47 protein-coding genes (1 of these 47 running past the window's edge) are annotated in these 57281 nt (G+C 67.5%); 16 read left to right on the top strand and 31 right to left on the bottom strand.

Annotated elements, in window-relative coordinates; translation table 11 throughout:
* Positions 1–31: 31 nt before the first annotated feature.
* The 3 genes from ACE3Q6_RS03890 to ACE3Q6_RS03880 are packed head-to-tail and all read left to right on the top strand — an operon-like array spanning position 32 to position 4798.
* Positions 32–1576, top strand: a complete 1545-nt coding sequence (locus ACE3Q6_RS03890) for a proton-conducting transporter membrane subunit (RefSeq protein WP_374428696.1) — start codon at positions 32–34, stop codon at positions 1574–1576.
* A gap of 13 nt (positions 1577–1589) precedes the next feature.
* The gene (locus tag ACE3Q6_RS03885) at positions 1590–3971 is read left to right on the top strand and encodes a YbcC family protein (RefSeq protein WP_374428694.1); all 2382 of its coding nucleotides are present in this window, start codon (positions 1590–1592) and stop codon (positions 3969–3971) included.
* Positions 3968–4798, top strand: a complete 831-nt coding sequence (locus tag ACE3Q6_RS03880) for a DUF6671 family protein (RefSeq protein ID WP_374428692.1) — start codon at positions 3968–3970, stop codon at positions 4796–4798. The genes ACE3Q6_RS03885 and ACE3Q6_RS03880 overlap by 4 nt, the downstream gene beginning before the upstream one ends.
* Positions 4799–4805: 7 nt before the next feature.
* Here ACE3Q6_RS03880 and xylB read toward each other — a convergent pair whose 3' ends face one another.
* The 5 genes from xylB to ACE3Q6_RS03855 all read right to left on the bottom strand — a co-directional run bounded on the left by xylB (position 4806) and on the right by ACE3Q6_RS03855 (position 10372).
* Complete coding sequence (gene xylB / locus ACE3Q6_RS03875) at positions 4806–6248, bottom strand: xylulokinase (RefSeq protein WP_374428690.1); 1443 nt, start codon at positions 6246–6248, stop codon at positions 4806–4808.
* The gene (locus ACE3Q6_RS03870; protein ID WP_374428688.1) at positions 6245–7213 is read right to left on the bottom strand and encodes a sugar-binding transcriptional regulator; all 969 of its coding nucleotides are present in this window, start codon (positions 7211–7213) and stop codon (positions 6245–6247) included. Before ACE3Q6_RS03870 ends, xylB begins: the two co-directional genes overlap by 4 nt.
* A gap of 7 nt (positions 7214–7220) precedes the next feature.
* Positions 7221–8048: a carbohydrate ABC transporter permease gene (locus tag ACE3Q6_RS03865; protein WP_374428686.1), complete on the bottom strand. Its 828-nt coding sequence runs from the start codon at positions 8046–8048 to the stop codon at positions 7221–7223.
* A 1-nt stretch (position 8049) separates the two neighbouring features.
* Positions 8050–8928, bottom strand: coding sequence for a carbohydrate ABC transporter permease (locus ACE3Q6_RS03860; protein ID WP_374428684.1), 879 nt, complete (start codon positions 8926–8928; stop codon positions 8050–8052).
* A 103-nt stretch (positions 8929–9031) separates the two neighbouring features.
* Positions 9032–10372 (bottom strand): sugar ABC transporter substrate-binding protein, encoded by a 1341-nt coding sequence (locus ACE3Q6_RS03855; protein ID WP_374428681.1) that lies wholly within the window; start codon positions 10370–10372, stop codon positions 9032–9034.
* Positions 10373–10512: 140 nt separating this feature from the next.
* On the opposite strand from ACE3Q6_RS03855, the gene ACE3Q6_RS03850 reads away from it, so the two are divergent.
* The 7 genes from ACE3Q6_RS03850 (at position 10513) to ACE3Q6_RS03820 (ending at position 19965) form a co-directional block, all read left to right on the top strand.
* Positions 10513–11574, top strand: coding sequence for an ABC transporter ATP-binding protein (locus tag ACE3Q6_RS03850; RefSeq protein WP_374428678.1), 1062 nt, complete (start codon positions 10513–10515; stop codon positions 11572–11574).
* The gene (locus ACE3Q6_RS03845; RefSeq protein WP_374428676.1) at positions 11571–12911 is read left to right on the top strand and encodes a sn-glycerol-1-phosphate dehydrogenase; all 1341 of its coding nucleotides are present in this window, start codon (positions 11571–11573) and stop codon (positions 12909–12911) included. Before ACE3Q6_RS03850 ends, ACE3Q6_RS03845 begins: the two co-directional genes overlap by 4 nt.
* Complete coding sequence (locus tag ACE3Q6_RS03840) at positions 12908–13468, top strand: SIS domain-containing protein (protein ID WP_374428674.1); 561 nt, start codon at positions 12908–12910, stop codon at positions 13466–13468. The genes ACE3Q6_RS03845 and ACE3Q6_RS03840 overlap by 4 nt, the downstream gene beginning before the upstream one ends.
* 3 nt (positions 13469–13471) lie before the next feature.
* Positions 13472–14239 carry an SDR family NAD(P)-dependent oxidoreductase gene (locus ACE3Q6_RS03835; protein WP_374428673.1) on the top strand — a complete coding sequence of 256 codons (768 nt, stop codon included), beginning with the start codon at positions 13472–13474 and terminating at the stop codon, positions 14237–14239.
* Entirely contained in the window at positions 14232–15164 is a 933-nt protein-coding gene (locus tag ACE3Q6_RS03830; protein WP_374428671.1) for an HAD-IIA family hydrolase, read from the top strand. Before ACE3Q6_RS03835 ends, ACE3Q6_RS03830 begins: the two co-directional genes overlap by 8 nt.
* Positions 15165–15710: 546 nt before the next feature.
* On the top strand, positions 15711–16856 hold the full coding sequence (locus ACE3Q6_RS03825) for an efflux RND transporter periplasmic adaptor subunit (protein WP_374428668.1): 1146 nt from the start codon (positions 15711–15713) through the stop codon (positions 16854–16856).
* A 4-nt stretch (positions 16857–16860) separates the two neighbouring features.
* Positions 16861–19965, top strand: a complete 3105-nt coding sequence (locus ACE3Q6_RS03820; protein WP_374428666.1) for an efflux RND transporter permease subunit — start codon at positions 16861–16863, stop codon at positions 19963–19965.
* A 6-nt stretch (positions 19966–19971) separates the two neighbouring features.
* Here ACE3Q6_RS03820 and ACE3Q6_RS03815 read toward each other — a convergent pair whose 3' ends face one another.
* From ACE3Q6_RS03815 to ACE3Q6_RS03795, 5 genes are all read right to left on the bottom strand, one after another.
* Positions 19972–20409 carry a hypothetical protein gene (locus tag ACE3Q6_RS03815; protein ID WP_374428664.1) on the bottom strand — a complete coding sequence of 146 codons (438 nt, stop codon included), beginning with the start codon at positions 20407–20409 and terminating at the stop codon, positions 19972–19974.
* A gap of 205 nt (positions 20410–20614) precedes the next feature.
* On the bottom strand, positions 20615–21784 hold the full coding sequence (locus ACE3Q6_RS03810; protein WP_374428662.1) for a zinc-dependent alcohol dehydrogenase: 1170 nt from the start codon (positions 21782–21784) through the stop codon (positions 20615–20617).
* Position 21785: 1 nt separating this feature from the next.
* Positions 21786–22406, bottom strand: a complete 621-nt coding sequence (locus ACE3Q6_RS03805; RefSeq protein ID WP_374428660.1) for an SRPBCC family protein — start codon at positions 22404–22406, stop codon at positions 21786–21788.
* A 65-nt stretch (positions 22407–22471) separates the two neighbouring features.
* Positions 22472–25072 carry an ATP-binding protein gene (locus ACE3Q6_RS03800; protein ID WP_374428658.1) on the bottom strand — a complete coding sequence of 867 codons (2601 nt, stop codon included), beginning with the start codon at positions 25070–25072 and terminating at the stop codon, positions 22472–22474.
* A 3-nt stretch (positions 25073–25075) separates the two neighbouring features.
* Positions 25076–25597: a molybdopterin-dependent oxidoreductase gene (locus tag ACE3Q6_RS03795; protein ID WP_374428656.1), complete on the bottom strand. Its 522-nt coding sequence runs from the start codon at positions 25595–25597 to the stop codon at positions 25076–25078.
* Positions 25598–25893: 296 nt separating this feature from the next.
* Between ACE3Q6_RS03795 and ACE3Q6_RS03790 the strand changes: the two genes are divergently transcribed.
* A complete protein-coding gene (locus ACE3Q6_RS03790) occupies positions 25894–26493 on the top strand; it encodes a response regulator transcription factor (protein WP_374428654.1) in 600 nt (199 codons plus the stop codon).
* Positions 26494–26506: 13 nt separating this feature from the next.
* Here ACE3Q6_RS03790 and ACE3Q6_RS03785 read toward each other — a convergent pair whose 3' ends face one another.
* The 6 genes from ACE3Q6_RS03785 to ACE3Q6_RS03760 form a co-directional block, all read right to left on the bottom strand.
* On the bottom strand, positions 26507–26821 hold the full coding sequence (locus ACE3Q6_RS03785; RefSeq protein WP_374428651.1) for an ArsR/SmtB family transcription factor: 315 nt from the start codon (positions 26819–26821) through the stop codon (positions 26507–26509).
* Between the two features lie 9 nt (positions 26822–26830).
* Complete coding sequence (locus ACE3Q6_RS03780) at positions 26831–27034, bottom strand: DUF2892 domain-containing protein (protein WP_374428647.1); 204 nt, start codon at positions 27032–27034, stop codon at positions 26831–26833.
* A 9-nt stretch (positions 27035–27043) separates the two neighbouring features.
* A complete protein-coding gene (locus tag ACE3Q6_RS03775) occupies positions 27044–28327 on the bottom strand; it encodes an NAD(P)/FAD-dependent oxidoreductase (protein ID WP_374428644.1) in 1284 nt (427 codons plus the stop codon).
* An 18-nt stretch (positions 28328–28345) separates the two neighbouring features.
* The gene (locus tag ACE3Q6_RS03770) at positions 28346–31540 is read right to left on the bottom strand and encodes an efflux RND transporter permease subunit (RefSeq protein ID WP_374428642.1); all 3195 of its coding nucleotides are present in this window, start codon (positions 31538–31540) and stop codon (positions 28346–28348) included.
* Positions 31533–32522 carry an efflux RND transporter periplasmic adaptor subunit gene (locus tag ACE3Q6_RS03765; protein ID WP_374428640.1) on the bottom strand — a complete coding sequence of 330 codons (990 nt, stop codon included), beginning with the start codon at positions 32520–32522 and terminating at the stop codon, positions 31533–31535. Before ACE3Q6_RS03765 ends, ACE3Q6_RS03770 begins: the two co-directional genes overlap by 8 nt.
* 126 nt (positions 32523–32648) lie before the next feature.
* Positions 32649–33539 (bottom strand): LysR family transcriptional regulator, encoded by an 891-nt coding sequence (locus ACE3Q6_RS03760; RefSeq protein ID WP_374428639.1) that lies wholly within the window; start codon positions 33537–33539, stop codon positions 32649–32651.
* A gap of 89 nt (positions 33540–33628) precedes the next feature.
* Here ACE3Q6_RS03760 and ACE3Q6_RS03755 point away from each other — a divergent pair, with 89 nt between their 5' ends.
* Positions 33629–34288: a DUF2306 domain-containing protein gene (locus tag ACE3Q6_RS03755; RefSeq protein WP_374428637.1), complete on the top strand. Its 660-nt coding sequence runs from the start codon at positions 33629–33631 to the stop codon at positions 34286–34288.
* A gap of 60 nt (positions 34289–34348) precedes the next feature.
* Here the strand turns inward: ACE3Q6_RS03755 and ACE3Q6_RS03750 are convergent, their stop codons facing one another.
* The 10 genes from ACE3Q6_RS03750 to ACE3Q6_RS03705 all read right to left on the bottom strand — a co-directional run bounded on the left by ACE3Q6_RS03750 (position 34349) and on the right by ACE3Q6_RS03705 (position 46880).
* A complete protein-coding gene (locus ACE3Q6_RS03750) occupies positions 34349–35743 on the bottom strand; it encodes an aspartate aminotransferase family protein (RefSeq protein ID WP_374428635.1) in 1395 nt (464 codons plus the stop codon).
* 233 nt (positions 35744–35976) lie between these two features.
* Entirely contained in the window at positions 35977–36633 is a 657-nt protein-coding gene (locus tag ACE3Q6_RS03745; RefSeq protein WP_374428633.1) for a GntR family transcriptional regulator, read from the bottom strand.
* A gap of 66 nt (positions 36634–36699) precedes the next feature.
* Positions 36700–38274 carry a glycoside hydrolase family 43 protein gene (locus ACE3Q6_RS03740; protein WP_374428631.1) on the bottom strand — a complete coding sequence of 525 codons (1575 nt, stop codon included), beginning with the start codon at positions 38272–38274 and terminating at the stop codon, positions 36700–36702.
* A gap of 100 nt (positions 38275–38374) precedes the next feature.
* Positions 38375–39508 carry a Gfo/Idh/MocA family protein gene (locus ACE3Q6_RS03735; RefSeq protein WP_374428629.1) on the bottom strand — a complete coding sequence of 378 codons (1134 nt, stop codon included), beginning with the start codon at positions 39506–39508 and terminating at the stop codon, positions 38375–38377.
* A 12-nt stretch (positions 39509–39520) separates the two neighbouring features.
* Entirely contained in the window at positions 39521–40285 is a 765-nt protein-coding gene (locus tag ACE3Q6_RS03730) for a sugar phosphate isomerase/epimerase family protein (protein WP_374428627.1), read from the bottom strand.
* Positions 40285–42657 carry a glycoside hydrolase family 2 protein gene (locus ACE3Q6_RS03725; RefSeq protein WP_374428625.1) on the bottom strand — a complete coding sequence of 791 codons (2373 nt, stop codon included), beginning with the start codon at positions 42655–42657 and terminating at the stop codon, positions 40285–40287. Before ACE3Q6_RS03725 ends, ACE3Q6_RS03730 begins: the two co-directional genes overlap by 1 nt.
* A gap of 3 nt (positions 42658–42660) precedes the next feature.
* Complete coding sequence (locus ACE3Q6_RS03720) at positions 42661–43740, bottom strand: ABC transporter ATP-binding protein (protein WP_374428622.1); 1080 nt, start codon at positions 43738–43740, stop codon at positions 42661–42663.
* A gap of 3 nt (positions 43741–43743) precedes the next feature.
* Positions 43744–44652 carry a carbohydrate ABC transporter permease gene (locus ACE3Q6_RS03715; protein WP_374428620.1) on the bottom strand — a complete coding sequence of 303 codons (909 nt, stop codon included), beginning with the start codon at positions 44650–44652 and terminating at the stop codon, positions 43744–43746.
* Positions 44645–45577, bottom strand: coding sequence for a carbohydrate ABC transporter permease (locus tag ACE3Q6_RS03710; RefSeq protein ID WP_374428617.1), 933 nt, complete (start codon positions 45575–45577; stop codon positions 44645–44647). The genes ACE3Q6_RS03715 and ACE3Q6_RS03710 overlap by 8 nt, the downstream gene beginning before the upstream one ends.
* Before the next feature lie 79 nt (positions 45578–45656).
* A complete protein-coding gene (locus tag ACE3Q6_RS03705; RefSeq protein ID WP_374428615.1) occupies positions 45657–46880 on the bottom strand; it encodes an ABC transporter substrate-binding protein in 1224 nt (407 codons plus the stop codon).
* 304 nt (positions 46881–47184) lie between these two features.
* Here ACE3Q6_RS03705 and ACE3Q6_RS03700 point away from each other — a divergent pair, with 304 nt between their 5' ends.
* From ACE3Q6_RS03700 to ACE3Q6_RS03690, 3 genes are read left to right on the top strand one after another with little or no spacing between them, the layout of a single operon-like run.
* The gene (locus tag ACE3Q6_RS03700) at positions 47185–48240 is read left to right on the top strand and encodes a LacI family transcriptional regulator (protein ID WP_374428613.1); all 1056 of its coding nucleotides are present in this window, start codon (positions 47185–47187) and stop codon (positions 48238–48240) included.
* A gap of 21 nt (positions 48241–48261) precedes the next feature.
* A complete protein-coding gene (locus tag ACE3Q6_RS03695) occupies positions 48262–49317 on the top strand; it encodes a sugar phosphate isomerase/epimerase family protein (RefSeq protein ID WP_374428611.1) in 1056 nt (351 codons plus the stop codon).
* 3 nt (positions 49318–49320) lie between these two features.
* Positions 49321–50481, top strand: coding sequence for a Gfo/Idh/MocA family protein (locus tag ACE3Q6_RS03690; protein ID WP_374428609.1), 1161 nt, complete (start codon positions 49321–49323; stop codon positions 50479–50481).
* A 67-nt stretch (positions 50482–50548) separates the two neighbouring features.
* Here ACE3Q6_RS03690 and ACE3Q6_RS03685 read toward each other — a convergent pair whose 3' ends face one another.
* The 5 genes from ACE3Q6_RS03685 to ACE3Q6_RS03665 all read right to left on the bottom strand — a co-directional run bounded on the left by ACE3Q6_RS03685 (position 50549) and on the right by ACE3Q6_RS03665 (position 55959).
* On the bottom strand, positions 50549–51385 hold the full coding sequence (locus tag ACE3Q6_RS03685) for an NUDIX domain-containing protein (RefSeq protein WP_374428607.1): 837 nt from the start codon (positions 51383–51385) through the stop codon (positions 50549–50551).
* The gene (locus ACE3Q6_RS03680; RefSeq protein ID WP_374428606.1) at positions 51382–51834 is read right to left on the bottom strand and encodes a TrgA family protein; all 453 of its coding nucleotides are present in this window, start codon (positions 51832–51834) and stop codon (positions 51382–51384) included. The genes ACE3Q6_RS03685 and ACE3Q6_RS03680 overlap by 4 nt, the downstream gene beginning before the upstream one ends.
* 10 nt (positions 51835–51844) lie before the next feature.
* Positions 51845–53059 (bottom strand): class I SAM-dependent methyltransferase, encoded by a 1215-nt coding sequence (locus ACE3Q6_RS03675; RefSeq protein WP_374428604.1) that lies wholly within the window; start codon positions 53057–53059, stop codon positions 51845–51847.
* Between the two features lie 55 nt (positions 53060–53114).
* A complete protein-coding gene (locus ACE3Q6_RS03670) occupies positions 53115–54527 on the bottom strand; it encodes a deoxyribodipyrimidine photo-lyase (protein ID WP_374428602.1) in 1413 nt (470 codons plus the stop codon).
* Positions 54528–54717: 190 nt separating this feature from the next.
* Positions 54718–55959 (bottom strand): aminotransferase class V-fold PLP-dependent enzyme, encoded by a 1242-nt coding sequence (locus tag ACE3Q6_RS03665; protein WP_374428848.1) that lies wholly within the window; start codon positions 55957–55959, stop codon positions 54718–54720.
* A gap of 412 nt (positions 55960–56371) precedes the next feature.
* Here ACE3Q6_RS03665 and ACE3Q6_RS03660 point away from each other — a divergent pair, with 412 nt between their 5' ends.
* Positions 56372–57281, top strand: partial view of a PotD/PotF family extracellular solute-binding protein gene (locus tag ACE3Q6_RS03660; RefSeq protein ID WP_374428600.1) — the 5' portion only. It continues 137 nt past the right edge of the window; only the first 910 of its 1047 coding nucleotides appear in the window; its start codon is at positions 56372–56374; its stop codon lies beyond the right edge, outside the window.

Raw genomic sequence — 57281 nt, 5'->3', positions numbered from 1 at the left:
CGCTGGGCAGATCCTGCAACGGAGCCTGCCCATGTCGTCCCTTCCGCTGATCGCGCTTGCGCCCCTGCTGCTGCTCGCAGCTGCCTGCCCCTTCCTTATCCATCCCGGACGTCGTCCGGGCCGCCTGCCGCAACTGGCCGAGGCTGCGGCGCTTTCCGCCCTTGGCCTGGGGGTGGCGGCGCTTGTGCAACTCTGGCTGGTGGGGCCGCTTCAGCTTGCGCTGGCCGGGGTCACGCTGGTCCGGCTCGATGCCATCAGCGGGACGCTTGCGCTTCTCGTGGCCTTCGTCGGCTGGATCGTCACCCGTTATTCCCGGCGCTACCTTGACGGCGAGGCGCGCGAGGGCCGGTTCCATGCGTTGACGCTGGCGGCCATCGCGCTGGTGCTGATCCTTGTCCAGGCGGCCGTCCTGCCGGTCCTCGTCCTGGCCTTCATCGCGACGGGCCTTGTCCTGCGGCAGCTTCTGCTCTTCTACCCCGAGCGGCCCGAGGCGCGGCGGGCGGCGGCAAAGTTCATCCGGGTCTGGGGCGCGGGCGACCTGGCGCTGGTCCTCGCTTCGGCCCTTTTGTGGCAAAGCCTTGGAACGGTCGAGATCGCCGCCCTGACCGCGACGACGGCCCTTCCGGGACTGGCGCAAGTCGCGGTGGCACTTCTGGTACTGGCGGCCGCGCTGAAGACGGCCGCCTTCCCGCTGCACGGCTGGCTGACCGAGGTGATGGAGGCTCCGACCCCGGTCTCGGCGCTTCTGCACGCGGGTATCATCAACTCGGGCGGGGTCCTTCTGATCACGCTGTCGGGGCTGGTGCAGCACAGCGCGGGCGCCATGGCGGCGCTGGTCGTCATCGGTGGGTTCACAGCGATCTTCGGGGCGCTGGTGATGCTGACGCAAAGCGCGGTCAAGACGGCGCTGGCCTGGTCGACCGTAGCGCAAATGGGCTTCATGCTGCTGCAATGCGGCCTTGGCCTCTGGGCGCTGGCGCTTCTGCACATCGTGGCGCATTCGCTCTACAAGGCCCATGCCTTCCTCTCCTCGGGCGGGGCAGTGCGGGCGGTGAACGCGGTGCGCAAGCCCGGCCCGGTGGCCGCACCCGGACTTTGGGCGGTGGCGCGGTCCTTTGCCCTGGCGCTTGTTCTCTACATCGCCGTCGCCCTGGGCTTCACCGCCCTTCTGGGCGAGAAGTCGGCCCAGGCGCTCGCCCTCGGCACCATGCTGATCTTCGGCGTCTCCTACCTGATCGCCCAAGGCCTGGCCGATGCGGCCCCGGGCGCGCTGACCCGGCGCACGGTGGCCGCTTCGCTGGGGGCAGCACTCGCCTACTTCACCTTCCAGGTCCTGGCCCAGGCCATCTGGGGCCCTGCCCTGCCCCCAGTCCCCGTCGCGGGGCCGCTGGAATGGGCGCTGATCGTCTTGGCCGTCCTGTCCTTCGGCCTCGTGGCCTTTGCCCAGGCCCTCTTCCCGCTCTGGGCGCACCACCCCTCGACCGCCGGCCTGCGGGTACACCTGGCGAACGGCCTTTACCTCAATGCGCTTCTGGACCGCATGATCGGCGGCTTCCGGACGGCGACCAAATCCTGACCGGAGAGATCCCATGTTCCTGAAGCATACGCAGATCGCACCGTCGCTGGCCTCGCAACTCCTCCACGCCGCCGAGGCCGCCGCCCGCGCCATCCCGCCCGCCTTTCCGCTGGACGCGACGGTCGCCGTGAACCCCTTCCTCGGCCAGACGCATGAGGACCTGGCACAGGCCTCGGCCCGGCTCGCGCGGGTGGCGGGGATCAGCCTGACCCGGCCCCGGGCCGAGCTGGCCGCAAAGGTCGCGGCGGGCGAGATCACCGACGACGACCTTGCAGCCGCCCTGATCGCCTCGCCCTCGCCAGTGAAGCCGCAGGACCTGGCCTGGCTCAAGACGCGGATGCAGACGCCCGCGCCTGCGCCCCGGGCGCTGCCCACGGTGGCCGAACTGGCCGCCCGGGCGACCGGCACCGACTGGCACGCGGTGATCGACCGCAGCTTCGGTCTTTGGGCCGCAGGCTACTTCGACCGGGGACAGGCGCTCTGGACGCCCCGGCCCGGTCACGGCGCCTTCGCCGCCTGGCGGGAATGGGCGACTCACGACCTGACGCCCGAGATCGCCGGGTTGACCGGCTTCTGCGCCCATGTGGCCGAGGCGCCGGATACTGCCGAGCGGGCCGTCCTGCGCGCGGCCGAACGGCTGGGCCTGACCGCCGAGGCCGCCGAGACCGCCTTCCACCGGCTGCTCGTCGACTTGGGCGGCTGGCCGATGCACGCGCGCTGGCTTTTGTGGCAGGCCGAACTGAAGGGCGGAACGGATGCCACCCTGACCGACCTCCTTGCCATCCGGCTGGTCTGGGAAGAGGCGCTTCTGGCCCACGTCCCGTCCATCGGCGAAGGCTGGCAGGCCACGGTCTTGGCCCATGCCCAGCCGCTTCTGCCGACGCCCGACCAGGCTGTGGACGCCGTCCTGCAGGAGGCCGCCGAACGCGCGCACCAGCGCAAGCTCGCAGCCCTTCTGACCGGCCCCGCAACGCTGTCCGGCCGGCCCGCGCTGCAGGCCGCCTTCTGCATCGACGTGCGTTCCGAGGTCCTGCGCCGCGCGCTGGAAAGCCAGCACGACCGGGTCGAGACGATCGGCTTTGCCGGGTTCTTCGGCTTGCCGGTCGCCCACCGTCCTGCGGGCACTGACGAAGTGCAGGCGCATCTGCCCGCTCTCCTGAACCCCGCGCTGGTCTCGACCAGCCACGGCAGTGACGCGGACGAAACCGCAACCCGGATCAAGGCCCGCGCCAAGCGCGCGTGGGGCCGCTTCCGGCAGGCGGCCGTCTCCTCCTTCGCCTTCGTCGAGGCGGCAGGCCCCGCCTATGGCGGCAAGCTGGTCCGCGATGCTCTGGGCCTTGGCGGAGCCGGCATGGCTCCCGGCCCGATGCCGCAGATCGAGGGCGGGCTCTCGGCCGAGGCCAAGGCGCAGATGGCGGCGGCGGTCCTGCGGGCCATGAGCCTGACGCAGGGCCATGCGCGGCTGGTCCTGCTGGTCGGCCATGGGGCGCAGGTGACGAACAACCCGCACGAAAGCGCCTACCATTGCGGCGCCTGCTGCGGGCAGACCGGGGAGGTCTCCGCGCGTCTTTTGGCCCAGTTGCTGAACGACCCGGAAACCCGCGCCGGCCTGCCTGCGCTGGGGTTGACGCTTCCCGAGGACACCCTGTTCGTCGCAGGGCTGCATGACACGGTGACCGACAAGGTGACGCTGTACCGCGACAACCCTGCTCCCGGCCACGCCGCCGACCTGGCCCAGGCCGAAGCCTGGCTCGCCGCCGCCGGAACGCTGGCCCGGGCGGAGCGGGCCCTGCGCCTGCCAGGAGCCACGGGCGATACCCTGGTACAGCGCGCCGCCGACTGGGCGGAAGTGCGGCCCGAATGGGGTCTTGCCGGTTGCGCGGCCTTCATCGCCGCCCCCCGTTCGGCGACCGCGGGACGAGACCTGCAGGGCCGCGCCTTCCTGCACAGCTACGACTGGCCGGCGGACAAGGGGTTCGGGACGCTGGAACTGATTCTGACCGCCCCCGTCGTCGTGGCAAGCTGGATCAGCCTGCAATACTACGGCTCGACCGTCGCGCCCGAGCTTTTCGGTGGCGGCAACAAGCTGATCCACAACGTGGTCGGCGGCATCGGGGTGGTCGAAGGCAATGGCGGCCTTCTCCGCCCCGGCCTGCCGATCCAGACGGTGCATGACGGCCAGTCGCAGGCCCATGATCCCCTGCGGCTTTCGGTGATGGTCGAGGCCCCGGTCGAGGCGATGACCGAGATCCTGCGCAAGCACGAGGGCGTGCGGCAGCTTTTCGACAACGGCTGGCTCCACCTCTTCGCGCTGAAGGACGGCTGTGTCGCCGCGCGCTACCTGCCCGGCTTGCGGTGGGACACGGGCCAGGCGGCCACGGGTCTGGCCGCGTGACGCTGCCGGACCTGGTGGCGCTTGGCACGATGCACGGCAAGGCGGCGGCGATTGCGCCGCCGCTGGCCGCGCTTGGGATCGCGGTCACGGTGCCCGACGGGCTTGATACCGATGCCTTCGGGACCTTCACCGGCGAACGCCCCCGGGTCGGCACGATGCTGGATGCCGCCCGGGCCAAGGCGCGGGCGGCCATGGCCGCCACCGGCCTGCCGGTCGGCCTTGCCAGCGAGGGCGCCTACGGCCCCCATCCGGTGATCCCCTTCCTGGCCCAGGGGCGCGAGCTTCTCCTCTGGCTCGACAGCCGGACCGGGCACGAGATCGTAGAAGTCCTGACCGACCCCGCCCCCTGCTACGACCAGCTCGCCGTCCCTTCGCCTGCCGAGGCCGCAGGCTTCCTGGGTCGCATCGGCTTTCCGGACACGGCCGTGGTCGTGAGCCTGGCCTCCAACCGCGCCCACCCCGTTGCGAAAGGCATCCGGGACCGGGCAGAGCTGCAGCGCATTCTGGCCGCTGCGACTGCGGACGGACCGGCCATCCTCCAGACCGACATGCGGGCACATCTGAACCCGCGCAGGATGATGATGATCGCTCGCCTGGCCGAGCAACTCTCCGCGCGCCTTGCCCGGCGCTGCCCCGACTGCGCGGCCCCGGGTTGGGGGTTCCTGCGGAAAGGTCCCGCCCTGCCCTGCGCCTGGTGCAGCGGCCCGACGCTAACGCCCGGTGGCGACATTCACGGCTGCACGGCCTGCGGCGCCGAGACGCTTCTCCCCCTGCCGGACGGCAAGACCGAGGCGGACCCCGGGTCCTGTCCGCTTTGCAACCCCTGAGGACCGGTCAGACGGGCGCCCACATCGCCGCACGGCGATGGGCCAGGACATCCCTCAGGTCGGGATCCGGGTCGATGACGCCCGCAGCGGCCACCGGCTCCTGCAGGCAGGACAGCGGAGCCCCCGCCGCGACGGCCGCCAGACGCCCTGCCCCGCGCGGACCTGCCATGTCGGCCCCCTCGATCATGCTGACGGGCCGGTTCAGCGCCGTCGCCAGAAGCTTCAGCCACAGCGCACTGCGGGTGCCGCCGCCGACGACCGTGAAGCGCTCGGGCCGCACGCCCACTTCGGTCTGCGCCGCGACGCAATCGGCGAACTGGAAGGCCACCCCCTCCATCGTCGCATAGGCGAGCATCGCGGGCGTCACGCCGGGATGAAGCCCCGTGATCCGCCCCGTCATGTCCGGACGGTTCAAGGGCGTGCGGATGCCCGTCAGGCAGGGCAGGAACAGCGGCGCGGCGGCCGGCCCCTCCGCCGCGATGAAGGCCGTGGCCTCGACATCCAGCTCCGGCACCTTGCGTCCCGTCACCTGTCCGACCCAATCCAGGCTGGCCGTCGCCGACATGACCACGCCCATCGACAGGAACACATCGGGCGCCACATGGGCCGAGGTCAGGATCGCGCGCTCCGGTCCCGGGTGGAAGCTTGCATCCACGATGCAGGCGACGCCCGAGGTGCCGATGGTCAAGACCGCATCCCCCGGCCGCGCGCCCCCCGCGCCCAGGGTCGAGCCCATGTTGTCCCCCGCCCCCGCCGCGACCGAGACCGGGCCCGTCATCCCCCAGCGTTGCAGCAGGTCTGGCTTCAGACGCCCCGCCTCGGCCCAGCTGTCCACGACCGGCGGCAGATGGGCAGGGTCCCAGCCCACCGCACGACACAGGTCCGCGTCCCATTGGCCCGAGGCCACGTCCAGAAGCTGCGTCCCCCCGGCGTCCGAAGGCTCGGACGCGACCTCTCCGGTCAGGGCCAGGCGGACATAATCCTTGGTCAGCATCAGCATCCGCGCGCGGTCCATCAGGGCCGGCTCATGCTTCCTCAGCCACATGAGCTTGGGCGCGGTGATGCCGGGGTCGGGCGTCCCGTTCGTCCGCCGTCCGATGTCCGGGACGGCTTCCAGAAGCTCCGCGCATTCGACCAGTGCGCGCTGGTCGTTCCACAGCATCGCCGGGCGAAGAGGCTTTAGACCCGCGTCCAGGATCAGCGCGCACAGCATCTGGCCAGAGATGCCAATGCCCCGAACCGCCGCCATCTCGCGCGGGGCGTCGGCCGCCAGCCGGTCAAGGCAGGTCAGCACGGTCGAGACCCAGAGGTCGGCGTCCTGTTCGCTGTAGCCCACCCTGGGGCGACTGACCGCGACGGGCTCGCTCGCGACCGTGATGACGCGGGTGAGATCCTCGATCAGGACGGCCTTGATGCCCGAGGTGCCAAGGTCGATGCCAATGTGCATCATGCCCGCTCCAAGAGCGCGCGCGCGGTGGTTTCGTCGGTGACCAGCGTGTTCACCACCTGCCGCTTCAGCACGGCCCGCACGACCGGAACCTTGTGCGGCCCCCCGGCGGCAAGGATGACGTTGGGGATGCCGCTCAGATCATCCAGCCCGATCCCGATGACGCGCTCGTTGATCGGATGCGCGATGGGCCGCCCTTCGGCGTCGATCACCACGCCCAGCACGTCCCCCACCGCCCCCAGCGCCGTGAGTTCCTCCATCGTGACGTCCCCCGGCAACCCGTCGCGCATGAGAAGCGAGTTCTTCGAGATATCCCCCGCCGCCATCGCCAAAGCGTCGACGCCGCGCAGCTTTTCCAGCACCTCGCGAAAGACGTCGAGCTGCATGATCGTATCGCGGCTTTCCCGGCTGCCCGCATAAAGGGGCGCAGTGAAGTAGCTGTGCTGCGCGCCCACGAGGTCGGCGAGGCGGGTGGTGATCTCGAAACTGTTCAGGTCCGACCCGCGCGTGAGGCCCCCCATCACGCTGATCACCTCGAGGTCGGGCCGCTCCATCGCCGCGACGAAACGGGTGGCGATGTTCAGCGTGCCGCCCCAGGACATGCCGAAAAGGCGGACCTTGGGGTCGGCCAGCACCTCGGACAAGAGGTTCCCCAGGGCCGCGCCGGTGATCATCTGCACGTCCCGGGGGTCCATCGGCGCAGGCGCGACATAGGCTTGGCGCAAGCCGAAACGGGCGCGCAGCGCGGCCTCCAGCTCGGCGCAGGCGGCGAAGGCGGTGTTGAAGGTGATCCGCACCAGGCCCCGCGACGTGGCCTCGGACAGCGCCTTGTTCACCCGCAGCCGCGTGGCCCCCAGCTTTTCCGCCACCTTCTCCTGCGTCAGCCCTTCGACATGGTAGGCCCAGGCGACCTGCGCCAGGAACCGCTCTTCGGTGTCGATCTGCGGAAGCTTCGGTGCACGCGCCATCTTCGCCCTACTTCACGGCCCCCATCGTGAGGCCCCGGACCAGGTGTTTTGACGCCAGAAGCGCAAAGATCAAGACGGGCACGACAATCAGTGTCGAGGTGGCCATGATCTTTCCATAAGGCACATCGTAGCCTTCCATGAAGGTCACCGCCATCGCAGGGGCGGTCTTTGCGACCTTGGGGGCCAGGATGTAGGCGAACAGGAGTTCGTTCCACGAGAAGATGAAGGACAGGATGCTGCTCACCGCAACGCCGGGCATGGCCAAGGGCAGGCAGATCGACCGGAAGATTCGCCACTGGCTGGCCCCTTCCAGCATCGCCGCCTCGTCCAGTTCCCGAGGGATGCCGCGGAACTGGTCGGTGCAGATCCAGATGACGATCGGCAGGGTGAAGGTCAGGTACATCAGGATCAGCGCGAAATGCGTGTCGCGAAGCCCGGTCTCGCGGGCGATCAGGAAGACCGGGAAGGCAAGGACCACCGGGCTGACGAAGCGGTTGGTGATGAACCAGAACCACAGGTCCTGCTTGCCGCGGAACTCGAACCTGGCCAGCGCGTAAGCCGCAGGGGTGCCCAGGCCAACGGCGAGTGCCGTGGTGCAGACCGCGACGATGATCGAGTTGATCAGCGCCGGGCCGACCTTGTCGACGAACAGCACCTCCCAGTAGTTCGCGAGCGTCGGCGTGAACCACCAGACCGGCGGGGATTCGAGCGCCACGACCTGCGTCTTCAGGCTGGTCGTCACCATCCAGTAGAACGGAAAGACGCAGAAAAGCCCGATAAGCAGGAGGAGCGCACCTTCGCCCCAGCGGGACCGGCGTTGGACGGGGGCGGCCATGTCAGCGGACCTCGCGGTAGAAAAGTTTGATGTAGAGCCGGGCCAGCACGATGGTGATCGCCAGCATGATGATCGACTGCGCCGCCGCCATGCCGATGTCGAACTGCCGGTTGCCGACGCGCTCGATCAAGACGGCGATGAACTCGGTGGCCGACCCCGGCCCGCCGCGCGTCATGGTGAAGGGCATGTCGAAGAGCTTCAGCGTGTCCGCCGTGCGCAGGATCAGGACGGCCACCAGGCTGGGGATCAGGAACGGCAGCTGCACATGGCGCAGGACGGTCCAGTTCGACTTCGTCTCCAGCTTGGCGGCCTCTTCGATCTCGGGCGGGACGGTCGAAAGGCCGGCCAAGAGCACAAGTGCCACGAAGGGCGTCCACTGCCAGATGTCCCATAGGACCACGGCGATGAATGCATTTGTCGGATCACCGATAAAATTGATCGCGTCGACGCCGATCCAGCCCAGCATCTGGTTGATGACGCCGTATTTCTGGTTCAGCATCACCTGCGCCAGAAGTCCCACCACGGCATAGGTCGTGGCCATCGGCAGGACCAGCGACAGCCGCGTCAGCGTCTTCCAGAAGGTCAGCCCCGGCCGGTGCAGGACCAGCGCGATCAACAGGCCCAGCGCGATCTGGATCGGCACCGCGATGATGAACAAGAGCCCCGTCCGCCCCATCGCCTGCCAGAAGACCGGGTCGGTCAGGACGGCCCAGTAGTTCTCGAGCCCGACGAACCTTTGCTGCGCGATCTTGGTCAGGTTGAAGTAGTGCAGGCTTTTCCAGACCGCATAAAGCAGCGGCGCGATGCCCACGATGGCCAGCGCTGCAACGGCGGGGCCAAGGAAGGCGGCGACAGTGCGCCGGGGCACGCGGAAGGTCATGGGGGGCCTCGCTCGGGTCTGCTTTTGGTCAGGCCCCCGCCGCGGGGGCGGGGGCCTTCGGTGCCCGAAGGCACGTCTCCTGGGAGGAGATTACACCGGGCGCTTACTGCGCCAAGGGCTTCTTGCCGTCGTAGTAGCCGGCCTCGGCCAGTACCGCTTCCATCTTCTCGCCGATCTGCTTGGAGCCCTCTTCTATGCTGACTTCACCCAGCATCATCTTGGTGCCCCATTCCTGCACGATCTCGGTGATCGCGGGCCATTCGGCGAAGCGCGGACGGAACTCCGGCACGCCTTCCTTCCAGCTTTCGACCAGCGCCGGGATGAACTTGAACTTCTCGGCCAGCGCCGGATCGGCATAGGCCGACTGCCGCGCCGGGACGCCGCCCATCTCCAGGTACTGGCCCGCCTTGGCCTTCGAGGTCACCCACTGGATGAAGAGCCATCCGGCCGCCTTTTCGGCGTCATCGGCCTGGGTTGCCACCGCCAGCGAGAAGCCGCCCAGCGCCGGTTTCCGGCCTGCCGGGCCGGTGGGTTCCGGAGCAATTTCAACGCAGTCCGCGACTTTCGACGTCTCGGGGCTGACCACGGTCGAATAGAAAGCCGACCATTCGGTGATCATCGCCACGTCGCCCTGCGCAAAGGCGTTCACCGTCTCGGCATGGTCATAGGCGACGATGCCTTCGGGCATGAACTTCATCAGGTCCTGACGGAACTTGAGGCCCGCCTGAGACTCCGGCGACATCAGGTTCGACTTGAACTCGGCGTTCAGGAACGACCCGCCGAAGGGCCACAGGAACCGGGCAAAGCTGTCGGCCGACTGGGTCTCGTTGCGCTTCGACTGCAGTGCGTAGGCGTACTTGCCGTCCTTGGTCAGCGCCGGGCCATAGGTGTCCATCACCTCTTGCCAGGTGGCCGGGGGCTTGTCGAACCCGGCATCGGCCAGCATGCACTTGTTGTAGAACAGCAGGCCCGAATAGTTGTCGAACGGCAGGCCGTAGTTCACCCCGTTCCAAGACCCGAAGGCGTCCAGCACCAGCGGGAAGAAGTCGGCCATGTCCAGCTCGGGGTCGGCCAGTTCCGGGTTGTTGATGAAGGTCTCGGACGGGACGAGCCAGCCGTTCTCGGCGAAGTTGCCGATCCAGACGAGGTCGATCAGCGCGATGTCGAGGTCGCCCCCGGCCACGAAGTCACGCACCTGTTCGCCCAGCGCGTTCTCATACGGCACGGTGGTGTAGTTGACCTTGATGCCGGTCGCCGCCTCGAATTCCGGCAGCATCTGGATCGCGGCGTTGTAGCCCGGACGGTCCAGGAACAGCACTTCCAGCTCGGTCCCGGCATAGGGCTTGGCCGCCTCTTCCAGGGACCAGGCCTGCGCCGCGCCGGTCAGACCGGCCAGCGACGCGGACGCCAGCGCAAGCGCGCTGACATGCGACTTGAGTTTCATTCCAACCTCCCTAAGGTTCAGCGTTGCAGAGTTGACTTCCATTTGTAACGCTGCACATATAAATGTATCGAAACCGGGGCGAGTCAACCGGAAAAAATGCAAGTCAGCGCCGGAAGGCCGGCGCAAGGGAAAGGGTCGGCATGGCCGAGGTCAGGCTGTCGGGCGTGAACAAGTTCTACGGTGCGGCGCAGGCGCTGCACGACGTGTCGCTGGACATCGCGGATGGCGAATTCGCGGTCTTCGTCGGGCCCTCGGGCTGCGGGAAGTCGACGCTTCTGCGGTCCATCGCGGGGCTGGAGGAGATTTCGGGCGGCACGGTCCACATCGGCGACCGCGATGTGACGCGCGCTGCCCCCAGCGACCGCGATGTGGCGATGGTGTTCCAGTCCTATGCGCTATACCCGCATATGACCGTGCGCGAGAACATGGACTTCGGCATGAAGGTGAACAACTTCCCCGAAGCCGACCGCAAGCGCCGGATCGCCGAGGCCGCGCGCATCCTGCAGCTGGAACCCTACCTTGACCGCAAGCCCGGCCAGTTGTCCGGTGGCCAGCGCCAGCGCGTCGCCATCGGCCGGGCCATCGTCAAGGAACCGAAGGTGTTCCTCTTCGACGAGCCGCTGTCGAACCTCGACGCAAAGCTGCGAGTGCAGATGCGGGTGGAGCTTGAGGCGCTGCACCGCGACCTGAAGGCCACGATGATCTACGTCACCCACGACCAGGTCGAGGCCATGACCATGGCCGACAAGATCGTGGTCCTTAATGCGGGGCGCATCGAACAGGTCGGCGCGCCGATGGAGCTTTACAACCGCCCCGCCAGCGAATTCGTCGCGGGCTTCATCGGGGCACCGGCGATGAACTTCCTTCCCGTCGATCTGCGCGAGGGGCAGGTGGTGGTCGAGGGCGTGACCCTGGGCGCGGCGCCGGCAGGGACGGTGAAACTGGGCATCCGACCCGAGCATCTTGTCCTGAAGCCGGCCGGACAGGGCCAGCTCTCGGCCACCGTGTCCATCACCGAAACCTTGGGGGGTGACGCCTACCTTTACGTGCGGCTCAACGGCGGGCAGACCCTCGTCGTCCGGGCCGAGGGCGACACGGCGCTGGACCACGGGGCCGAGATCGGCCTCGACCTGCCCGCGCACCGCCAGCACCATTTCGCGGCCGATGGCAGGACGCTCGCGTCGGGCGGGGTGGCGCGATGAGCGGGGACCTGATCCGCGACGCGGTGGCGCGGTCGGCGAATGTGGCCGAGGTGGTGATCGGGCGCGGCGTCCTGGCCCGGGCCGGGGCGCTTTACGCCCGCCACTTCCAGGGTCCGGTGGTCCTGATGGCCGACGACAAAGGATGGGGTGCTGCGGGAGCCGGCGTCGAAGCCGCCCTCACCGCCGCGGGCATCACCTCGCGTCGACACATCATTCCCGCTCAACCGCGCCCGAAACCCACGGTGGACCTCGCCGATTCGCTCCGCGCCGTCCTGAAACCGGGCGAGACACCCATCGCCATCGGCTCGGGCGTGATGAACGACGTGGTCAAGCACGCGGCCTTCACCGCCGACATCCCCTACATGTGCGTGGCCACCGCGGCCAGCATGGACGGCTATACCTCCGCCGGGGCGCCGCTGTCCGAGAAGGGGTTCAAGAAGACGATTCCCTGCCGTCCGGCCAAGGTCCTCCTCGCCGACCTCGACGTGATTGCCGCCGCCCCGCCCGAGATGACTGGCTGGGGCTATGGGGACCTTGCCGGAAAAGTCCCGGCGGGCGGCGACTGGATCATCGCCGACGCGCTGGGGATCGAAGCCATCGACGATGTTGCCTGGCCGATGGTGCAAGGCGGCCTAGAGGGCTGGCTCTCGCAGCCCCAGCGGATCGCGGCGGGCGACCGGGACGCGGTGGAGGGGCTGTTCCTGGGCCTCACGCTCGTGGGCCTTGCGATGGAAGCGCACGGCTCGTCCCGCCCGGCCAGCGGTGCCGACCACCAGATCGCGCATCTGTGGGAGATGGATGACCTCCACCACGGCGGCGAACGCGTCAGCCACGGTGCCTGCGTCGCGGTGGGCACGATGACGGCGCTGCGGATGTACGACTGGCTCCTGACCCGCGACCTTTCGTCCCTCGACCCGGCCCGCCGCGCCGCCGAGGCCCCGACGCTGGCCGCCAAGCAGGCCGAGATCCTGGATCGTTTCGGCCCCGGCGAGATCGCCGATCGCGCCATCGTCGAAACCCGCGCAAAACATGTCGAGGGCGTCGAACTGAAGGCCCGCCTCACCCGCCTGCGCGACGCATGGCCGGACCTCGCGCAGCGCCTGCGCGACCGACTCTGGACCGCCGACCGCATGGCCGGCCACCTCGCCACCGCCGGCGCCCCGGTCGAGGCCCAGGACATCGGTGTCGATCCCGCCTACCTTTACCGCACGATCCTGAAGGCCCGCTTCCTGCGCAGCCGCTATACCGTGCTCGACCTCCTGGACGAGGTGGGGCTTCTGGACCAGGCGGCGCTTGCCGCCCTGCCGAAGGCCGCGCAAACAAGGGTGGGCACATGACGCTTTCCGACCTTGCAACCCGGGCCGCCCAGGAAATCCGCGACGCGGTCGCCGCCATCGACCCCGCGGCGCTGGACGGCATGGTCACCGAACTCGCGCAGGCCAAACGCGTGGTCTGCTACGGCGTCGGGCGCGAGGGGCTGATGATGCGGGCACTGGCCATGCGGCTTTACCACATGGGCCTCGATGCGCATGTCGTGGGCGACATGTCCTGCCCGCCCGTCGGCCCCGGCGACCTTCTGGTGGTCAGCGCGGGGCCCGGCGGATTTTCCACCGTGGACGGGCTGATCGGCGTGGCCCGCAACGCGGGCGCCCGGATCGCCTGCGTCACGGCGCAGCCCCAGGGCAGCGCGCCCATGGCCGCCGACCGTGTGTTCCTGATCCCCGCCCAGACCATGGCCAATGACCAGGGCGCCGCCGCGACCTCGGTCCTGCCGATGGGCTCACTCTTTGAAGGCGCGCAGTATCTTGCGTTCGAGTTGCTGGTCCTCGCCCTCCGTGACAGGTTGGCCGTGGACCCGCAGGCGATGCGCGCCCGCCATACCAACCTGGAGTAGCCGATGGGCTGGCAGGACCGCTTTTCGCTGAAGGGCCGCAAGGCGCTGATCACCGGGGCCTCCAAGGGCATCGGGGCCGAGATCGCCGCCGTCTTCGCCGAAGCCGGGGCCGACATCGTGGCGCTGGGACGGGACCAGGCCGACCTCGACGCCACCGCCGCCAGGGTCCGCGCCCAGGGTCGCCGCTGCCTGACGCTGGTGGCCGAGATGGCCAGTCCCACCGAACCCGTGACCGCCTGCGAAACGGCGCTGAAGGAATGGGGCACTATCGATATCCTCGTGAACTCGGCCGGGATCGCCCATGTCGCCCCCGCCCTGGACTTCACGACGGACGCCTGGGACCGGATGATGGCCGTAAACCTCCGCGCGCCCTTCCTGACGGCTCGGACGCTGGCCCCCGCGATGATCGCGCAGCGCTGGGGCAAGGTCATCAACATCTCTTCGCAGACCGGGGTCATCGCGCTCGACGACCACGCGGCCTATGCCTCGTCGAAGGGAGGTCTCAACGCGCTGACGAAGTCGCTCTGCGCCGAATGGGCGCGCCACAACATTCAGGTGAACGCGATCTGCCCAACGGTGGTGATGACCCCGATGGGGGTCGAGGTCTGGGGCAAGCCCGAAAAGGGCGACCCTTTCCGCAACGCCACCCCGGCCCGCCGTTTTGCCGAGCCGGTGGAAGTCGCGGACGCGGCACTTTACCTCGCTTCAGACGCCTCGGCGATGGTCAACGGCGCGCTTCTCATGGTGGAAGGCGGCTTCACCAGTGTCTGACGTGTCCCTCGACGCCGGTGCGGGCGACATGCTGTCGGACGCGCCCTCCGCCTTCGCCCGGTATGAGGCGATCCGCCCCCGCCTGCCGCAGGCCCGCTATCCGTCCCGGTCGCTCCACCTGCCGTCGCTGGAAGAGGTGGCCGATCACGTGGACGGCTTTCTCCTGGATGCCTTCGGGGTCCTGAACGTGGGCGAGACCCCCATTCCCGGCGCCGTCGCCAGGCTCAAGTCGCTTCGCGCGCGGGGCAAGCGGCTTGCGGTCCTGACCAATGCCGCCAGCTACACCCGCGAGCAGCTTCTGGCCAAGTATCACCGCCTCGGCTTCGACTTCACCGCCGACGAGGTCGTGGCCTCCCGCGATGTTGCCGTGGCGCGGCTCGAGACCATCGCCCCCGGCGCGACCTGGGCGGCCATCGCGGCGGCGGGGGACACGTTTGCCGATATCCCCGCGCGGCTCGTCGACGCGGTCGCAGACCCTACGGCGCTGGGGTCGGCCGACGCGATCCTGTTCCTGTCCACCGCGCGCTGGACCCCTGCCCTGCAAGCGGCACTGATCGCGGCGCTCCGCCAGCGCCCGCGCCCCATGGTCATCGCCAACCCCGACCTCGTGGCCCCGCGCGAAGGCGGGCTGACGCTGGAGCCGGGGCTTTTCGGCCATGATCTCCTCGACCAGGTCCCGGTCGAGACGCACTGGTTCGGCAAGCCCTTCCCCGAGGCTTTCGCCGAAGGCATCGCACGAACGGGCCTCGCCCCGGACCGGCTGGCGATGGTGGGCGACACGCTCCACACCGATGTCCTTGGCGGAGCGGCGGCCGGCTGCCGAAGCGTGCTTGTCACCGATCACGGCCTTTTCGCGGGCCTGGACGCCCAGCCCTTCATCCAGGCGTCGGGCATCATCCCGGACTTCATCCTGCCCAGCATCTGACCGTGCAGCCCGACGTTCTCGCGCGCGAAAACCGCTCAGCCCGGCTCGCGCGACGCCCCGCGCCGTCGCCCCGTCACGCATTGCGCCCTCCCCCACCAGGCGCGGCGCGTCCGGCAAAGACCACATGGCGATGCGCCACCCGGGGCCGAGCCGCAGGTCCAGGAGCGTCGCTGGCCCCCGGCGCCGATTTCTTCGAAGAAATCGGTCCGGAGTTTTCGAAAACTCCGGCGCTCCACGCGTGGCGAAGGGTCTCAGGGGGGGTTGATTGCCCCTGCCCCGCGACCACCACGAGATCGGCCTTCACAATGTCCGGCCCACCGCCCCTTCGCTACGTCGCCGGACCGGACCACCCCCTCTCCACCCACCCCTTCCGGCTCAAGGCAAGGTGACTTGCCGATTTGACCCCGCGCCTCAATTCTGCACCGATGCGCGGGACGGGCCTTGCCTTGGCCCCTGCCGCGTTAAGTCGCGCTCTGGGCCACAGGTCCGGCTGCGGCCGTCACGGGGAAGTCCGGCACCTGCGGGGCCGATCACGAAGGGTCTTGGATGAAGCTTGGCAGCCAGCTTGTCGTCGTCGCACTGATCGCTGCCGTGGCCGTTCCGGTCTCGGCCCGCTTCGTCCCCGGCAGCCATCCCTGGCTGGACCGGGTCGGCCTTCTCGGCCCGCTCAGCGCGGCCGGGCTTGTGCCCGCGCCAGTAGAGGACACGGGCCGCTCTGGCCCTGGCGGTCCCGGCAGTCGCGCGGGCGGCGAGGTTCCGGTCATCGCGCTTCCCGTCGAGACGCGGGCGATGCAGGACCTTCTGTCGGTCATCGGCTCTGCCGAAGGCGCGCAGGCTGCGGACCTCGCCTTCGGCGTGACCGGCCGGATCGCGGAAATCTCCGTGGCCCCTGGCGACCGGGTCGAGGCCGGGACCGTCATCGCCCGGCTCGATGCCGCCACCGCCCAGCTTTCGGTCGACCGGGCCCGGCTGGTGCTGGAAGATGCCCAGCGCACCGTCGACCGGCTGGCCCAGCTGACCCAGTCCGGCGCCGCCAGCACCCTGCAACGCCAGGAGGCCGAGCTTGCGCTGCGCACCGCCGACCTGGAACTCAAGACCGCCGAGCGCACGCTCGCCGACCACCAGCTTCTGGCCCCGATCCCCGGCTTCGTCGGCCTGATCGAACCGCAGCCCGGATCGCTCGTCACCTCCTCTACCACCATCACCAGGATCGAGGACCGCTCCACCCTGATCCTCGACTTCCGCGTCCCAGAACGGCTGGCCCCGCTGATCCGGGTCGGAGACCGGCTCGACGCCATGGCCGTCTCGCTCCCCGGCAGCACGGTCGAAGGCCGGGTGATCTCGGTCGACAACCGCGTGGACGAGGCCAGCCGCACGCTCCGCGTCCGGGCCAGCATCGGCAATCCCGAGGACCGCTTCCGCGCCGGCATGGCCTTCCGCATCGACCTGGGCTTCACCGGGGCCGACTATCCGGCCGTGGATCCGCTGTCGATCCAGTGGGGCTCGGAGGGCGCCTATGTCTGGGTCGTGCGCGAGGGCAAGGCGACCCGGCTTCCCGTCAGCCTCATGCAGCGCAACGCCGACTTCGTGCTGGTCGAGGGCGACTTCGCCCCCGGCGACCTTGTCGTGACCGAAGGCGTCAACCTCCTGCGCCCGGGGTCCGCCGTCACCGTCACCCCGCCGCGGAGCTGACCCTATGGACACCCCCGCCCCCAACGCGCCCCACCGCGTCGCGCTCTTCGTCCGCCGGCCGGTCCTTGCCTTCGTTCTGAACGCGCTCATCGTCATCGCGGGCCTTGCGGCCTTCCTCGGCGTCGATGTCCGCGAACTTCCGGCGGTCGAGCGCCCCGTCGTCTCGATCTCGACCGACTACTCCGGCGCCGCGCCCGAAACCGTCGACCGCGAGGTGACGGCGGTGATCGAAGGTGCGGCCAGCCGGATCCCGGGTGTCGAATCCATTTCCTCCTCCTCGCGCTTCGGCTCCAGCCGCGTGACCGTCGAATTCGGCGAGGGCGTGGACCTCGACATCGCCGCCACCGACCTGCGCGATGCCGTGGCCCGTCTCGCCGGGTCGCTTCCTGACGGCGCCGAGGCCCCCCGCGTCGTCAAGTCCGACGCCGATTCCGACGCGATCCTGCGCATCGCGGTGACCTCGCCCAAGCGGACCGCCGACGAACTGACCGCACTGGTCAGCGAGCTTGCCGAATCGCGCCTTCTTGCCGCTCCCGGCGTGGCCGACCTGCAGATCTTCGGCGACCGCGAGCTTTCCTTCCGCGTCGACATCGACCTCATGCAGCTGGCCGCACGTGGACTGACCGTTGCCGACCTTCGCACAGTCCTGGCGGGTGTCGCGCAGGATTCGCCCGCAGGCTCGCTCAGCTCGGACCGGCAGACCCTGCAGGTCCGCACCACGGCGGCCATCGCCACCGCCGAAGAGATCGAGGCGCTGACCATCGCAGGCGACGTCCGGCTTGGCGACGTGGCACAGGTGACGCTTGGCCCCGAATCCGGCGCGTCGATCCTGCGTGCCAACGGCGAAACCGGGATCGGCCTCGGCATCATCCGCCAGGCCAACGGCAACTCGCTCGCGATCTCGGCCGCCGTGCGCGACGTGGTGGCGGACCTGCAGCCGCTGCTGCCGGAAGACGTGCGCATGTATGTCACCTCGGACAGCGCCGATTTCATCCAGGGCGCGATCCACGAGGTCGAACTGGCGCTGGTCCTGTCGGTGCTGATCGTGACGGCGGTGATCTACCTCTTCCTGCGCGACGCCCGCGCCACGCTGATCCCGGTCGTGGCCATTCCCGTCGCCATGATCGGCACGCTGGCCGCGATCTGGCTGGTGGGCTTTTCCATCAACATCATGACGCTTCTGGCGCTGGTCCTCGCGACCGGGATCGTGGTGGATGACGCCATCGTCGTGCTGGAGAACATCGTCCGTCGCCGGTCCGAAGGCATGGGCGCCCGCGCCGCGGCCGTGCTTGGCGCCGAACAGGTGTTCTTCGCCGTCCTCGCCACCACCGCGACCCTGGCCGCCGTCTTCGTGCCGCTCTCCTTCCTGCCGGGCCAGACCGGCGGGCTGTTCCGTGAATTCGGCTTCACCCTCGCCATCGCGGTCCTTTTGTCCTCGGTCACCGCGCTGACGCTCTGCCCCGTGCTTGCCGCGCGGATGCTGCGGCCCCACGCGCAACGCCGGGGCAGGCTGGACCGGGTCGGCGATGCCCTCTCGGGCGTCTACGCCTGGACCCTGCGGCGCTGCCTCAACGCGCCGCTCGTCGCGGTGGCTGTGGCCGTCGTCTTCGCCGCGCTGGCCTTCGCCACCTTCACCACGCTCCGCCAGGAACTGACCCCGACCGAGGACCGCTCCGTGATCCTTCTGTCGGTATCGGCCCCGCAGGGCGTGGCGCTTGACTACACCGATGCCAAGATGCGCGAGATCGAGGCGCTCGTCGAACCGCTGCGCGCCTCGGGCGAAGTCACCAGCGTCTTTTCCATCTCGGGCACCGGCGGCGGAAGCCGGGGCTTCATGGTCATCACCCTGGCCGACTGGGCCGACCGCACCCGCAGCCAGCAAGAGATTTCCGACGAACTGACCGCGGGCCTGCGCGGCATCGTCGGCATCCGCGCCTTCGCAATCCAGCCCAACTCGCTGGGGATCCGGGGGGCCGGACAGGGCCTGTCCTTCGCGCTCCTTGGCGACGATTACGGCAATCTGGCCGAGGCCGCCCGCGCTCTGGTCGACAAGATGGAGGAAGACCCCCGCTTCGGCCAGGTGCGGCTTGGCTACGACACCACCCAGCCACAGCTTTATGTCGAGATCGACCGCGCCCGGGCCGAGGATCTGGGCGTCCGCATCGACGGTCTGGGCGAAGCCCTGCAGGCCGTGCTGGACGGCCGCACGGTGGGCACGATCTTCCTGCAGGACGACAGCTTCGACATCCGGCTCGTCTCGACCGAAACGCCGGTGGACGACCCCGGCGACCTGGAACGTACCTTCGTCCCTTCGGACAGCGGGCAGCTCGTTCCGCTGTCGTCCTTCGCCACGCTGACCGAACGCGCCATCGCGCCCGAGCTTGGCCGCGAGTCCCAAAGCCGCTCGGTCCCGATCACCGCGTCCCTCTCCCCCGACTTCCCGCTCGGGGCAGCCCTGGCCGAGGTCCGGGCCCTGTCCGACGACGTCCTGACCGAAGACATGCGCCTCGTCCCCCTGGCCGAAGCCGCGACCCTGGGCGAGACCTCGTCCAGCCTTCTCCTTACCTTCGCCATCGCGCTGGCTGTCGTGTTCCTCGTGCTTGCCGCCCAGTTCGAAAGCTTCGTCTCGGCCGTGATCGTCATGGCGACGGTGCCCCTGGGCCTTGCCTGCGCGGTCCTTGCGCTCCTCATCACCGGCGGCAGCGTCAACGTCTATTCGCAGATCGGCCTCGTCCTTCTGGTGGGGATCATGGCGAAGAACGGGATCCTGATCGTGGAATTCGCCGACCAGCTTCGCGAGCGCGGCCACTCCGTCCGCCAGGCGATCGAGGAGGCGTCCATCGTCCGCCTGCGCCCCGTGATGATGACGATGATCGCCACCGTCCTCGGCGGCGTGCCCCTGGTCCTGGCGCAGGGCGCGGGGGCCGAAGCGCGCGAGGTCCTGGGCTGGGTCATCGTCGGCGGCCTGGGCCTGGCAACCATCGCGACGCTTTACATCACGCCCGTGGCCTACCTGCTGCTCGCCGGCCTGTCCAAGCCCCGCTCGGCCGAAAACGCGAAGCTGCAGGGCGAACTTGCCGCGGCCGAAAGGGTCGCTTCCAGAACCTGACGCCCCTCAGCCGGGCGCCAGTTTCACCGAACCCGCGTCGACTGGCAGCGGGGACTTCTGCCGCTTCGGACGCGCCGGGCGCACGGCGGGGACCGGCACTGCCACGGGTTCCGGCGCCTGCTCGACGCTTTGGATCGGCCGCGCCAGGACCAGCACCACGCCATCCTCGGCAACCTGGCCCGTGGCGGGATCCACCCCCACGTCGATCAACAGATGCGGGGACAATTCCGCAAGCCGCTTGATGGCCGACTCCAGCTCGGCCTGCGAGGCCGCGGCCGCCGTGTCGTGCCGCCACCACGCCAGCCGCCCCAAGAGGCGCGTCAGCGACATGGCCTCCATCTCCAGACGGTGACCACGGTCGACCGAGTTCTCGTCATCATGAGACTCCGTCGGCCCCAGCCGGTCGGTGAACATCTGTGCAATCACACTGTGGGTCACGCTCATGACAGTCTCCTCCCTGGAAACGCGGCGTCACACACGCCTCCTGGAAAAGGTGCCACAAGGGACTTGTCCCGTCTGTTCCGCGGGAAACACGATACAGCTCTCGGCACACCTGCCGCATTCCAGGCGCGCCGCCTGCGGCGTGACCGTCCCGCGGGCAAGGCGCGGGACCGCAAGCGCGGCGCAGAAGGCGCGGGACTGTTCCGCGTCAGGGCTTCAGCACCACCTTCGTCCATTCGTTCTGGTTGTCGCTGAAGTTCCGGTAGCCCTCGGCCGCTTCCTCCAGCGACAGGCGGTGCGAGATCAGGAAGGTCGTGTCGATCTGGCCCTCCATGATCCGGTTCAGAAGGTCCCGGGTATAGCGCTGGACATGGGTCTGGCCGGTGCGGATCTGGACGCCCTTCTGCATCAGGGCCCCCATCGGGAACTTGTCGACCATCCCGCCATAGACGCCCGGGATCGACACCCGTCCGCCCTTCCGCACCGCCATCAGCGCCATGCGCAGGACATGGCCCCGGTCAGTGCCCGGCAGGATCTTCTGCTTGATCGTGTCCAGCATGTTGTCCGGCGCAAAGCCGTGGCTCTCCATCCCCACGGCATCGATCACCGCATCCGGGCCGATCCCGCCCGACATCTCCATCAGCGCGTCCAGCACGTGGGTCTGGGTGTAGTCGATGACCTCGGCCCCGAGGCCCCGCGCCAGATCCAGCCGGTGCGGGTGGTGGTCGATGGCGATGACCTGCCCCGCCCCCATCAGCATCGCGGACTGCACCGCGAAAAGCCCCACCGGCCCGCAGCCCCAGACCGCCACCGTATCGCCCGGCACGATGTGCGCGTTCTCGGCCGCCATCCATCCGGTGGGCAGGATGTCGGACAGAAACAGCACCTGCTCGTCATCGATCCCCTCGGGCACCACGATCGGCCCCACGTCAGAGAACGGCACCCGCGCATATTGCGCCTGCCCGCCTGGATAGCCGCCCGTCAGGTCCGAATAGCCGAACATCCCCGTCAGGGCATGGCCATAGGCCGCCTCGGTCGCATCCTGCTTTTCCACCGGATTCGAGTTGTCGCAGCCCGAGAACTGGCCCAGCTGGCAGAAGAAGCACCCGCCGCAGGAAATGGTGAAGGGCACCACCACCCGCTCGCCCTTCCGCAGGGTCGAGCCGGGGCCGGTCTCCACCACGCGGCCCATGAACTCGTGCCCCAGGATGTCGCCCTTCTGCACGCCGGGGATCACCCCGTCATAAAGATGCAGGTCCGACCCGCAGATCGCGGTCGAGGTGATCTCGATGATCGCATCGCGCGGATTGACGATCTCGGGGTCCGGCACGGTCTCGACCCGGACGTCCCGGGTGCCTTGGAAGGTCAGTGCGCGCATGTCAGGTCCTTTCCTCGCGGCGGTTGGCCGAGGTGGCGATCTCGCCCGTCTCGACCAGCATCTTCAGCCGTTTCAACTCGTGCCGACCCTGCAGGCGCGGATCGGCGCGGAAGGCTTTCGCGATCCAGTGCCCGATGGTGCCGCCCGGCGGCTTGTAGGCGATGATCGCCTCGACGATGGACCCGCGACCGGCCGGAGCATCGCGGAAGAACACCTTTCCCTCGGCCTCGATGTCCGAACCCTCGACCGAGCGCCAGGCCAGGAACTCGCCCTTGCGCTCTTCGACGATCCGGGTGGCAAGCGTGACTTCGCTTCCCGCCGGCCCCGCGACGATCCAGCGCCAGGTCCCGTCCGGGCCCTCCTCGACCGAGCGCACGTTCTCCATGAACCGGCCCAACTCGGCGGGCGTGGTCCAGCGCTGGAACAGCTCCTGCCGGGGGGCGGCGATGGTCACCGACCGGCCCGCGACCTTGTAGTCGCCGAACCAGCCCTGCTTCGCAGTCCGGCCGGGGGCACTGTCCGGCGGATGGCCGGCGCGCGATTGCTGCGACAGGTAGTAGGCCGCGACCGCCGCCCCGGCGAGGGCAAGCGGCACCGCGATGCGGGTCGAGGATCGGGTCATGGCAAGGTCCTTCCACCGGGATCAACCGGGGGGCCAACCGGGGCCTTGCCAGAATGTTCCCCGGCCTAGGCCTGGACCTCGATGCAGGCGCCGATTTCCTCGACCGTCGCCTGCCAGCATTTCGCCAGCGCCTCCAGCCCCCGCGCGGCGGCCGTCGCATCGCCCTTCCGGTAGGCGGTCTCCAGCGCCTGCAGGCAGGCACGGAAGGAGGCCGCCCCCATGATCGCCGCCGATCCCGCAACCTTGTGCACGGCATCGGCACGCTCCGCGTCGGACAGCCCGCCCCATTCCGCCGACACCGTGCGCTGCACCAGCGCCTCGGCTTCGGACCGGAAGGACTGCAGAAGCCGCCCCGCCTTCTCGGCCCCGATGCTTTCGGCGAGAAAGCCGAAGGCCGCCGAGATCGAGCCGGTCGCCTCCTGGTCTGCCTCGGGTTTTGGCGCGGCCGTGACCCCGGCCAGCGCCTGCTGCAGCGCGGCAAGGCTCAGCGGCTTGACCAGAGCCTCGGTGATCCCGGCGGCCAGGAAACGGCGGGTGTCCTCGGGCAGGGCATGGGCAGTCAGGGCGATGATCGGCGTCGCGCGGTTCGGTCCGTCCGAGGCCCGGATGTGCCGCGTCGCCTCGACTCCGTCCATGTCGGGCATGCTGATGTCCATCAGGATCACGTCATAGGACTGCAGAGCGGCCAGGTGCACCCCTTCGCGCCCGTCATGGGCCTCGATTACCCGATGGCCGGACTTCTGCAGCATCTCGCGGGCGACCAGCCGGTTGATCTGGTTGTCCTCGACAAGCAGGATCCGCAACGGCACGTTGGCGGCCGCCTGCCGGACGGGCCGCGCCTCCGGCTGCTTCTTCGGCCGCTCCTCGCGGTGGATCGGCGTGCCCATGGGCAGGCGCACCCAGAAGATGCTTCCCTCTCCCGGTTCGCTGTCGACCCCGATCGCGCCGCCCATCGCCGTCACCAGCCGACGCGAGATCGCAAGCCCAAGGCCCGTCCCCTCGGCCTGGCGGGCATAGCTGGAATCCAGCGTCCGGAATTCGTCGAAGATCTGCTCAAGGTGCTCTTCCGCGATGCCGATCCCGGTGTCGACCACGCGGAACTCGACCAGGTCATGGTCCGGGATCCGGTCGCATTCGACGCGGATCTCGCCGTTGCGGGTGAACTTGTTGGCATTGCCGACCAGGTTCAGGATCACCTGGCGCAGCCGCAGCTGATCGACCCAGATCCGTTCGGGTGCCGCCACCGTGTCGCAGCAGATCTGGTTGCCATGAGCCTCGATCGCATGGCGCTGGCTTTCCACCAGTTCCTGCAGCAGGACCGCCGGATCGACTTCGGTCGTCAGCAGTTCCAATTGCCCCGCCTCGGCCCGCGACATGCTGAGCACGCCGTTCACATGGTGCAGCAGCAGCCCTGCCGAGGTGTTCATCGCCGTCAGGAACTGCCTTTGCCGGGCGGTCAGCTTGGTGTCCTGCATCAGCTCGATCGCGCCCATGATGCCGTTCAGGGGCGTCCGCATCTCGTGGCTCATCACGGCCAGAAGCTCGGCCTTGGCCCTTTCGCCCGCCACCGCCCGGTCCCGCGTCTCGATCAGCTCCTCCTCGGCCGCCACCCGGTCCGAGATGTCGCGCAGGAACGAAACGAAGATCTCCTTCCCGCCGAAGGTGGCCGCGGACAGCGACAGTTCCACCGGAAAGATGGTCCCGTCCTTCCGCCTGGCTTCCATCCGCACCAGGCCCTTGCCCACCACCCGCCGCTCTCCGCCCGAACGGTAGCGCTTCATCCCTTCCAGATGCGCCTCGCGCAGATGGTCGGGAATGATGAGGTCGGCCATGTCGCGCCCGACCGCCTCGGCCCAGGTGTAGCCGAACAGCCGCTCGGCCGCGCCGTTGTAATCGATCACCCGCCCGGCTCCGTCCGTGGCGATGATTCCGTCCAGCGAGGTCGCGATCACTTCCTGCAGACGGTTCCGCGCTTCCGCCGCCGACCGTTCGGACCGGATGCTGCGACGGTACATCGACATGAGGATCGCGATGCCGCCCAACAGCGCCAGCACCAGCGCCAGCGTCAGGTAGCCGATCTTCGCCAGCGTGGACGCGACGCTGATCCGTTTCTCGTCCGAATCCGCCGCATAGAACCGCACGCCCATCTGCGAGAAGTTCCTCACCGTGGGGCGCAATTCGATCAGATCGGCCAGAAAGCCCGGCAGGCCGGTGGCAAGCTCGGCATCCGTGCTGTCGATCAGCGGAGTGTGCTTGTCCAGGAACGCGTTCATCGTGGCGAGGTCGACCGCCGCCTCCGCACTCCGCCGCAGATCGCCGAACTGCTGGCTTTCGCCGATCAGCTGCACCCGACTGTACAGCACGTCATAGCGCCGACGCACCTCGTTCAGCCGGGACGGAAGCGTCTTTTCGGACGAATGCACCTCGGCATCATGCACCGCGACCAGAAGCGCCAGAAGCTCGACCTCCGCCTGGACCAGGGTCCATTGCGTGGTGTCCGAGTTTGCTACGGCCAGCGCATCGACCTCGCGCTGGACGTTGGTCGCCAGGAACGAGATGGCCAGGACGCAGAGCAGGATGCCGGACAGCACCGCCGTCAGGATCAGCGTCGGCAGTCGGTTCCGTCCGGGTCGCCGGAGGCGCGGCCTGTCCTGCGCCGGTGCCATCCGTCAGTCGGCCGCGACGTCCAGCCGGACGAGCTGCCAGATGCTGCGCGAATAGATCAGTTCCGCCTGGTAGTCCTGGTCAAGGTCATAGGGATAGACCACCCAGATCGGCCCCTTGTCGCGCACCGACATCGGCTTGCCGTTCTGCATGTAGGCCAGGATCGGTCCGCCCTCGACAGCATCGGACAGCGGAATCTCGATGGCATAGTCGTTGATCGCCGTCGCCTTGATCGTCCCTTCGGTGACGCCCAGCTCCTTGGTCAGGACGTTCAGCGGGATTCCGGTGAACTCCTGCACCCCGTCCGTCCACGGCGTCGACGTCGCGAAGGTGACCTCGCCCATCTGCCGCAGCATGTCGAAGTCGAAGACCGCACTGTCGCCCTGGTTCTTGGCACCGATGTCGCCCGTGACGGTCAGAATGACCTCGCCCTTCGGGGTGGGCAGGTCCTTGGCCGCCAGCGGTGCCGCGGAAAGCAGGGCCCCCAGAGCCACCGCCCGACCAATCGCCTTGATGAGAATGAGCATGTCGCGCCCCTGCATCTGAAAAGTCAGCGTTCTCTTCGCACAATACAACCGCTGGGTCACCAATGCATGCGCATAGTGGAGTATCCTTTCGTATATAACTTTTATCTTTTGCGCTTTCCGATGCTCCAAAAGGAATCGCGATCCGCCTGAAGATAGCCGCTAACATCCGGTTGAGAGGCTTTCGTTCCGACCGTTGCGCTTCCGGTTCCATTGAAAGGCATTATGCTATGCAGTCGCTACAATCCCTTTCGCTGCGCCCGTTGACGGTCGTCTCGGAAGTGCCCAAGATCAGTGCCATGCGTGTGCTGATAGCCGATGACCATGATCTGGTGCGTGAAGCCCTGGCCGCCTTTCTGCAGGGCGAAGGCGTGGTCGAAGTCCGGACCGTGCCCACCCTCGACGATGCGATCCGTGCCGCGGAAGACTCCGGCAGCTTCGACCTCGTGCTGCTCGACTACAACATGCCGGGCATGAACGGGCTCGAGGGCCTCGACCGCATGATCGCCGCCAACGACCGCCGCCCCGTCGCGATCATCTCGGGCACCTCCTCGCGCACCTTGGCCGAACAGGCGATCCGGGCGGGGGCTGCCGGCTTCGTTCCGAAGACCATGTCCTCCCGGTCGATGGTCAGCGCCGTGCGCTTCATGGCCGCCGGCGAGGTCTATGCCCCCTTCAACTTCCTGCAGTCGGGCGAAGCCGGCTCGGGCAACCTCAGCCAGCGCGAGACCGAGGTGCTGCGCGGCCTCTGCGAAGGCAAGTCCAACAAGGAAATTGCCCGCGGCCTGGACCTGCAGGAAGTGACGATCAAGCTGCATGTCAAGACGCTCAGCCGGAAGCTGAACGCGCGCAACCGCACCCATGCCGCGATGATCGCGCGGGAACAGAACCTGATCTGACCGCCCCCCGGGCCTAGGGTTTCGCGCAGAAGGTGTCGCGCAGCGTTGTCACGACGGCCGCCACCTCGGCGCGCGCCAGGCGATAGATCACGCTTTTCCCCTCGCGCCGGGTCTGCACGATGCTCTCGGCGCGCAGCCGCATCAGCTGCTGCGACACCGTCACGGGGCTCGAGCCCAGCGCCTCGGCCAGTTGCGAGACGCTGCGCTCGCCGTCCACCAGGCAGCAGAGGATCTGCAGCCGCCCCTCGTGCGACAGCGACTTCAACAACGCCACCGCCTTCGCGGCCTGTTCGGCCGTGCCGCCGAACCCTTCCAGGATCTCTCCCATCGTCCGCTCCTATTCGAAGGCGCACCCCTTCCTGAACCCCATCGCCCGGAACGCCATCGCCGCCGGGCAGAAACCGGTGAACGAGGACTGCAACAGGTTCAGCCCGATGAAGACGGTGAACCAGACGAACAGAGGCGATACATAGGCCGTCAGCACGACGCTGAGAAGGACCATCACCCCGGCAAAGCGAAGAACGGCTGCATCAATGGACATTTGCTCACCTCATCCTTTGGTGGTTGCTTTCAGTTTGTCGATCCCCAGCGCCTTCAGCGCGAGGTGTTCGTAGAAGGGTTCGGACTGGCCCTTGCGCAGCTTGCGCAGGAAGTACTTCTCGAACCCCGCCTTCGCCAGGTGGACCCATTTGCCGCTCGACGACCAGTTGACGTTGCGCGGCGGGATCTGCGGCTGGGCCACGAAGGCGATGCCCCCGTCGCCGAAATCGGCCAGACAGACCGCGTTCCAGGTCCCGACCTGGTCCGGCTGTTTCCCACGCACCAGGTTCCCGATGTTGTGCGCCGTGGCGGTGACCATCGATTCGATCATGAACCCGGTCTTCGGCACCCCGCAGGGGACCGGGGTTGGCCCCATCGGCGGGATCGCCACGCAGACACCCACCGCAAAGATGTTGGGGTACTTCGGGTTCTGCTGGTGCTTGTCGACGATGGTGAACCCGCGCGGATTGGACAGCCCCTCGATCCCCGAGACCGGCTTGATCCCCCGGAAGGCGGGCAGCATCATGGAAAAGGCGAAAGGCAGGTCCTTCTCGGCCTTGGCCTGTCCGTCCTCGCCCACTTCTTCGACGAACATGTGGCCCTCCTCCACCCGCTTGATCCGAGTGTTGGTCATCCACTTGATGTGCTTCTCGCGCATCTGGGACTCCAGCAGCCCCTTGGTGTCCCCCACCCCGTCGAGGCCCAGATGTCCCACGTAAGGCTCGGGCGTGACGAAGGTCATCGGCACCCGGTCCCGCACCTTGGCCCGGCGCAGCGCGGTTTCCAGGATGAACAGGAACTCATAGGCCGGGCCGAAACAGCTTGCCCCCTGCGCCGCGCCAATGACCACCGGCCCGGGGTTCGCCACCAGCTTCTCGAACACGGACTTCGCCGCCTCGGCATGGTCGATATGGCAGATCGACTGGGTAAAGCCTTGCGGCCCCAATCCCTCCACCTCGTCGAAGGCTAGCTCCGGCCCCGTGGCGATCACCAGATAGTCGTAGGTGACCGACTTGCCGTCGACCAGCGCAATCCGGTTCTCCTCCGGCACCAGCTTTTCGGCCGCGACAGGGATGAAGTCGATCCCCTTCTTCTGCATCGTAGGCGCAAGGTCCACCGTGATGTCCTCGCGGTCGCGCCAGCCCACGGCGATCCAGGGGTTCGAGGGGACGAAGTGGTACTTCGGGTCCTTCGTCACCACCGTCACCTTGTCTTCGGGGCGCAACTGGTCCTTCAACTCGTAAGCCATGATGGCGCCGCCAAGTCCGGCCCCCAGAACAACGACATGTGCCATTTCAGTCTCCTCCTCTGATCAGGCAGTCTGTTCCGACCCGGTTCGGAACACGCGGTAGATCGCCGGGATGACAAGCACGGTCAGGAGCGTGGAGCTCAGCAGACCGAACAAGAGCGAGATGGCGAGACCCTGGAAGATCGGGTCCGCCAGGATCACCACCGCGCCGATCATGGCGGCGATGGCGGTCAAGAGGATCGGCTTGAAGCGGATAGCGCCCGCCTCGATCAGCAGGTCCACCGTGACCCCGCCCCCGTGGCGGATGAAGTCCACCAGAAGGATCGAGTTGCGGACGATGATCCCCGCCAGCGCGATGAAGCCGATCATCGAGGTGGCGCTGAACGGCGCGCCGAAAAGCCAGTGGCCGAACATGATCCCCAGGAAAGTCAGCGGGATCGGCGTCAGGATCACCAAGGGCAGCTTGAACGACCCGAACTGCGCCACGACCAGGATGTAGATGCCCAAGAGCGCCACCCCGAAGGCCGCCCCCATGTCGCGGAAGGTGACGAAGGTCACTTCCCACTCGCCGTCCCACAGAAGGGTGACCTTGCCCTCGTCTTCCGGCTGGCCATGCAGCGCGATCTCGGGCTTGGTGCCCTCGGGCCAGTCCATCGCCTCGATCTGGTCGGCAACCGCCAGCATCCCGTAAAGCGGTGCCTCGAAGTCGCCTGCCAGCTCTGCCGTCACCATCTCCGCATCGCGGCCGTTGTGGCGGAAGATGGGGAAGCTCGCGGCCTCCTCGCTGACCGTCACCACATCGCCCAGCTCCACCACCCCCCGCGCGCCCGGCAGGGCATTGGCCGGGATCGGCGTGGTCAGGAAGCGTTCGTCCAGCACCCGGTCCGACTTGTCGCGCCCGACCACCAGCGGGATCGGCAGCCGCCCCTCGCCCCGGTGCGAATAGCCGACCGTCTGGCCGCCGTTCAGAAGCGCAAGCGTGTCAAACACGTCCTGCTCCTGTACCGCGTAGAAATCGAGGTCGTCCGAGGAAATCGTGGCCCGCAGCCGCCGCGCCTGGACGCCGAAACTGTCGTCCACATCCACGATGAACGGCACCGCCTCGAAGGCCTGACGGATCATTGCCGCCGCCGCGCGCCGGGTCTCGGCGTCCGGCCCGTAGACCTCGGCCAGAAGCGTCGAGATCACCGGCGGCCCCGGCGGCGGTTCCACCACCTTCAGGCTCGTCCCCTCCGGCACCGCAAGGCCCTTCAGCCGCTCGCGCAGGTCCAGCGCGATGTCATGGCTCGCCCGGTCGCGGTCGGCCTTGCCCGCCAGGTTGATCGCCACCTCGCCCAGCTGAGGCTCCGCGCGCAGGTAATAGTGCCGCACCAACCCGTTGAAGTTGAACGGTGCCGGAGTGCCCGCGTAGGTCTGGACCGAGGTTACCTCCTCCAGCCCCATCACCACATCGGCCACATCCCGCGCCACGCGGTCGGTTGCTTCCACCGACGACCCCTCGGGCAGGTCGATCACCACCGACAGCTCGGACTTGTTGTCGAAGGGCAGCAGCTTGACCGTCACGTCGCGGGTATAGAGCAGCACCAGCGACCCGAAGGACAGCGCCGCCGTGACCAGAAGGAACCCCAGCGCCCGACCTTTCGAGGCCAGCACCGGCCGCGCGACAGCCGTATAGGCCCGCTCCAGCCACCCGCCATGATGCCCGCCGTATTCGTCATCCTGCGCGTGCTCGTGCATGTCCGCGCGGCCCGCAATCTTGACCATCAGCCAGGGCGTGATGATCACCGCAACGAAGAAGGAAAAGATCATCGCCGCCGAGGCATTGGCCGGAATCGGCGACATGTAGGGCCCCATCAGCCCGCTCACGAACAGCATCGGGAGGAGAGCCACCACCACCGTCAGCGTCGCCACGATGGTCGGGTTCCCGACCTCCGCCACCGCCTCGATGGCCGCCTGCAGCCGCGGCTTGCGGCGGTCCATCCCCCAGTGCCGGTCGATGTTCTCGATCACGACGATGGCGTCATCGACCAGGATGCCAATGGAGAAGATCAGCGCGAAGAGGCTGACCCGGTTCAGCGTGAAGCCCATCACCCAGGCGGCGAACAGCGTCAGCAGGATCGTCACCGGAATGACGATCGCCACCACCCCCGCCTCGCGCCAGCCGATCGCCAGCCACACCAGCGCGATGATCGACACCGTCGCGAGGCCCAGGTGGAACAGCAGCTCATTCGCCTTCTCGTTCGCCGTCTCGCCATAGTCCCGCGTCACCGTGACCGTCACGCCTTCGGGGATCAGCTTCGGCTCCAAGGCCTCCACCCGGTGCAGCACCGCCTCGGCCACCACCACCGCATTGGCCCCCGCCCGCTTCGCCACCGCCAGCGTCACCGCCGGACCCGCCTCGCCACCCTTCGCCAGGTGCCAGACGACGGCGTCCTTCGTGTTCTCTACGTAAGCCACCGTGGCCACGTCCGAGACATAGACCGGCCGCCCGTCCCGCGTGGTCAGCAACAACTGCGCCACCTCGGCCGGGGCCGTCAGCGTCTCCCCCGCCACCAGGTCCACCATCTGGCCCTGGTCGCGCAGTTTTCCCGTGTTCAGCGTCCGGTTCGCCTGCGCCACCTTGCCCGCCAGCTGCTGCAAGGTCACGCCATAGAGCGCCAGCCGGTCCGGGTCCGGCTCGATCCGGATCGCGTCCTGGGCGTCGCCCACCAGATAGGTCAGCCCCACGTCCTCGGTCTTCGCCACCTCGGTCTGCAGGGTCCGCGCGATCCGCGTCAGGTCGTTCGAACTCAGCCCGCCCCCTGACAAAGTCAGCGTCAGAATCGCCACGTCGTCGATCCCACGCCCCACGATCAGCGGCTCCGGAATCCCCACCGGAATGCGGTCGATGTTCGCCCGCACCTTGTCATGCACCCGCAGGATCGCGTCTTCGGACCGCGTTCCAACCTCGAACCGCGCCGTCACCATCGCCGCGTCGTCGCGGGTCGAGGAATAGACATGCTCGACGTCGTTGATCCCCTTGACGATCACCTCCAAGGGCTCGGTCACCAGCTTGACCGCATCCTCCGCCTTCAACCCCTGCGCCTGGACATGGATGTCGACCAGCGGAACCGAGATCTGCGGCTCCTCCTCGCGCGGCAGGCTGACCAGCGCCACCAGACCCGCCGCCAGCGCGGCAAGAATGAACAGAGGCGTCAGGGCCGAGTTGATGAAGGCCTTCGTCAGCCCCCCGGCGATCCCCAGCGGATGCTTACTCATGACCCACCCCGCCCGACACCGCAGAGGCCGGCACCACCACGTCGCCCGCGACAAGGCCGCTCAGGACCTCGACCATCTCGACCCCGTCCACGACCCGCACTTCACCCGGCACGATGGACCGCAGCGCGGCACCCTCAGCACCCTGAACCCCGACGAAATCCAGACCCGACCGCGTCACCACATCGGCCTTCGGCACCATGAGCGCCGCGCGCTCGCCCACCGGCAGGCGCACCAGCATCCGCGCGCCGACGAATGTGTCGGGCAGGCCCGCGATCTCGACATCGGCCACGACCCGGCCGCCCTCGATCAGCGGATAGACCCGGGCAAGGCTCCCCTTCAGGTCCCCTGCCGCGCCGGACACCTCGATGGCATCCCCCGCCTCCAGCGCGCCCGCGTGACGCTCGGGCACCGCGATCCGCAGGAAGGTCCCGCCGCCGCCGACCACCGCCACCACCTCGCCCGGCATCAGCACCGCGCCCTTGGTCAGCGGCACGTCCAGCACCCGCCCCGCCACCGGGGCCAGCACCACGCCTTCCTTCGCCTGCTGCGCAATCACATCCGCCTGCGCCACCAGCGAGGCGATCTGCCCCTTCAGCACATCCACCTGAGTCCGCAGCGCGTCGACCCGCTGAGTCGTCGTGACGCCGTTCTTCAACAGGTCCTCACCCCGCTGCAGGTCGGCCTCCGCATTGGCGAGCTGAGCCGCCAAAGCCTCCCGCTGTGCCGACAGTGCCGCGAGCTGGAAATCCAGCTTGTCATCGACGATCCGCGCCAGCTCCTGCCCCGCCGCGACCTCGTCGCCTTCGGCCACGGAAAGATCGACCAACGTGCCCCCGATCCGCGCCCGCGCCGGGATCCGGTCCCGCGCCTCGACTGTGCCGTAGACGGCCTTCCATTCGGTCACTTTGATGGGTGCAAGAGGCTCGGCCCAAAGCGGGGCGGCAAGGCTGGTGGCAAGCAGAAGAAGGGCGGGACGGATCATGCAAGGGCCTCCTGGTTGGCTCTTACATATATAAAGCTTACTAGCTTTGCAATATACAGCACAAGAAATCCCGACAGGGGACCGCAGCCACAGTCCATACCCTGCAACGCCTTGAAATACCTGGGATCAGCCCCGCCCCAGCGCCTCGGCGAGGAAGTCGAAGACGATCCGGATGCGCCGGCTCGTCTGCACTTCTCGGTGGGCGATCAGCCACAGCGGCACGGGAATCCCCGGCCAGTCCGGCAGGACCGGCTCCATCCCCGCAAGCCGCTCCGCAAAGACCGAGGGCATCACCGCCACCCCCAGCCCGCGCTCGGCCATTCCGGCCAGCACAAGCCCATTGTCCGTCACATGCCGGAAATTCCGCCGCGTGACCGGCAGACCGAAGCCGTTCAGCGTCGCCACCAGCCGCTCGACCGGCGCAAAGCCCAAGAGGTCATGCGCCGCCAGATCCTCCGGCACAGCAGGCCGCCCCCGCCGCGCCAGATAGAGGGAGGAGGCATAAAGCCGCGCCCGCCACTCCCCCACCTGCCTCCCGATCAGCTCCGGTTCCACGGGCCGCAGATGCCGGACCGCGATATCCGCCTCGCGTCGCTGCAGGTCGCTGATCGCGTTCGACGCCAGCACCTCGACCTCGATCCCCGGCGCCAGCGCCTGCAACTCGGGCAGCAAAGGCGTCAGCACATGGACCGCGAAGGCATCGCTGGCGCTGATCGTCACTCGACCTTCCAGCGCCGTGGACCGCCCCGCCGCAGCCAGCGCAATCCGCTCCGCCGCCGCCCCCATGTCGCGGAAATGGTCCAGAAGGTCCCGACCCGTCTCGGTCAGCACCAGCGCCCGACCGACCCGTTCGAACAGCACCACCCCCAGCGCGGCCTCCAGCCCCGCCACCTGCCGCGACAGCGTTGGCTGCGTGAGGCCGAGGGCGCGCGCGGCCTTGGACAGGCTCCCCGCCTCGACCGTCGCCAGAAAGGCACGGGCCTGGGTCCAGTCGAAGCGGGCAATCGGCCTATCCATACACAGATGCATAACAGAAAGCCGATTTTCGACAATTCCTTCATGCACGCATCGCAGCTATCCCGGCCTCACCCCCTCCGGAGCCTCCCATGACCCGACATCCCCTCCGCACCGACTGGCTGATCCCCGCCGCCCTGATCCTCCTCGCGCTGATCCCGGTCCTCGCCGGCCTGACCCGCCTCGCCGACCTCGGCACCGGAAGCCCCACGCCCCAGACCGCGCGCTTTCATGCCGACCCGCTGCCCTTGGTCCTCCACATCCTCTCCGCCACCTGGTTCGCCCTCCTCGGCGCGCTCCAGTTCTCGCCTTCGCTCCGCCGCAGCCGCTGGCACCGCCTGTCCGGCCGAAGCCTCATCCCCGCGGGTCTGATCGCCGCGCTGAGCGGCCTCTGGATGACCCTCGCCTATCCTTGGGCCACTGCGGATGGTGAGGCCGTCTACGCCGCCCGCCTGCTTTTCGGCAGCGCCATGACCCTGTCGCTGGTGCTTGGAGTGACCACGATCCTTCGCCGCGACATCCCCGCGCACAAGGCCTGGATGCTCCGCGCCTATGCCATCGGGATGGGGGCCGGGACGCAGGTCCTCACCCACCTGCCGTGGTTCCTTCTGGTCGGCCAACCCACCGAAGGCCCCCGCGCCGTCCTGATGATCGGCGCCTGGGTCCTGAACCTGGCCCTGGCCGAGACCCTGATCGCCAAAGACAGACGGCGCGCCGATCCGACGCGCCGCATAGCCTTAACGAACCCCTAACGTCCACGGACATCCATCTGATTCCAAAGCGAAATCAGAAAATGTCCACCGTGGACAGGATCAGGCCTCGACCCAAAGCCCCTCGTCCTTGACGATCTTGTAGGCCTCATCCAGCGACTTCTTCGCACGGCTGATCAGCACGTCGATCTCCTCCGGAGTGATCACCAGCGGCGGGGCGATGATCATCCGGTCCCCCACGTGCCGCATGATCAGGTTGTTGGCAAAGCACCGCTCCCGGGTCTTGTAGCCGACGGTCCCGGCCTCGCTGGCAAACTTCGCCCGCTTCGCCTTGTTCGGGGTCAGCGCGATGGACCCCATCAGCCCCACCAGCTTCGCCTCGCCCACCATCGGATGGTCGACCAGCGCCTCCCACCGCTCCCGCAGATAGGGCGACGCGACGTCCCGCACATGCTCCACGATCTTCTCATCCTGCATGATCCGCAGGTTCTCCAGCGCCACCGCGCAGGCCACGGGGTGACCCGAGTAGGTGTAACCGTGGAAGAACTCCCCGCCGCCGCCGACGACATTGGCCACCTCGTCGCAGACGATCGACCCGCCGATGGGCGCATAGCCCGAGGAGAGGCCCTTCGCGATGGTCATGATATGCGGCTTGATGTTGAAGGTCTCGGACCCGAACCAGTTGCCCGTCCGCCCGAACCCGGTGATCACCTCGTCCGCGATAAGCAGGATCCCGTACTTGTCGCAGATCCGCTGGATTTCCGGCCAGTAGGTCTTCGGCGGCACGATCACGCCCCCCGCGCCCTGGATCGGCTCCCCGATGAAGGCCGCCACGTTCTGCGGCCCCAGTTCCAGGATCTTCTTCTCCAGCTCCTGCGCGCGGGCGAGGCCGAACTCGTCCTCGGTCATGTCCCCGCCCTCGCCCCACCAGTAGGGCTGGTCGATATGCTCGATCCCGTCGATCTTGCCGCCATGCGCGTGGATCGGCTTCATGCCGCCCAGAGAGCCGCCGCCCATCGTGGACCCATGATACCCGTTCCACCGCGCGATGATCGTCTTGCGCCAGGGCATGCCCTTCACGTCCCAGTAGCGGCGCACCAGACGGATGTTGGTGTCGTTCGCCTCGGACCCCGAGCCCGCGAAGAAGACGTGGTTCAGATCACCCGGAGCCAGCTTCGCGATCTCTGCCGCCAGCGCGATGGCCGGAACGTGCGTCGTCTGGAAGAAGGTGTTGTAATAGGCCAGCTCCTCCATCTGCCGCGCTGCGACCTGGGCCAATTCCTTCCGCCCATAGCCGATGTTCACGCACCAAAGCCCCGCCATCCCGTCGATGATCCGGTTGCCCTCGCTGTCGGTGAGCCAGACGCCCTCGCCCCGCGTGATGACCCGCGCGCCCTTGGCCGCCAGCCCCGCCTTGTCGGTGAAGGGATGGAAGTGGTGCGCCGCGTCCAGACGCTGCAGTTCGGCGGTCGGCATGTGGTTGGTGATCATGTTCATCGGCGTACCCTCGCGGAATCAGCAGGGCCGCATGCCCCGTCTTGCCCGCAGGATATGATCAAACGCGCCGCCGTTCAAGAAATTTGATCAAATTATGAACCGCCCGAAGCCCTTTCATCTTTGCCCAAATATCCCGGGGGTTTGGGGGCAGCGCCCCCATCAGCCGAGGAGGAGGGCGCAAGCCCCGACGACGAGACAAAAGCCTCGCGCGCCAGCGCTCATTTCGAAAACCTTCAGTGGCCCTCGGCCAGCGCCTGCCGGACGTGGTCCACGCCCTGCTGGATGTCCTGCTCGATGGCCCGCGCCAAAGCCTTGGCATCCCCCGCCCGCATCGCCGCCAGCGCCTCGCGGTGGAGGTCCGGCGCAGCCTCGCGGCCATAGCGGTCGATCACGGCACGCAGGGAAGGCCCCGCCCGCAGCCACAAGGACCGCGCGAGGTCCAGAAGCACCGGGGCCTCCGCCGCCTCGTACAAGGCAAAGTGGAACGCATGGTTCGCCGCCAGGTAGTCCGGCAGCTTCCCCGCCTCGATTGCCCGGTTCACTGCTCCGTCGATCGCCTCCAGCCGGTCGATCTGCGCCGCCGTCAGCTTCGGCGCGGCCAGTTCCGCGAGCTTCGGCTCGATCGCCAGCCGCGCAAAGGCCACCTGCTCCAGAAGCTCCGAGGACAGCTCCGGCACCGCCACCCGCCGGTTGCCCTGCGGCAGAAGCGCGCCTTCCGCCGTCAGCCGCCGGATCGCCTCGCGCACCGGGGTCATGCCGGCGTCAAGCTCGGTGATCAGCCCCTGGATCGTGACCGGAGCCCCCGGTGCCAGATGCCCGAACAGGATCATGTCACGCAGCCGCGCGTAGGTGACCTCGTGGCTGGGGATCTTGCGGGTCTCGGCGTCCATCGGGGCTCCCTTCACTTCGCCCCTTTATGACCGCATCCGCCCGGCAATCAAGAGTTGATCAAATCCTCAAAGCACTTTGGGCACATATCGAAACCGGGTCACATCCGCCGTCCAGCCCTGCCCCGTCAGGTCATGCGCGACGACGCCGACGAAGGCCCCGGTAAAGCTTGCATGCTCCCCCCGACCGCCCTCGTCCGAGACGACCGAGGCATCCAGCTCCGGCCCCACCGCCACGCCATTGACGCTGAACCGCTGCACCGCTTGGGTTACGCTCACGCCCAGCGTCACCTTGCCCTCCGCTACCGGGAAGCGTCCGTGGAAGGTCAACGCCTCGCCCGGCCAGTCGCCCTCGCAGGACACCAAGGTCACCACCCGCTCGCCGCCTTCCTTGGTCACCAAAGCCGCATGGAACTTGTGCCGGTTGTAATAGGTGATCAGCCCCGCCGCCCGCTGCCAGTTGGGCGGGTCGGCCAGCACATCGCACTCGGCCTCATAAGCCGCTTCATCCTGCCGCCGCGCGACCAGCGACTGCTCGAACCACGACCCCAGGCTCTCCCGCCCGATCAGGCGCAGAGCGCTCCCGGTCATCCGGAAGATCCGCTCCGGCTCCGGCGTCCGCAGCCACTGGAAGTCCATCGGCAGGTCCCATCCCCGGAAGTCATACTCCACCGCCCCCTGAACCACCCGCTCCACCGGCAGGTCCACCGTCGTGGGCGGCAGCATCCCGCCGTCCTTCAGCCAAAGCCACCCGTCGCGCCAGACGACCTCGGCCAGCCCGGTCTCGCGCCCCGTCGCACAGAACAGCCCGCGCGGACCCTTTTGCGGCCGCCCGCACAGGAACGAATGCCAGAACCGCCCGTCATGCCCCTCGACATACTGCCCATGCCCCATCCGCTGGATCGGGTTCTCGGGCGAAAACCGCGCCGTGATCACATGCTTCTGGGGGTGAGTCTCATACGGCCCCCGGATGTCCCGCGACCGCGCCAGCGTCACCGCATGGTCGTACCCCGTGCCTCCCTCGGCCGTCGTCAGGTAGTAATACCCGTCGTGCCAGAAGAGATGCGGCGCCTCGGTCAGCCCCAGGTCCGTTCCGACATAAATCGTCGTCACCTCGCCCAGAAGCCCTTCCTCCGGATGCCACTCCTGCAACTCGATCCCGTCGAACAGGTCGTTGGCCGGGTTCAGCCCCGTGCCCTTCCCCCGATGGTTCCAGCGCATGTTGACGAACCACTTCCGCCCGTCCCGGTCATGGAACAAGGACGGGTCGAAGCCCGAGGAGTTCACATAGGTCGGTTCCGACCACTCCCCGTCGATGGTCGCGCAAGTGACAATGTAGTTGTGCGCGTCCTTGAAGGCGCCATCCAGCCGCTTCACGTCGGTGTAGACCAGCCAGAACCGCCCGTCGGCGTAGCTCAGGCAGGGTGCCCAGATGCCACAGCTGTCCGGGTTCCCCCGCATGTCCAGCTGGCTCGCCCGCCGCAAGGGACGGCTTACCAGCGTCCAGTTCACCAGGTCGCGGCTGTGGTGGATCTGCACCCCCGGATACCATTCGAAGGTCGAGGTGGCGATGTAATAGTCCTCGCCCACGCGGCAGAAGCTCGGGTCGGCGTTGAAGCCACGGATCACGGGGTTCTGAAGCATTGTCTTCTCTTTCAACTGGATACGGGCGGAGGGACCCCTCAATCCCCCCGCCCGCTGCGGCCCGCCTGACAGGGAGGTGCCAGGCAGATGGGCCGGTTCGTCAGACCATCAGCGCCCGCGCTTCCGCCGGCGACAGCGCGGCAGGCCGGGTGCAGGTGGTGGTCAGGGTCACGAAGCCCCCCGTCTCGCCCGATTTCAGGCAGGCGGTCATCACGTCGACCCCGTGCAGCGTCCGCTCCAGGCTGCACCGGGCATCCCGGCCTTCCTGCAGCGCCGCGACCATGTCGGCGAGGCCCGCGGTGCGGTAGTTCGCCAAGGGTCCGCGCTGCGGATGGTCCTGGTTCGGCACGCCGAAGGGGTGCTCCCAAGGCGCCAGCTCGGACAGGTTGCCTGCCTTGTCCGCCACCTCGACCACGCCGCCGAAGAAGTTCGGGTCAGGCACATACAGCGTGCCCTCGGTCCCGTAGAACTCGAAGTGGTTGCGCTTGTGGTGCCAGACGTCCCAGCTCGTGGTCAGGTTCACCACCGCGCCCGAATGGAACTCCAGCAGCGCATGGATGTTCGTGGGCGTCTTGACCGGGATCTCCTGCCCCGCCCGCGCGCCCGAGCCGATGGTCCGCGTCGGCGTCTGCGACGAGGTGATGGCCCCCACCCGCTTCACCGGCCCAAGGAAGTTGATCAGGTTGGCGATGTAGTAGGGCCCCAGGTCCAGCATAGGCCCCGCGCCCGGCAGGAAGAAGAACTCCGGGTTCGGGTGCCAGCCTTCCGGCCCGTGGTTCTGCACGCAGGCCACCGCCGAGGTGATCGTGCCGATCCGCCCCTCGTCCAGCACCGCCCGCGCCTGCTGGTGCGCGCCGCCGAGGAAGGTGTCCGGCGCGCAGCCCACCGCAAGGCCCTTGGCCTTGGCCAGATCGCGCAGCGTCGTCCCCTCGTCCAGCGTCAGGACCAGCGGCTTTTCCGAATAGGCGTGCTTCCCCGCCTCCAGGATGCGCTTCGTCACCGCGTAATGCGCGTCCGGGATGGTGAGGTTGATCACCACGTCCACGTCCTTGTTGGCCAGAAGGTCATCGACCGACTGCGCCTTGACGTTGAACTCCTCGGCCCGCGCTTTTGCCGCCTCCATGTTCAGGTCGGCGACGGCCCGGACCTCCAGCCCCTTGAACAGGGGCGCCAGGCGCAGATACGCGCTGGAGATATTGCCCGCCCCGATGATCCCGATACCAAGATTTGCCATTTTTCCTATTCCTCAGAAGCCTTTGGCCGAAGCGATGGAGCGGGTTGCAAACCGCGCATCGTCCTTCGGGTTGTCGTGTTCCATGACGAAGTGCTTGACCCCGATCTTGCGCAGCGCGGCCATGATGGACTTCCAGTCCACCGTGCCGTGGCCCACATCCGACCAGCCGTCCTCGTCCTTGTTCTCGCCCGCAGGCGCGATGTCCTTCACATGCGCCGCGGTGATCCGGTCCTTGTATTTCTCGATCCAGGCCAGCGGGTCCGCGCCGCCGCGGATGACCCAGGCCACGTCCATCTCCCATTCCAGCCCCGGCCCGCCCTCGAAGATGCGGTCCTGCGGGATGGATCCATCGGACAGCGCCTTGAACTCGAAGTCATGGTTGTGCCAGCCGAAGCCGTAGCCCGCGTCCTTGTAGGGCGCCCCCGCCTTCTGCAGCCGCGCGCCAAAGGCCTTCCAGCCCGCCGCATCCGTGGGCCGGTCGTCGGGCATCACATAGGGGCAATAGAGCCGCTCCATCTTCAGCGCCTTGGCGATGCCCAGCACCTTCTCGACGTCATTCTCCAGCTGCGCGAGGCCGAAGTGCCCCGTCGGCATCGTCAGCCCGGTGGCCGCCAGACCCTCCCGCGTCGCCGCCACCGCCGCGTCATCGGCATAAAGCGCGCCATAGCCTTCCACCGCCGTGTAGCCGGCCTTCGACACCATCTCGAAGGTCCGCGACATGGGCGGGAAGTTGCGCGAGGAATAGAGCTGATAGCTGAACATGGTCTTGCCTTTCATCAGCCGCCGTAGGTGGCGGAATGGAGATCTCTGAGGGTGAAGGTGGGTGTGGCCGAGGGGTCCTCGGGGGTGAAGGTGATCGTGGCGGGGTAGCCCGGGAACATGGTCACGGCATTGGTCGAGAAGCGGCCCGGAACTTCAGATTCCACCGCAACAAAGGGGCTGAGTGCCTTGACCTGCAACGTCAATTTCCACACCGCACCGTCGCGCTTGATGTCCGCCGTCAGGCCCGAGGGCTGCAGGTCGTAGGCCTTCCACGGCTTCGGCGCATGGACGTCGCCACCCTGCGCATCGCCCGACCAGATGAAGGCCAGAACCTCATCCGCCCGCAGGGCATCGGCAGCCACCGTCAGCACCGGCGAAGCCGCATCCGGGGACACCGTGACCGTCGCCTTGCCCAGTTCCCGCGTCGACCCATCCATCGTCGCCGCATTGGCCGTGACCGTGATCGTCACCGCCTCCGCCCGGTCATTCACTGCGCGAAGCTCGATGCCCCCGTCCTTCGGCACCGCCGTCACCATCACCGGCGCATAGAACCGCGCCGCCATGTGATGCAGCAGCTTCCAGTTCCCGCCGTGGTCCAGGCTCGCCCAGCTGCACACCGGCCAGGTGTCGTTTAGCTGCCAATACAGCGTCCCCTGGCAATGCGGCTTCAGGCTCCGCCAATGCGTGACCGCCGTCTTGATCGCCAAGGCCTGCTGGACCTGGCTCACATAAACGAAATTCGGGAAGTCGACCGGGAAGCGGAAGTAGCGGAACATCGTCTCGGCGATCCGAGCGTTGCCGCCGGGGTTCTTCTGGTGGCTCTCCATCACCGGGGCGGCGATGTTCCAGTCGGCCTCGTCGGCAAAGCGCCGGATTGCGGAGAGGGACGGATAGGACTGGAAGCCGAACTCCGAACAGAACCGGGGGCTTACGTCCCGATAGTGGTCGAAGTCCTTGCCCTCATGCCACACCGACCAGAAATGCATGTCGCCAGAAGAGTCATCGTGCCAGGCATCCCCGAACGCCAGCGGTCCCGGCGACGGAGACGACGGCCACCAGTTCGCTCCCGGCAGCACCGACAAGAGCGCCGCCTCCACCGTCCGGTTCAGCCGGTCATAGTTCACCAGATAGCGGTCGCGGTCCTTGCGGCTTTCCGGAAACCAGGTGAGCGCCCCGATCAGCTCGTTGTCGCCACACCAAAGCGCGATGCAGGCGTGGTGGCTGATCCGGCCCACCACATCGCGCACCTCGCCATCCACTTCCGCCAGGAACTCCGGCGTCGAAGGGTACAGGTGGCAGGCGAACATGAAGTCCTGCCAGACCATCAGCCCCAGCTCATCACACAGGTCGTAGAACCAGTCCGGCTCATACCGCCCGCCGCCCCAGATGCGGATCATGTTCATGTTGGCGTCGACCGCCGATTGCAGAAGCCCCCGCACGCCTTCGACCGTAATCCGCCCGAACAGCGCATCCGCCGGGATCCAGTTCGCCCCCTTGGCAAAGACCGCCCGGCCGTTGACCCGCACGCCAAAGGACCGCCCCGCCGCATCCGGCTCGGACACAAGCTTCATGTCCCGAAGCCCGATCCGCTTCACCACCCGCGCCCCGCCGCCCGTCAGCTCCAGGTCATGCAAGACCTGCGCGCCCTGACCTGCGGGCCACCACAGCACCGGGTTGCGGATGACCAGAGACAGCTCCGCCACGCCCCCCACGACAGGCGCAGTTTTCGTGACACCACAAAGACTTGCTGTCACATCCTCAGACGTCGCATGAACCCGCAGCCGCACCTCGGCCTGCCCGGCGGAGTGCACCTGATCCACCAGCACATCCCCGATCCTCGGCCCCACGGGTTCCAGCCGGACACAGCCAGACACCCCGAAGATCCCCAGCGCGATGTTCCAGTCCCAGCCGAAATCGCACTGCTGTTTCCGTAGCATGTTGTTGAAGGCAATCGCCCCGTTCACCTGCTGGTAGGGGATCGGAAACGGCATCCGCGCCGCCCGGGCCAGCGCCTCCCGCACCGGCGACCTGAACAGGATCTCCACCGCATTCTCCCCCGCCTTGAGCGCGGAAGACACATCCACCCGCCACCGCCGGTGCACGTTGGCCGCCGACAGGACCGTGACCCCGTTCAGCCGCACCTCGGCTACGGTATCCAGCCCCTCGACCACCAGCTCCGAGGCCTTACCGTCGTGAACAAAGACCCGCCGCGCCACCCAGTCGCGCTCGGAGACCCAGCGGCACTCATACTCGTTCCGGCCCCAGTAGGGCTCCGGGATCACCCCCGCCTTGACCAGCGCCGAGACGCCATCCCCCGGCAGGTCGAAGGGCACGACATGGGCGCCGCTTTCATCCGAAAGCGTCCAGCACCCCGCCAGATCGAGCATGGTTCAGATCCTTTGTTCCGTCTTCGCGTCGAAGAGCGAGGCCTTGGGGATATCGAGCCCCAGATGCACCTTCGTCCCCGCCGGGAGCCGCCCTTCGACGGGCACCCGCACGCTCATGTTCGCCCCTTCCGCCTTCAGCCACAGAAGGCTGTCGGCGCCCAGGTGTTCGTCGATCTCGACCTCCGCGGGAATCGAGGGCCCGGACACCGGCGTCGTGGACACGGTGATATGCTCCGGCCGGACGCCCAGGATTGCATCGTCCCGTTCCAGCACCGCCCCGCCCTCGTAACCGGCCAGGTCGATCTTCGTGGACCCGAACTGGAAGGCTTTCCCGCCATCCACCGTCCGGCCCTTCAGGAAGTTCATCGACGGGCTGCCCAGGAACCCCGCCACGAACAGGTTCGACGGGCGGTTGTAGATCTCCAGGGGCGCGGCGAGCTGCTGGATCACCCCGCCCTTCATCACCGCGATGCGGTCGGCGAGCGTCAGCGCCTCGATCTGGTCATGGGTCACGTAGACCATCGTGTTGCCCAGCTGGTTGTGCAGGCGCTTGATCTCCACCCGCAGCTCGGACCGCAGCTTGGCGTCCAGGTTCGACAAGGGCTCGTCGAAGAGGAACACGTCCACATCCCGCACCAGCGCGCGGCCGATCGCCACCCGCTGCCGCTGACCGCCCGACAGGGCCGCCGGCTTGCGGTCCAGCAAGGGCTGGATCTGCAGGATCTCCGCCGCCCGGGCGATGCGCTTGTCGATCTCGGCCTGCGGGACCTTGGCGTTCTTCAGCCCGAAGGACAGGTTCCCCCGCACCGTCATCTGCGGATACAAGGCATAGCTCTGGAACACCATGCCGATGCCACGCTCCGACGGCTCGGACCAGGTGACGTTCTTCCCCTTGATCCAGATCTGCCCGTCGGTGATGTCCAACAAGCCCGCCAGACAGTTCAGAAGCGTCGACTTCCCGCAACCCGACGGCCCGAGGAGCACGACGAACTCCCCCTCCGCCACGTCGAGGTTCATGTTCTTCAGGACCGAGACCGAGCCGAAGTTCAGCGTCAGGTCCTTGACTTCAATCGAATTCACCATGTGTCAGCCTTTCACGGCACCGGCGGCGATACCGCGCACGAAGAGTTTGCCAGAGACGAAGTAGACAACCAGCGGCACCAGGCCCGTCAGGACCGTCGCGGCCATGTTGACGTTGTACTCCTTCACCCCCTGGACCGAGTTGACGATGTTGTTCAGCTGAACGGTCATCGGGTAGAGGTCGGGCTTGGTGAAGACCACGCCAAACAGGAAGTCGTTCCAGATCCCCGTCACCTGCAGGATCAGCGCCACCACGAAGATCGGCAGGCTCATCGGCAGCATGATGCGGAAGTAGATGCCCCAGAACCCGGCGCCATCGACGCGGGCGGCCTTGAACAGCTCCTCCGGGATCGAACTGAAGTAGTTCCGGAAGAGAAGCGTCAGGATCGGCATGCCGAAGATCGTGTGGACGATGATCAGACCCCAGAGCGTCCCGTAGATCCCCATCTCGCGCAGCAGGATCACGATCGGGTAAAGCATGATCTGGTAGGGGATGAAGGACCCGAAGATCAGGATCGTGAAGAACACGTCCGATCCCTTGAACTTCCAGTTGATCAGCGCATAGCCGTTCACGGATGCGATGGCGATCGACACGATGACCGAAGGCACCGTGATCAGGACCGAGTTCCAGAAGCCCCGCGAAAGGCCGTCGCAGTTCAGGCCCGTGCAGGCCTCGGACCAGGCCTTGACCCAGGGCTGGAACGTTACCTCCACCGGCGGGGCGAAGATGTTGCCCAACCGGACCTCGGGCATCCCCTTCATGCTGGTCATCACCATCACCCAGAGGGGCAGCAGGTAGTAGACGCAGACGACGATCAGGATGCCGTACAGCATGATGTTGCGACCGCTCAGGGTCTTCTTCGGCTTCGCGCCGCGCGGTCCGGACATGGCCGTGGCCATCGAGACGTCAGCCATGCTTCTTCCCTCCGAATTCCAGATAGGCCCAGGGGATCAGCACGATCAGCACGCTGAGAAGCATCATGGTCGAGGCCGCGAAGCCCTGCCCAAGATTCTGCGCCTGGAACATGTAGTCGTAGACATACATCGCCGGCACCTGGGACGCGTTGCCACCGGGACCGCCCGAGGTCATGGCGACCACCAGGTCGTAAAGCCGGATGATTCCGCTCGCGACGATCACCAGCGTCGTGATGAAGACCGGGCGCATCATCGGGATGATGACCATCACATAGGTCTTCCAGGTCGGGATGCCGTCGACGCGGGCGGCCTTCCAGATATCCTCGTCGATGCCGCGCAGGCCGGCGAGCATCAGGCACATCACGAAGCCCGTCCCCTGCCACAGCCCCGCGATCAACAGGCCGTAAAGTACGGTGTCGGGGTTGGTCAGCGGGTCGAAGGTGAAACTTGTCCAGCCCAGGTCGCGCACGACGCCCTGGATGCCGAACTGCGGGTTCAGGATCCACTGCCAGACCAGCCCCGTCACGATGAAGGACAGCGCGAAGGGATACAGCATGATCGTGCGGAACGTGTCTTCGAAGCGGATCTTCTGGTCCATCAGCACGGCCAGGACAAAACCCATGACCACCGTGAAGACCAGCGACATCACGCCGTAGAACAAGAGGTTCTCGATCGAGACCAGCCAGCGGCTTTGCGACCAGAGCCGCTCGTACTGGTCGAAGCCCACGAAATTCGCCTTGGGCAGCAGCTTCGAGTTGGTGAAGGAATAAACGACGGTCCAGATCGTGCCGCCCAGAAACACCACCAGCGCGGTCGCAACCATCGGAATCGCCGCGATCTTGGCGCTGATGTTGCGGGTCCACCGCGCGCGGGGCCTGGCCCCGGAACTGCTGCGAACTGCGTCCGCCTCGCTTGCAATAGACATCGGTCACTGCCCCCCTTGCGACCTTCAGGTGCGAAAAGGGGCCGCCCGGTGCGGACGGCCCCCTGTCGTCAAGACAGTCTCAGAGACCGGTCTTCAGGTTCTCCACCCACTTGGCGTGGGCCTCTTCCGCCGGCATGTCCGACTTCCAAAACTCGACCATCAGGTCTTCGTTCAGCTTCTGGACGTCCGGCGACCAGACCATGTCGCCCGAGGGGACGATGTTGCCACCGGCCAGGATCTCCAGGCCCTTCTTCATGCAGTCGTTGGCAGCGGCCAGATCGACGTCCCCGCGGATCGGCAGCGAGCCCTTCTTCAGGTTGAAGGCCACCTGCACTTCCGGCGAAACCAGCAGCGCGGCCAGACGCTTCTGCGCGGCTTCCTTCTCCGGGTCATCCAGCTTGGGGAAGTAGAAGGCGTCGCCGCCGGTCGAGATGTACTCGTTCAGGCCCAGGCCCGGCAGGCAGGTATAGTCCTTGCCAGCCACTTCGTTCGCGACCTGGAATTCGCCCTGCGCCCAGTCACCCATGATCTGGCCCGCAGCCTGGTCGGTGATGACAAGGTTGGTCGCCTGGTTCCAGTCCTGGACGTTCGACCCCTTGGCCAGCTCGCGCGCTGCGGCAGCGGCGGCGAAGACCTTGGCGTATTCCGGCCCTGCGGCCACGTCCATGTTCTTGTCGACGTTCACGGCCTTCCAGGCATCCAGACCGGCAACGGCGATCTGCATCGCGCCGAAGGCAAGGTTCGACTGCCAGGGCTGGTCGCCCAGAGCCAGCGGGATCTTGCCCGCTTCACGCACCTTGTCGGCGCTGGCCACGAACTCGTCCCAGTTGGTCGGGACCGGCAGGCCCAGATCCTCGTAGACCTTGTTCGACAGCCACAGCCATTCCGGCGAGTGGATGTTCACCGGCGCGCAGTAGATCTTGCCGTCGACGGTGCATGCATCCAGGAGCGACGGCGGGAAGACGACTTCCTTCCAGTTGTTGGCTTCCGCCACGTCGGTCAGGTCCAGCATCAGCCCGGCCTCGACCAGTTCCAGTGCCTGCTGGCCGTGGTTGAACTGGGTTGCGCCCATCGGGTCGCCGCCGGTGATGCGCGAAATCATGATCGGACGCGCGGTGCCACCGCCGCCGGCGATCGCGCCGTCGACCCATTTGTCGCCCGAGGCGTCGAAGGCCTTGGCAAGCTCGGCCACGGCCGCAGCTTCCCCGCCCGAGGTCCACCAATGGGTGACCTCAAGCTCGGTGGCCATGGCGGGCATCGCCACGGACATCGCCAGAAGCGCTGTCATCTTCGAAAGTTTCATACCGTTCCTCCCGGTTTCTAAAACGTTATAGAAATAGCCTATAACGTTATAGTTTTGTCGATCAACACATCTTTTCGCTTGTTTGTGCCCTTCGCAGAAGTTTTCATGGGGGGATGATCCGCGCCCGAAGGGGTCGGAAATCCAGGGAAAACCACCCCGATGCTGCACCGCCAAAACCGCGCTGAAACCCTTGCCGGACGGGAGCTTCCCCTCACCGGTCGGGCCCTTTGCGCTGCGGCTGCAAAACCGGCGACCCGGCGCGAATCACATTGGCAGATTCGCTCTCGCCTTCCCGGATGTTCGCATGCAAACGGTGGGCGACATGGCCACGCTCTCTGATCTGCCCACCCCCGATTCGGACACCCAGCGCCCGACGCTGAAGACCATCGCCGCCGCGACCGGCCTTGCCATCGCCACCGTCTCCCGCGCCCTCAAGGACGCGCCCGACATCGGGGAAGAGACGAAGAAGCGCGTCCGCGAAACCGCTGCCCAGCTCGGCTACCGCCCGAACCGCGCGGGTGTGCGCCTGCGCACGGGCAAGACCAACGTCATCGCGCTGGTCCTTTCGACCGAAACCGACGTGATGAACCACACCTCGCGGCTGATCTACTCGATCGCCAACGCGCTGCGCGGCACCGCCTACCACCTGATCGTCACCCCTTTCTTCCCCGACCAGGACCCGATGGAGCCGATCCGCTACATCGTCGAGACCGAAAGCGCCGACGGGATCATCCTGAACCAGACCAAGGAAGACGACCCCCGCATCCGCTACATGCACGACCACGGCTTCCCCTTCGCCGCGCATGGCCGGACGAACATGGGGCTCGACCATGCGTTCTACGACTTCGACAACGAGGCCTACGGCCGTCTCGGTGCGCGCACGATGATCGAACGCGGCCGCAAGCGGCTTCTCCTTGTCCCGCCGCCTCGCGCGCACATGTATGCCCGCCACATGATCTTCGGCTTTTCGGATGAAGCGGCCCTGCTTGGCGTCCCCTTCGAGGTTTCCGAACACGTCACCTCGGACAGCGGAGGCGAGGCGGTCGAGGCCGCCATCGCCGCCCGCTTCGCCCTGCCGAACCCGCCCGACGGCATCCTTGTCGGCTCGACCACCGCCGCGATGGCCACCATCGCCGGGGCCGAGGCGTCGGGTCGGCAGATCGGCCGCGACTTCGACGTGGTGGCGAAAGAGGCCATCGCCGTCCTGCGCCGTTTCCGCAAGGACATCCTCATCGTGCGCGAAGACGTGGGCCGCGCCGGCGAATTCCTGGCCCGGGCGCTCGTGGCCGAGATCGACAAACGCGACTGGACGGCCCGGCAGGGGCTGGAGGTTCCGGTCAAGGTGGAACAGGGCCGCTAGGCCCGGAAGTGGAGGATGCAGATGAAGACGATCAAGGGCCCGGCCCTCTTCCTGGCGCAGTTCGCGGGCGACACCGCTCCGTTCAATTCCTGGGGCGAGATTACCAAATGGGCCGCCGACTGCGGCTACGTGGGCGTGCAGGTGCCCAGCTGGGACGGCCGGCTCTTCGACCTGGAAAAGGCTGCCTCATCAAAGACCTACTGCGACGAGTTCAAGGGAATTGCGAAGGACGCCGGGCTGGAGGTGACCGAGCTCTCCACCCACCTGCAGGGCCAGCTCGTCGCCGTCCACCCCGCCTATGACACCCAGTTCGACGGCTTTGCTGCACCCTCCGTCCGCGGCAACCCGAAGGCCCGCGCCGAATGGGCCGTGGACCAGGTGAAGAAGGCGCTGACTGCCTCGAAGAACCTCGGCCTCACCGCCCACGCCACCTTCTCCGGCGCGCTCGCCTGGCCCTACCTCTACCCCTGGCCGCAGCGCCCCGCTGGGCTGGTGGAGGAAGCCTTCGACGAACTCGCCCGCCGCTGGACGCCCCTCCTGAACCACGCCGAGGACTGCGGCGTCGACGTCTGTTACGAAATCCACCCGGGTGAGGACCTGCACGACGGCGTCACCTTCGAGATGTTCCTCGACCGAGTGAAGGGCCACAAGCGGGCCAACATGCTTTACGACCCCTCGCACTACGTCTTGCAACACCTTGATTACCTTGATCATATCGACATCTACCATGACCGGATCAAGATGTTCCACGTCAAGGACGCCGAGCTGAACCCCACCGGCCGCCAGGGCGTCTACGGCGGCTTCCAAAGCTGGGTCAACCGCGCGGGCCGCTTCCGCTCCCCAGGCGACGGGCAGGTCGATTTCGGCGGTATCTTCTCGAAGCTCACCCAATACGGCTACGACGGCTGGGCCGTGGTCGAATGGGAATGCTGCCTGAAACATCCCGAGGACGGCGCGCGCGAAGGGGCCGCCTTCGTTGACGCCCACATCATCCGCGTGACAGAAAAAGCCTTCGACGATTTCGCCGACGCCGGCACCGACCGCGCCGCCAACCGCCGCATGCTTGGACTGGAGTAAGACATGCCCATCGACGCCGCCCACACCGCCCGCCCCGAACGCCTCCGCCTTGGCATGGTCGGCGGCGGACGCGACGCCTTCATCGGCGCCGTCCACCGCATCGCCGCGCGGATTGACGATCAATATGAACTGGTTGCAGGCGCTTTCTCATCCAACCCGGAAAAAGCACTGGCTTCCGCGCAAGACCTCGGCGTCCCCCGCGCCTACACCAGTTTCGCCGAAATGGCCGCCAAGGAAGCCCGCCGCAAGGACGGCATCGACGCGGTGGCCATCGTGACCCCAAACCACATGCACGCCCCCGTCGCGATGCAGTTCCTGAAGCGCGGCATCCACGTCATCTGCGACAAGCCGCTGACCGCCACCCTGCCCGAGGCCAAGAAACTGGCGAAAGCTGCCGAGGCCTCGGGCGTCGTCTTCGCGCTCACGCACAACTACACCGGCTACCCGATGATCCGGCAGGCCAAGGCGATGATCGCGAACGGAGACCTGGGTGAGCTCCGCCTCGTCAACGTTGAGTATGTCCAGGACTGGCTCACGCAGGACGTCGACAACAAGCAGGCCGACTGGCGCACCGACCCCGCCCGCTCCGGCGCTGGCGGCTCCACCGGCGACATCGGCACCCACGCCTTCAACATTGCGAACTTCGTCACTGGCCTCACCCTCGACACGCTCGCCGCCGACCTCACCGCCTTCGTCCCCGGCCGGCGCGTCGACGACAACGGCCATGTGCTGATGCGCTACGAGGGCGGGGCCAAGGGCATGCTCTGGTGCAGCCAGGTCGCGCCAGGCAACGAGAACGGCCTCCGCCTGCGGGTCTACGGCACCAAAGGCGGCCTCGAATGGTCGCAAGAGGATCCGAACTACCTCTGGTTCACCCCCTTCGGCCAGGAAAAGCGCAAGATCACCCGCGGCGGCGCCGGTTCGGGACCCGAGGCCGGACGCCTGACCCGCATCCCGCCCGGCCACCCGGAGGGCTACCTCGAAGGCTTCGCCAACATCTACACCGAAGCCGCCCGCGCCATCCGCGCCGCCAAGACCGGCACGCCGGTTCCCGAAGGCACCACCTTCCCGGGCCTGAAAGAAGGCCTGGAAGGCGTGGCTTTCGTCGATGCCTGCGTGCGGTCCTCGGCCCGCAACGGCGCCTGGGTCAGCCTGAACCTCTGACGGGCGGTGGGCGCTTCGCCCACCCTACGCGTTGCGGCCTGTAGGGTGGGCAATCTGCCCACCCTCCCTACTCGCGCAGCCGCGCCCGCTCGCGCTGCAGCCACAGCACCGTAAGCAAAAGCGGCGCGTTCCCGATCTCGCCAGCCGCCATGACCTCGACCAGCCGGTCGAAGGACAGAAGGTGCCCCTTGATGTCCTCGGCCTCCTCCGCTGCACCGAAGACCCCGGCCATCCCGTCCGGCAGGTCGCAGAGCGCGACATAGGAATAGAGATATTCCGTCACCGCCCCCGGTGTCGGATAGTATTCCGCCACCTTCTCCAGCGCCCCCAGGACCAGCCCCGCCTCCTCGACCGCCTCGCGCCGCGCGGCCTCTTCGGGGGTCTCGCCCGGATCGATCCGTCCTGCGATGGCCTCCAGCTGCCACGGCAGCGGATCGCCCCGGCCCAAGGGTCCCATCCGCACCTGTTCCACCAAGAGCACCCGGTCGCGTACCGGATCATAGGGCAAGACCGTCACCGCATCACCCGCGACGAACAGCTCGCGCACCAGCGGGGGGCTCATCGCCCCGTCAAACCGCCGGTGCCGAAGGTGCCACAGATCCAGCGCAAAGAACCCGGAATGCGAGGGCACCCGGCGCCCCACCTCGACCTCCCCCGAGCCGGTCCGCACCCCACGGCCCACCGAGCCCGCCGCACGCGCCCGACTGTCTGCCTCCACCCGCAGGGCGGGAAGCCGGCGCCGGACCGCCTCGGCCGACAGATGACCCCAATAGCGCAGGACCACCGCCACCAGCTCCGGCGCGGGATCCTCCCCCAGCACATCCACCAGGAACTGCTCGCACTCCGGACCCGCCACCGCCTCGCGCAGCGCGACCGGCCAGCCCGACATCGACAGTCGGGTCACTTCCAGCGCCGACCGGCGTTCTCGGTGAGAAGCCCCGCGACGATCCCGCCCAGAAGGACCGTTCCGAACACGCCCAGCGACACCAGCGCGTGCGACCGCTTTGCCATCGTGTCGACCACCGCCAGGATGGCCTCCATCGCATCCTCGTAACGCATCCGGACCGAGTTCTCGAGCATCTCCGCCAAGGCCAGAAGGAACAGCGCAACGACGGCCAGGATCACCGCCGTCTTGATCCCTGCCCCGGCCGCTTCGACATAGCCCTTGCCGACCGAGTTGCCCATCACCGACCACCCGACGACGACACCCACCAGCGCCGCCCCCTCGCGGATCGGTCCCGCTGCGGCGGCATCGGGCATGTTTACTGCGTAGTAGTTCGCGAGGATCCAGCCCACGACCGCGAACGAAGCTGCTGCCATCAACTTTGCCGCCGTCGGCATCGGAGTTGCCATGCCCTACCCCTCAACTGGGACGCGTCACCGTGATTTGCGTCACGTCGCAGTTTCCACCTTGAAACGCGCCCGCGCAAGAGGCGAGGTAGAAGTCCCACATCCGCTTGAAACGGTCGTCGAAGCCCAGCTTGCGGACCTCTCCCCAGCGTTCGTTGAAGGTGTCGTGCCAGCGGCGCAAGGTCAGGCTGTAGCTTTCGCCGAACTCGATCGAGCCCTTCACCTGCAGGCCCGCCTTCTCCACCTCGGCCCGTAGCACGGACGGCGCGGGCAACATGCCGCCGGGGAAGATGTATTTCTGGATGAAATCGACGCCCCGGCGGTAGATCTCCCACCGGGCATCGGGCACGGTGATGATCTGCAGCGTCGCATGGCGACCAGGCTTCAGCCGCTCACGCAGGGTCTGGAAATAGACCGGCCAATAGCGCTCACCCACTGCCTCGAACATCTCGATCGAGGCGATCCCGTCGTAGGACCCCCGCTCGTCGCGGTAATCCTGCAGCTTGATCTCCACCCGGTCCGACAGGCCCGCGCGCCGCATCCTCTCGACGGCATAGTCATGCTGCGCCCGGCTGATGGTCAGGCCGGTGACCCGCAGTCCCCGCTCCTTCGCGGCATATTCCGCAAAGCCGCCCCAGCCGCATCCGATCTCCAGCACATGGTCGCCTTCGCGCGCGCCCATCAGGTCCACCATGCTGGCATATTTCCGGGTCTGCGCGGCCTCCAGGCTCTCCTGCGGGTTCTCGAAGATGGCCGAGGAATAGGTCATCGTCTCGTCCAGCCAAAGCCGGTAGAAGTCGTTGCCCAGGTCATAGTGGTAGCTGATGTTCTTCTTCGCCTGCCGTTTCGAATTCGACTGCAACCAGAAGCGCAGACGCTCGTAGGCCCGCACCAGCTTGAGCCCCGGGTAGCCGTCGTTGACCATATTGTTCGCCGGCCGCTGGACCAGGTCCAGGAAGGCCTGCAGGTCCGGCGTCGTCCACCAGCCGTCCAGATAGGCGTCGCAGAAGCCAAGGTCCCCCTCGCGCACAAGCCGGGCAAAGAGGTCGGGGTTCACGACGCGCACCTCGGCCGCGATGCCCGGGGCCTTGCCCTCCACGCGGAAGCGCCGCCCGTCGGGCAGGACAAAGTCCAGCCGCCCCTCGCCCAGCTTTCCCGCAGTCTCGAACGCCATGGCGAAATAGCGCGGCAACCCAGCCTGCCCCTTCGCCGTCGTCAACACGTCCATCGGCCCACCCCCAGGGTCGTTATCGCAAACACTTTCACCAAAGGTGATGCGTTGCTCAAGCATTTCGTGCCCCGTATGCCGCAAGGGCAGCTGCGCGGCCAGCGGCCAGATCGACCACGGGCTTCGGATAGGACTGGTCCGGCCGCAGCCTCCAGGACCGCGGCACCGCCTCGAAGAAGGCCAAGGCCTCCGGCCCCGGGCTTTTCGACAGTTCGGCCACGAACCGACGCCGGTAGCGCGCATCCTTGTCGAACTTCTCGGCCTGTCCAGCCGGATTGAACACCCGGAAATAGGGCGCCGCGTCCGGCCCCGATCCGGCAACCCATTGCCATCCCATCGCATTCGCCGCCGGGTCCCAGTCGGTCAGGCAGTCCGCGAACCAGTCGAGCCCGACCTTCCAGTGCGTCAGCAGATGCTTCGTCAGGTAACTCCCCGCGATCATCCGCGCGCGGTTGTGCATCGTGCCGGTGACATACATCTCGCGCATCGCGGCATCGACGAAGGGCTCGCCCGTCATCCCCCGCCGCCAACGCTCCGCCGCCTCGCTGTCGCCGCGCCAGGGGAAGGAATCCCATTCCGGCCGCCAGTTGGCGCTGGTGATCTGCGGAGTATGATGCATCAGGTGATAGCTGAACTCCCGCCAGGCCAGCTCGCGCAGGAAGCTCTCCGCCCCCGCCCGCCCCTCGTCCCGCGCCCGCAGGCCCGCGTGCCAGACCTCGCGGATGCCGATCTCCCCGTAGGTGAGGTTCTCCGACAGCCGCGACGTCCCCGCCACGCCCGGATAATCCCGCATCTCGGAATAGCGCGCGACCGGCCCGTCCAGAAACGCCGAAAGCTTCGCCCGCGCCGCCGCCTCCCCCACCGCCTGGTAGGACAGCACGACCGAGGCCCCCCGGTTCATCGCCGCGCCCAGGCTCCAGTCCTCCAGCCGGTCCGAGGCCGGCCAGCGCTCCACCCCGCGCAGCGCCTTCGGCGCGGGCTCCGGAGCCGCGACCCCCAGCCCTCGCGTCGCCTTCCAGTAAGGCGTGAACACCCGGTAGAACCCGCCCGTCCCGGTCTCCACCTCCCAGGGCTCATGCAACAGATGCCCGGCAAAGGACCGCGCCTCGACCCCGTCCCCCTTCAGCGCCGCCTTGACCGCAGTATCCCGCGCGACCGAGGCCGGATCATAAAGCCGCGACCACCAGACCCCGCCCGCCCCCGTCTCGGCGACAAGCGCCCGCAAGACCTCCAGCGCCGGCCCGCGCCGCAGGACCAGCCGCACGCCCAGCCCCTCCAGCGCCTTGGCAAACGCCGCGACGGAAAGCCCCAGCCGCCACGTCGGCGCCGCGCCGATGGCCTCGGTCTCCGGATCCAGGATGAAGACGGGCACCACGGGACGCCCCGAGGCGACCGCAGCGGCAAGCATCGGCTGGTCGCCCAACCGCAGGTCGCGGCGGAGCCACAGGATCAGCGCTGTCTCAGACATTCCCCAGCCTTCTCAATCCAGATCAATACGCAAGCCGACGAGGACCGGATCAACCAACCCTTTCATCTTTGCAGAAATATCCTCGGGGGTTTGGGGGTGGAAAACCCCCAACGCCGTCCCTTGCGCGTTCTTCACGCGCAAGGGACAAACGCAAAGGCTTGCGCGCCAGCGCTCCGCTAGACTGACCCGGTCAAAGCACCCGGTCCAGCGCCGCGATCAGCCGGGCGACCTCTTCGGCCGAAGTATAATGCACCGCACTCATCCGCAGCACACCCTTGTCGCGCGAAATCCCCAAGGCCTCCAGCGGCCGCACCGCGTAGAAATCCCCCGCCCAGCAGGCGATCCCGTTGCGGCCCAACTCCTCGCTGACCGGCTCCGCCACCCGGTCCAGCTCCACGGCCACCGTCGGAGCCCGCAGCCCGGCGTCCCGGGGCCCCAGAAGCCGCACATCGTTCCGCTGTCCCAGGTAGTCCAGAAGCGGCTGGATCACCGCCACCTCCTGCGCCCGCATCAGGTCGTGCACGCCCTTGTTCCGCACCACCGGGTCGCCCGCGATCCCATGCCGCTCGGCCAGCGCATCGATGTAATCCGCCATCCCCGCACAGGCCGCGATCTGCGCATGGTCCGGCCCCGCCGGCGTGTGCCGCTTGTACAGCACCCCATGGTTGAAGAAATGCGCCTGCCCCGGCAGCTCCATCCCGAAGGCCTCGCGCAGCACCATGATCCCCTGGTGCGGCCCGAAGGTCTTGTAGGCCGAAAACAGATACACATCGCAGCCCAAGGCCGCCACGTCCGGGAACCCGTGCGGAGCGTAAGACACCCCGTCCACCACCGTCCGCGCGCCCGCGACCTTCGCCACCGCGCAGATCCCCGCCACGTCGTTGATCTCGGCGATGACGTTCGAACAATGCGGGAAGCAGACGAGCTTCACCTTCCCGTCCACCAGAAGCGCCTGCAGGTCCTCCACCCGCAGCGATCCGGTCCCCGGGTCCAGCTTCCACTCCCGAACCTCGATCCCCTCCTCGGCCAGCCGCCGCCAGACCCCCGAATTCGCCTCGTGGTCCTGGTTCGTCACCACCACGGCCCCGTCCGTCCCCGCCAGCCACTTCCGCACTCCTTGAGCCAGCACATAGGTATTCGCGCTGGTCGACGGCCCGAAGGACACCTCCTCGCGCCGGACCCCCATCATCGCCGCCAGCCGCGTCCGCGCTTCGTCCATCTCGGCCCCGCCCGCCTGCGCCGCCGGATAGGGCCCATAGGGCTGCACCTTCCGGTCCCGGTAGAACCGCGTCAGGCGGTCCACCACCTGCTGGCAAGGGTAACTGCCGCCCGCATTCTCGAAGAACGCATGGGACGACAAGACCGGCGACGAAAACGCCGGGAACTGCGAACGGACGAAATCAAGATCAAGCGCCACCTGCGGCTCCTCCATCGGGCCGCGGTCCCCGGACACCCGCGCGAAAGGCGGGAGGTCCCGGTCCGCGGCAGGTCTTCCAGCCAGACCCCCGGATGTCTCCCCTGGGGCCAGAGCCGGGATCACCCCGGCCTCGCGCAAAGAAGTAGCGCCCCTCTCCCCGCCCCGCAACCCCCGCCGACGGGCCCCACAACCGGCCCGTGTGCCCCTCACGCGCCCGGCAATCAGGCAACCTGACGCTGGGTCAGCCGGTTTTGCGCCCTTTTCTTCGGCAATGGCCGCAAAATCCCGCAGTTTCCCCTTGTCCTTTCTGCTGTCCCAAACCACCTTCATCGCACCAAGGCGGGGCGAGGGGCCCGCGTCTTCACCACAACGAACGAACATCCGGCAGCCGCTGGTGCTGTCCGCGTGTCACTGCAGAGGAGCACAAATGAGCCGCAAATCCCTTGCCCTTCTCAGCGCAGCCTCGGTGCTGTCGCTTTCCGTCGCCGCCCAGGCGGCCGATCCCGAGCTGACCATTCTCGACTGGGCCGGCTGGGAGATCGACGGGATGCTGCAACCCTACGTCGACAAGCACGGCCAGAAGCCGACCTATGTCTTCTTCGCCGACGATGACGAGGCGTTCCAGAAGGTCTCCTCCGGCTTCAAGGCCGACGTGGTCCACCCCTGCGCCGCTGCGGTTCCCCGCTACATCGACGCCGGCCTGATCGAGCCCTGGGACACCTCGAAGATCCCCGAATTCGCCAACATCCCCGCGCGGATGCACGAGCCCTTCACCAATGAACAGGGCGTCTGGTTCATCCCGACCGACGACGCCTACACCGCCATCGCCTACAACGCCGAGACGGTCCCGGCCGAGGACGTGGCCTCGGTCCAGGTCTTCGCCTCCGAGAAATACGCCGGCCGCATCTCGCTGCCCGACAACACCGACGACGTTTGGTCCTTGGCCTTCATGGCAACCGGCGTGACCTCCTGGGACAACGTGACCGACGAGCAGTTCACCGCCGCCGCCGACTGGCTCCGCAAGGTGCACCCGAACGTCCGCGCCTACTGGTCCGACCCCTCGGAACTGTCCCAGCTGATGGCCTCGGGCGAGGTTCAGGTGGCCTGGTCCTGGAACGACCCCGTCGCGATCCTGCAGGCCGAGAACTTCCCCGTCGGCTTCAACCGCGCCGCCGCCGAAGGTGCCGCGACCTGGTACTGCGGCATGGTCAACATGAAGGACGCCCCGGGCAACGAGGACAAGGCCTACGACTACATGAACTCGATCCTGGCCCATTCCTCGGCCCAGCCGCTTCTGGACGCGATCGGCTATGCGCTGGCGAACGACGCCGCGATGG

The organism is Tabrizicola sp., from assembly GCF_041913445.1.
Lineage (GTDB): Bacteria > Pseudomonadota > Alphaproteobacteria > Rhodobacterales > Rhodobacteraceae > Tabrizicola.
This window is presented reverse-complemented; position numbering and strand designations above follow the sequence as displayed.

Bases quoted from the DNA above. Each gene is read 5' to 3' on its own strand.
- ACE3Q6_RS03890 (WP_374428696.1), top strand. From the start codon at position 32: ATGTCGTCCCTTCCGCTGATCGCGCTTGCGCCCCTGCTGCTGCTCGCA.
- ACE3Q6_RS03885 (WP_374428694.1), top strand. From the start codon at position 1,590: ATGTTCCTGAAGCATACGCAGATCGCACCGTCGCTGGCCTCGCAACTC.
- xylB (WP_374428690.1), bottom strand. From the start codon at position 6,248: ATGATGCACATTGGCATCGACCTTGGCACCTCGGGCATCAAGGCCGTC.
- ACE3Q6_RS03870 (WP_374428688.1), bottom strand. From the start codon at position 7,213: ATGGCGCGTGCACCGAAGCTTCCGCAGATCGACACCGAAGAGCGGTTC.
- ACE3Q6_RS03865 (WP_374428686.1), bottom strand. From the start codon at position 8,048: ATGGCCGCCCCCGTCCAACGCCGGTCCCGCTGGGGCGAAGGTGCGCTC.
- ACE3Q6_RS03860 (WP_374428684.1), bottom strand. From the start codon at position 8,928: ATGACCTTCCGCGTGCCCCGGCGCACTGTCGCCGCCTTCCTTGGCCCC.
- ACE3Q6_RS03855 (WP_374428681.1), bottom strand. From the start codon at position 10,372: ATGAAACTCAAGTCGCATGTCAGCGCGCTTGCGCTGGCGTCCGCGTCG.
- ACE3Q6_RS03850 (WP_374428678.1), top strand. From the start codon at position 10,513: ATGGCCGAGGTCAGGCTGTCGGGCGTGAACAAGTTCTACGGTGCGGCG.
- ACE3Q6_RS03845 (WP_374428676.1), top strand. From the start codon at position 11,571: ATGAGCGGGGACCTGATCCGCGACGCGGTGGCGCGGTCGGCGAATGTG.
- ACE3Q6_RS03840 (WP_374428674.1), top strand. From the start codon at position 12,908: ATGACGCTTTCCGACCTTGCAACCCGGGCCGCCCAGGAAATCCGCGAC.
- ACE3Q6_RS03835 (WP_374428673.1), top strand. From the start codon at position 13,472: ATGGGCTGGCAGGACCGCTTTTCGCTGAAGGGCCGCAAGGCGCTGATC.
- ACE3Q6_RS03825 (WP_374428668.1), top strand. From the start codon at position 15,711: ATGAAGCTTGGCAGCCAGCTTGTCGTCGTCGCACTGATCGCTGCCGTG.
- ACE3Q6_RS03820 (WP_374428666.1), top strand. From the start codon at position 16,861: ATGGACACCCCCGCCCCCAACGCGCCCCACCGCGTCGCGCTCTTCGTC.
- ACE3Q6_RS03815 (WP_374428664.1), bottom strand. From the start codon at position 20,409: ATGAGCGTGACCCACAGTGTGATTGCACAGATGTTCACCGACCGGCTG.
- ACE3Q6_RS03810 (WP_374428662.1), bottom strand. From the start codon at position 21,784: ATGCGCGCACTGACCTTCCAAGGCACCCGGGACGTCCGGGTCGAGACC.
- ACE3Q6_RS03805 (WP_374428660.1), bottom strand. From the start codon at position 22,406: ATGACCCGATCCTCGACCCGCATCGCGGTGCCGCTTGCCCTCGCCGGG.
- ACE3Q6_RS03800 (WP_374428658.1), bottom strand. From the start codon at position 25,072: ATGGCACCGGCGCAGGACAGGCCGCGCCTCCGGCGACCCGGACGGAAC.
- ACE3Q6_RS03795 (WP_374428656.1), bottom strand. From the start codon at position 25,597: ATGCTCATTCTCATCAAGGCGATTGGTCGGGCGGTGGCTCTGGGGGCC.
- ACE3Q6_RS03790 (WP_374428654.1), top strand. From the start codon at position 25,894: ATGCGTGTGCTGATAGCCGATGACCATGATCTGGTGCGTGAAGCCCTG.
- ACE3Q6_RS03785 (WP_374428651.1), bottom strand. From the start codon at position 26,821: ATGGGAGAGATCCTGGAAGGGTTCGGCGGCACGGCCGAACAGGCCGCG.
- ACE3Q6_RS03780 (WP_374428647.1), bottom strand. From the start codon at position 27,034: ATGTCCATTGATGCAGCCGTTCTTCGCTTTGCCGGGGTGATGGTCCTT.
- ACE3Q6_RS03775 (WP_374428644.1), bottom strand. From the start codon at position 28,327: ATGGCACATGTCGTTGTTCTGGGGGCCGGACTTGGCGGCGCCATCATG.
- ACE3Q6_RS03770 (WP_374428642.1), bottom strand. From the start codon at position 31,540: ATGAGTAAGCATCCGCTGGGGATCGCCGGGGGGCTGACGAAGGCCTTC.
- ACE3Q6_RS03765 (WP_374428640.1), bottom strand. From the start codon at position 32,522: ATGATCCGTCCCGCCCTTCTTCTGCTTGCCACCAGCCTTGCCGCCCCG.
- ACE3Q6_RS03760 (WP_374428639.1), bottom strand. From the start codon at position 33,539: ATGGATAGGCCGATTGCCCGCTTCGACTGGACCCAGGCCCGTGCCTTT.
- ACE3Q6_RS03755 (WP_374428637.1), top strand. From the start codon at position 33,629: ATGACCCGACATCCCCTCCGCACCGACTGGCTGATCCCCGCCGCCCTG.
- ACE3Q6_RS03750 (WP_374428635.1), bottom strand. From the start codon at position 35,743: ATGAACATGATCACCAACCACATGCCGACCGCCGAACTGCAGCGTCTG.
- ACE3Q6_RS03745 (WP_374428633.1), bottom strand. From the start codon at position 36,633: ATGGACGCCGAGACCCGCAAGATCCCCAGCCACGAGGTCACCTACGCG.
- ACE3Q6_RS03740 (WP_374428631.1), bottom strand. From the start codon at position 38,274: ATGCTTCAGAACCCCGTGATCCGTGGCTTCAACGCCGACCCGAGCTTC.
- ACE3Q6_RS03735 (WP_374428629.1), bottom strand. From the start codon at position 39,508: ATGGCAAATCTTGGTATCGGGATCATCGGGGCGGGCAATATCTCCAGC.
- ACE3Q6_RS03730 (WP_374428627.1), bottom strand. From the start codon at position 40,285: ATGAAAGGCAAGACCATGTTCAGCTATCAGCTCTATTCCTCGCGCAAC.
- ACE3Q6_RS03725 (WP_374428625.1), bottom strand. From the start codon at position 42,657: ATGCTCGATCTGGCGGGGTGCTGGACGCTTTCGGATGAAAGCGGCGCC.
- ACE3Q6_RS03720 (WP_374428622.1), bottom strand. From the start codon at position 43,740: ATGGTGAATTCGATTGAAGTCAAGGACCTGACGCTGAACTTCGGCTCG.
- ACE3Q6_RS03715 (WP_374428620.1), bottom strand. From the start codon at position 44,652: ATGGCTGACGTCTCGATGGCCACGGCCATGTCCGGACCGCGCGGCGCG.
- ACE3Q6_RS03710 (WP_374428617.1), bottom strand. From the start codon at position 45,577: ATGTCTATTGCAAGCGAGGCGGACGCAGTTCGCAGCAGTTCCGGGGCC.
- ACE3Q6_RS03705 (WP_374428615.1), bottom strand. From the start codon at position 46,880: ATGAAACTTTCGAAGATGACAGCGCTTCTGGCGATGTCCGTGGCGATG.
- ACE3Q6_RS03700 (WP_374428613.1), top strand. From the start codon at position 47,185: ATGCAAACGGTGGGCGACATGGCCACGCTCTCTGATCTGCCCACCCCC.
- ACE3Q6_RS03695 (WP_374428611.1), top strand. From the start codon at position 48,262: ATGAAGACGATCAAGGGCCCGGCCCTCTTCCTGGCGCAGTTCGCGGGC.
- ACE3Q6_RS03690 (WP_374428609.1), top strand. From the start codon at position 49,321: ATGCCCATCGACGCCGCCCACACCGCCCGCCCCGAACGCCTCCGCCTT.
- ACE3Q6_RS03680 (WP_374428606.1), bottom strand. From the start codon at position 51,834: ATGGCAACTCCGATGCCGACGGCGGCAAAGTTGATGGCAGCAGCTTCG.
- ACE3Q6_RS03675 (WP_374428604.1), bottom strand. From the start codon at position 53,059: ATGGACGTGTTGACGACGGCGAAGGGGCAGGCTGGGTTGCCGCGCTAT.
- ACE3Q6_RS03670 (WP_374428602.1), bottom strand. From the start codon at position 54,527: ATGTCTGAGACAGCGCTGATCCTGTGGCTCCGCCGCGACCTGCGGTTG.
- ACE3Q6_RS03665 (WP_374428848.1), bottom strand. From the start codon at position 55,959: ATGGAGGAGCCGCAGGTGGCGCTTGATCTTGATTTCGTCCGTTCGCAG.